This is a genomic window from Streptomyces sp. NPDC058637, from assembly GCF_042717325.1.
Lineage (GTDB): Bacteria > Actinomycetota > Actinomycetes > Streptomycetales > Streptomycetaceae > Streptomyces.
Window position 1 is genome coordinate 55,678 of sequence record NZ_JBHXRD010000003.1, and the last position, 56,587, is coordinate 112,264.

The 56,587-nt window shown below is 71.3% G+C and carries 47 protein-coding genes, 1 pseudogene and 1 riboswitch (2 of these 49 running past the window's edge); of the genes and pseudogenes, 11 read left to right on the forward strand and 37 right to left on the reverse strand.

What is annotated here, in order from left to right; translation table 11 throughout:
• The 10 genes from ACFWVP_RS03975 to ACFWVP_RS04020 form a co-directional block, all read right to left on the reverse strand.
• Positions 1-603: the 5' portion of a hypothetical protein gene (locus tag ACFWVP_RS03975; RefSeq protein ID WP_384493360.1), read on the reverse strand. Its footprint begins 234 nt before the window's first position; the window shows 603 of its 837 coding nt (coding positions 1-603); it begins with the start codon at positions 601-603; its stop codon lies beyond the left edge, outside the window.
• The gene (locus ACFWVP_RS03980) at positions 600-1,502 is read right to left on the reverse strand and encodes a sigma-70 family RNA polymerase sigma factor (protein ID WP_384493361.1); all 903 of its coding nucleotides are present in this window, start codon (positions 1,500-1,502) and stop codon (positions 600-602) included. The genes ACFWVP_RS03975 and ACFWVP_RS03980 overlap by 4 nt, the downstream gene beginning before the upstream one ends.
• Complete coding sequence (locus ACFWVP_RS03985; protein WP_384493362.1) at positions 1,499-1,714, reverse strand: hypothetical protein; 216 nt, start codon at positions 1,712-1,714, stop codon at positions 1,499-1,501. The genes ACFWVP_RS03980 and ACFWVP_RS03985 overlap by 4 nt, the downstream gene beginning before the upstream one ends.
• 765 nt (positions 1,715-2,479) lie before the next feature.
• The gene (locus ACFWVP_RS03990; protein WP_384493363.1) at positions 2,480-3,331 is read right to left on the reverse strand and encodes an ABC transporter permease; all 852 of its coding nucleotides are present in this window, start codon (positions 3,329-3,331) and stop codon (positions 2,480-2,482) included.
• Between the two features lie 11 nt (positions 3,332-3,342).
• Complete coding sequence (locus tag ACFWVP_RS03995) at positions 3,343-4,275, reverse strand: ABC transporter ATP-binding protein (protein ID WP_384493364.1); 933 nt, start codon at positions 4,273-4,275, stop codon at positions 3,343-3,345.
• Positions 4,272-4,619 (reverse strand): transcriptional regulator, encoded by a 348-nt coding sequence (locus ACFWVP_RS04000; protein WP_384493365.1) that lies wholly within the window; start codon positions 4,617-4,619, stop codon positions 4,272-4,274. The genes ACFWVP_RS03995 and ACFWVP_RS04000 overlap by 4 nt, the downstream gene beginning before the upstream one ends.
• Positions 4,616-5,116 carry a hypothetical protein gene (locus ACFWVP_RS04005; protein ID WP_384493659.1) on the reverse strand — a complete coding sequence of 167 codons (501 nt, stop codon included), beginning with the start codon at positions 5,114-5,116 and terminating at the stop codon, positions 4,616-4,618. The genes ACFWVP_RS04000 and ACFWVP_RS04005 overlap by 4 nt, the downstream gene beginning before the upstream one ends.
• A gap of 361 nt (positions 5,117-5,477) precedes the next feature.
• Positions 5,478-5,846 carry a hypothetical protein gene (locus tag ACFWVP_RS04010; protein ID WP_384493366.1) on the reverse strand — a complete coding sequence of 123 codons (369 nt, stop codon included), beginning with the start codon at positions 5,844-5,846 and terminating at the stop codon, positions 5,478-5,480.
• Between the two features lie 266 nt (positions 5,847-6,112).
• A complete protein-coding gene (locus ACFWVP_RS04015; protein WP_384493367.1) occupies positions 6,113-6,664 on the reverse strand; it encodes an NIPSNAP family protein in 552 nt (183 codons plus the stop codon).
• Positions 6,661-7,128, reverse strand: coding sequence for a hypothetical protein (locus ACFWVP_RS04020; protein WP_384493368.1), 468 nt, complete (start codon positions 7,126-7,128; stop codon positions 6,661-6,663). The genes ACFWVP_RS04015 and ACFWVP_RS04020 overlap by 4 nt, the downstream gene beginning before the upstream one ends.
• A 56-nt stretch (positions 7,129-7,184) precedes the next feature.
• On the opposite strand from ACFWVP_RS04020, the gene ACFWVP_RS04025 reads away from it, so the two are divergent.
• From ACFWVP_RS04025 to ACFWVP_RS04040, 4 genes are all read left to right on the forward strand, one after another.
• Positions 7,185-8,192, forward strand: a complete 1,008-nt coding sequence (locus ACFWVP_RS04025; protein WP_384493369.1) for a helix-turn-helix transcriptional regulator — start codon at positions 7,185-7,187, stop codon at positions 8,190-8,192.
• Positions 8,193-8,541: 349 nt separating this feature from the next.
• The gene (gene dhaK / locus ACFWVP_RS04030) at positions 8,542-9,528 is read left to right on the forward strand and encodes a dihydroxyacetone kinase subunit DhaK (protein ID WP_384493370.1); all 987 of its coding nucleotides are present in this window, start codon (positions 8,542-8,544) and stop codon (positions 9,526-9,528) included.
• A 53-nt stretch (positions 9,529-9,581) separates the two neighbouring features.
• The gene (dhaL, locus tag ACFWVP_RS04035; RefSeq protein ID WP_384493371.1) at positions 9,582-10,199 is read left to right on the forward strand and encodes a dihydroxyacetone kinase subunit DhaL; all 618 of its coding nucleotides are present in this window, start codon (positions 9,582-9,584) and stop codon (positions 10,197-10,199) included.
• Positions 10,196-10,606, forward strand: a complete 411-nt coding sequence (locus ACFWVP_RS04040) for a PTS-dependent dihydroxyacetone kinase phosphotransferase subunit DhaM (RefSeq protein WP_384493372.1) — start codon at positions 10,196-10,198, stop codon at positions 10,604-10,606. Before dhaL ends, ACFWVP_RS04040 begins: the two co-directional genes overlap by 4 nt.
• Before the next feature lie 77 nt (positions 10,607-10,683).
• Here ACFWVP_RS04040 and ACFWVP_RS04045 read toward each other — a convergent pair whose 3' ends face one another.
• A complete protein-coding gene (locus ACFWVP_RS04045) occupies positions 10,684-11,826 on the reverse strand; it encodes a cellulose binding domain-containing protein (protein WP_384493373.1) in 1,143 nt (380 codons plus the stop codon).
• Positions 11,827-12,095: 269 nt separating this feature from the next.
• Here ACFWVP_RS04045 and ACFWVP_RS04050 point away from each other — a divergent pair, with 269 nt between their 5' ends.
• A complete protein-coding gene (locus ACFWVP_RS04050) occupies positions 12,096-13,493 on the forward strand; it encodes a nucleobase:cation symporter-2 family protein (RefSeq protein ID WP_384493374.1) in 1,398 nt (465 codons plus the stop codon).
• A gap of 55 nt (positions 13,494-13,548) precedes the next feature.
• Here ACFWVP_RS04050 and ACFWVP_RS04055 read toward each other — a convergent pair whose 3' ends face one another.
• Complete coding sequence (locus tag ACFWVP_RS04055) at positions 13,549-16,983, reverse strand: phosphodiester glycosidase family protein (RefSeq protein WP_384493661.1); 3,435 nt, start codon at positions 16,981-16,983, stop codon at positions 13,549-13,551.
• Positions 16,984-17,262: 279 nt separating this feature from the next.
• Here ACFWVP_RS04055 and ACFWVP_RS04060 point away from each other — a divergent pair, with 279 nt between their 5' ends.
• Complete coding sequence (locus ACFWVP_RS04060; protein WP_384493375.1) at positions 17,263-17,769, forward strand: NUDIX domain-containing protein; 507 nt, start codon at positions 17,263-17,265, stop codon at positions 17,767-17,769.
• Between the two features lie 21 nt (positions 17,770-17,790).
• Here the strand turns inward: ACFWVP_RS04060 and abc-f are convergent, their stop codons facing one another.
• From abc-f to ACFWVP_RS04080, 4 genes are all read right to left on the reverse strand, one after another.
• Entirely contained in the window at positions 17,791-19,479 is a 1,689-nt protein-coding gene (abc-f, locus tag ACFWVP_RS04065) for a ribosomal protection-like ABC-F family protein (protein WP_384493376.1), read from the reverse strand.
• Between the two features lie 315 nt (positions 19,480-19,794).
• Positions 19,795-21,015 carry a PP2C family protein-serine/threonine phosphatase gene (locus ACFWVP_RS04070; protein ID WP_384493377.1) on the reverse strand — a complete coding sequence of 407 codons (1,221 nt, stop codon included), beginning with the start codon at positions 21,013-21,015 and terminating at the stop codon, positions 19,795-19,797.
• A 24-nt stretch (positions 21,016-21,039) separates the two neighbouring features.
• On the reverse strand, positions 21,040-21,807 hold the full coding sequence (locus tag ACFWVP_RS04075; RefSeq protein WP_384493663.1) for a GNAT family N-acetyltransferase: 768 nt from the start codon (positions 21,805-21,807) through the stop codon (positions 21,040-21,042).
• 195 nt (positions 21,808-22,002) lie between these two features.
• Positions 22,003-22,230: a hypothetical protein gene (locus ACFWVP_RS04080; protein WP_384493378.1), complete on the reverse strand. Its 228-nt coding sequence runs from the start codon at positions 22,228-22,230 to the stop codon at positions 22,003-22,005.
• Between the two features lie 580 nt (positions 22,231-22,810).
• On the opposite strand from ACFWVP_RS04080, the gene ACFWVP_RS04085 reads away from it, so the two are divergent.
• The 3 genes and pseudogenes from ACFWVP_RS04085 (at position 22,811) to ACFWVP_RS04095 (ending at position 25,989) form a co-directional block, all read left to right on the forward strand.
• Entirely contained in the window at positions 22,811-23,683 is an 873-nt protein-coding gene (locus tag ACFWVP_RS04085) for a SigB/SigF/SigG family RNA polymerase sigma factor (protein ID WP_384493379.1), read from the forward strand.
• Positions 23,684-23,989: 306 nt separating this feature from the next.
• Positions 23,990-24,616 (forward strand): annotated as a pseudogene (locus tag ACFWVP_RS04090) (PLP-dependent transferase); the annotation flags it as partial.
• Between the two features lie 113 nt (positions 24,617-24,729).
• Positions 24,730-25,989, forward strand: coding sequence for a sulfite oxidase (locus ACFWVP_RS04095; RefSeq protein ID WP_384493380.1), 1,260 nt, complete (start codon positions 24,730-24,732; stop codon positions 25,987-25,989).
• A 37-nt stretch (positions 25,990-26,026) separates the two neighbouring features.
• Here the strand turns inward: ACFWVP_RS04095 and ACFWVP_RS04100 are convergent, their stop codons facing one another.
• The gene (locus tag ACFWVP_RS04100) at positions 26,027-26,749 is read right to left on the reverse strand and encodes an adenosylcobinamide amidohydrolase (RefSeq protein WP_384493381.1); all 723 of its coding nucleotides are present in this window, start codon (positions 26,747-26,749) and stop codon (positions 26,027-26,029) included.
• A 244-nt stretch (positions 26,750-26,993) separates the two neighbouring features.
• On the opposite strand from ACFWVP_RS04100, the gene ACFWVP_RS04105 reads away from it, so the two are divergent.
• Positions 26,994-28,001, forward strand: a complete 1,008-nt coding sequence (locus ACFWVP_RS04105; protein WP_384493382.1) for a PRC and DUF2382 domain-containing protein — start codon at positions 26,994-26,996, stop codon at positions 27,999-28,001.
• A 130-nt stretch (positions 28,002-28,131) separates the two neighbouring features.
• On the opposite strand, the gene ACFWVP_RS04110 is transcribed toward ACFWVP_RS04105, so the two are convergent.
• The 20 genes from ACFWVP_RS04110 to ACFWVP_RS04205 all read right to left on the reverse strand — a co-directional run bounded on the left by ACFWVP_RS04110 (position 28,132) and on the right by ACFWVP_RS04205 (position 55,350).
• Entirely contained in the window at positions 28,132-28,932 is an 801-nt protein-coding gene (locus tag ACFWVP_RS04110) for an ABC transporter ATP-binding protein (protein WP_384493383.1), read from the reverse strand.
• Positions 28,929-29,936, reverse strand: a complete 1,008-nt coding sequence (locus ACFWVP_RS04115; RefSeq protein WP_384493665.1) for a FecCD family ABC transporter permease — start codon at positions 29,934-29,936, stop codon at positions 28,929-28,931. The genes ACFWVP_RS04110 and ACFWVP_RS04115 overlap by 4 nt, the downstream gene beginning before the upstream one ends.
• A 71-nt stretch (positions 29,937-30,007) precedes the next feature.
• Positions 30,008-31,054 carry an ABC transporter substrate-binding protein gene (locus ACFWVP_RS04120; RefSeq protein ID WP_384493384.1) on the reverse strand — a complete coding sequence of 349 codons (1,047 nt, stop codon included), beginning with the start codon at positions 31,052-31,054 and terminating at the stop codon, positions 30,008-30,010.
• Between the two features lie 57 nt (positions 31,055-31,111).
• A riboswitch (cobalamin riboswitch) is annotated at positions 31,112-31,299 on the reverse strand.
• Positions 31,300-31,584: 285 nt separating this feature from the next.
• A complete protein-coding gene (locus ACFWVP_RS04125; RefSeq protein WP_384493385.1) occupies positions 31,585-33,441 on the reverse strand; it encodes an acyl-CoA dehydrogenase in 1,857 nt (618 codons plus the stop codon).
• A gap of 261 nt (positions 33,442-33,702) precedes the next feature.
• Entirely contained in the window at positions 33,703-33,981 is a 279-nt protein-coding gene (locus ACFWVP_RS04130; RefSeq protein WP_384493386.1) for a type B 50S ribosomal protein L31, read from the reverse strand.
• Between the two features lie 169 nt (positions 33,982-34,150).
• Positions 34,151-35,032, reverse strand: a complete 882-nt coding sequence (locus ACFWVP_RS04135; protein WP_384493387.1) for an ABC transporter substrate-binding protein — start codon at positions 35,030-35,032, stop codon at positions 34,151-34,153.
• Between the two features lie 55 nt (positions 35,033-35,087).
• Entirely contained in the window at positions 35,088-35,732 is a 645-nt protein-coding gene (locus ACFWVP_RS04140) for a GNAT family N-acetyltransferase (protein WP_384493388.1), read from the reverse strand.
• A 47-nt stretch (positions 35,733-35,779) separates the two neighbouring features.
• Positions 35,780-36,673, reverse strand: a complete 894-nt coding sequence (locus ACFWVP_RS04145) for a YihY/virulence factor BrkB family protein (protein WP_384493389.1) — start codon at positions 36,671-36,673, stop codon at positions 35,780-35,782.
• A 110-nt stretch (positions 36,674-36,783) separates the two neighbouring features.
• Positions 36,784-37,101, reverse strand: a complete 318-nt coding sequence (locus ACFWVP_RS04150) for a cupin (protein ID WP_384493390.1) — start codon at positions 37,099-37,101, stop codon at positions 36,784-36,786.
• A 103-nt stretch (positions 37,102-37,204) separates the two neighbouring features.
• Entirely contained in the window at positions 37,205-38,833 is a 1,629-nt protein-coding gene (locus ACFWVP_RS04155) for a glycoside hydrolase family 13 protein (RefSeq protein ID WP_384493391.1), read from the reverse strand.
• Between the two features lie 105 nt (positions 38,834-38,938).
• Positions 38,939-39,889 (reverse strand): carbohydrate ABC transporter permease, encoded by a 951-nt coding sequence (locus tag ACFWVP_RS04160; RefSeq protein ID WP_384493392.1) that lies wholly within the window; start codon positions 39,887-39,889, stop codon positions 38,939-38,941.
• Positions 39,890-39,904: 15 nt separating this feature from the next.
• Complete coding sequence (locus ACFWVP_RS04165) at positions 39,905-40,864, reverse strand: carbohydrate ABC transporter permease (RefSeq protein WP_384493393.1); 960 nt, start codon at positions 40,862-40,864, stop codon at positions 39,905-39,907.
• 82 nt (positions 40,865-40,946) lie between these two features.
• Entirely contained in the window at positions 40,947-42,371 is a 1,425-nt protein-coding gene (locus tag ACFWVP_RS04170) for an extracellular solute-binding protein (protein ID WP_384493394.1), read from the reverse strand.
• Positions 42,372-42,560: 189 nt separating this feature from the next.
• Complete coding sequence (locus ACFWVP_RS04175; protein ID WP_384493396.1) at positions 42,561-43,556, reverse strand: LacI family DNA-binding transcriptional regulator; 996 nt, start codon at positions 43,554-43,556, stop codon at positions 42,561-42,563.
• Positions 43,557-43,676: 120 nt separating this feature from the next.
• The gene (locus tag ACFWVP_RS04180; RefSeq protein WP_384493398.1) at positions 43,677-47,969 is read right to left on the reverse strand and encodes a discoidin domain-containing protein; all 4,293 of its coding nucleotides are present in this window, start codon (positions 47,967-47,969) and stop codon (positions 43,677-43,679) included.
• A gap of 391 nt (positions 47,970-48,360) precedes the next feature.
• Positions 48,361-49,539, reverse strand: coding sequence for a S8 family peptidase (locus ACFWVP_RS04185; protein WP_384493399.1), 1,179 nt, complete (start codon positions 49,537-49,539; stop codon positions 48,361-48,363).
• Positions 49,540-49,767: 228 nt separating this feature from the next.
• A complete protein-coding gene (locus tag ACFWVP_RS04190) occupies positions 49,768-51,834 on the reverse strand; it encodes a beta-galactosidase (RefSeq protein ID WP_384493401.1) in 2,067 nt (688 codons plus the stop codon).
• 93 nt (positions 51,835-51,927) lie between these two features.
• The gene (locus ACFWVP_RS04195; protein ID WP_384493403.1) at positions 51,928-53,268 is read right to left on the reverse strand and encodes an ABC transporter substrate-binding protein; all 1,341 of its coding nucleotides are present in this window, start codon (positions 53,266-53,268) and stop codon (positions 51,928-51,930) included.
• Positions 53,269-53,484: 216 nt separating this feature from the next.
• Positions 53,485-54,426, reverse strand: a complete 942-nt coding sequence (locus tag ACFWVP_RS04200) for a carbohydrate ABC transporter permease (protein WP_384493405.1) — start codon at positions 54,424-54,426, stop codon at positions 53,485-53,487.
• Between the two features lie 3 nt (positions 54,427-54,429).
• A complete protein-coding gene (locus ACFWVP_RS04205) occupies positions 54,430-55,350 on the reverse strand; it encodes a carbohydrate ABC transporter permease (protein WP_384493407.1) in 921 nt (306 codons plus the stop codon).
• 605 nt (positions 55,351-55,955) lie between these two features.
• Here ACFWVP_RS04205 and ACFWVP_RS04210 point away from each other — a divergent pair.
• Positions 55,956-56,587, forward strand: partial view of a LacI family DNA-binding transcriptional regulator gene (locus ACFWVP_RS04210; protein ID WP_384493667.1) — the 5' portion only. Its footprint extends 364 nt past the window's final position; only the first 632 of its 996 coding nucleotides appear in the window; its start codon is at positions 55,956-55,958; its stop codon lies beyond the right edge, outside the window.

The following is a 56,587-nucleotide window of genomic DNA, read 5'->3' on the forward strand; positions in this document are numbered from 1 at the left end:
GGTCCTGCGCAGGAGGTGTCTGAAGACGCGGAGGACGGTCGGGGTGCTGGTGTCGAAATGCCTGATCGTCCCCGGGGTGGTCGGAGAGTGCGGGATTCGCTTCGCCGTCTTCCTGCCGGCGCCACTGTCGCCCTGGGGGTGATCGGCTTCCGGATCGGCGTCGACCTGAGTCTGCTGGTGCCACCACGCGGCCACCTCGTCCTCCCCGAGGGACAGGTGGTGCAGGTAGAGGCAGTAGGAGGCGGCCCTGTCTCCGGCCCCGGCGGCGTACTGCCACCAGGAGCGGGCCCCGTCGTCGGCATCGGCGAGCTGGAGGATGCAGCCGAGCACCCGGGCCCCGTCCGGTTCCGGTACCTGCTCGGTCAGGAACTCCCGCAGCGCCGTGGCCGGCGTGCTGGAGACCAGCGCCTCACACAAGGCCTGGAGGTCGCGATCGGCGACGGCGCTGGCCTGGTCCTCTTCTCTGCGCGAGGAACCAGCCTCGGGGACGGCGCCTGCTGTTGGGGCCCGGGCCGTGAGCGGCGCCCGCGGGACGACATCGCGTGGGGTTCGTGGCTCATCGATGAGCCGTGCCCGGGAGAGGAGTTCATCGATCGGGGTCACGTGGGGGTCCCTTCGGAGTCGTGCTCGGTACACAGGGCGGTTTCCAGGGTGTGCTTGGCATGCCGTTCGTCGGAACGCACGGACGCGATCGGAACGCCGAGCACGTCGGCAACCTCCAACGGCTCCATGCCGCGCAGATGCCGCAGCACCATCACGTCCAACTGGTGGTCGGGCAGTCGGCTCATCGTCGCGAACAGGGCGACGCTCTCCTCGATCTGCGCGAACTGCTCCTCGCCGGTCAGCACGGCTCGCAGCGCGACGGTGTCGAAGGCCGCCTCGGACAGCTCGGGACGGCCGTCGACGAGCCGGGCACGGGTCATGACGGTGCGGCGCAGGACCGGCCATGCGTACTTCACGACGTCCGAGCTGGCCAGAGCGTCGTTCCAGCCCAGCCACAGGATGTCGAAGGCGTCCCTCACGGCTTGGACGGCCTGTTCGCGAGGACTCAGGAAGACGGTGGCGTACGCGAGGTAGGCGTCGGCATGGAGCTCGGTGAAGGCACCATGGTCCAGGGGAGGATCTTCGGCCGTCAAAACCTGCTTCTCCATACACCTCTCGATCCACTCCGGTTTCTTCCGCGCCTCGCGGGCCGCCGACGTCCACAGACGCCGCATCGGCCACGTGGGTATGCCCAGCAACGACAGCAGGCTGTGCGTGATCTCCCACCGCGGATACAGTCCCGTCCCCCGCAGTAGCTCGGAGATCTTCGACTTCGCCCAACCCGTCTGCGCGCTCAGTTCGCTGATGGTCATGCCGCCGGCGAGGAAGCTGCTGCGCAGCGGCTCCAGCCAGGCCCGGTGGGTACTGCCGACGCTCTCACTGATGGGCCCCAGCTTGCGGCCCGGTTTCCCCGGGCAGCCCGCTTGGGGCTGCTGACCCGGTATGAAGTGCGCGGTCACCTGACGTGCCCCTCATCCCGGCCCGCGGCCGGCGGATCGATGCAGGTGGGGCCGGAGTCCGAGCGGGCGGCGTGGACGATCTGCTGCACGACGAGCTCGAACGACGGGACCGGCGTCGCGACCGCGGCGATGCGCCCCAGTGCGGCCATGACCGCGCTCCACGCCGGGACCGCCACCAGCACGATGGCGATGAGTACTTGTTCTCGGGGCATCGGAGCCCTTCCCTCTGTGTCCTTATGTGTTGTCCGGAACCCCCGGGGCGGTGCCGAATCGCCACTCGGAAGTCGGACCAGCATGGAGGGACACCAGCCGATCACGCCACGTGATCACGAATTCACGGAACAATGCCCCAGCCCTGAACGTCCGTGAGCAGCAAGCGCCTTGACACTTCACTCGCACTGGCGTCGGACGCAGTCGTCCGCTGATGCCCTTTCAGGGCGAAGTTCCGGGATTCTCTTGCAATTGCGTGCTGAACGACTGCCAATGGAACAACGGCGCCCACGGCGTCGGACCTTCCCGTCCGGAAGGACGTGCCCCCGTGCCGAGACCCACCAGGGGACACACCACCGCTCTCGCCCGGCCGCGTCAGAGGGCCTGGCGAGAGCGGCTCGCACGCCGGGAATCCCCGCGACCGTGCCGGCGAGCCTCCACGCGATCGTCGACCACAACCGAACCTGTGTGCCGGAGCGCGGCGTCAGGTTCTGCACAGGCCGCCCCGGGGTGCCCCTGCCCTCGCATCCGCACGGGCGGCCTGACCAGCGCCTTCCGCGCGTCGTGGGCGGATCGGGGGACGCCGCCCGTCCCCTTACTCTCCGATCGGTCCTGGACGCGTGGCCGCACCCAGGCGGATGGCACCGGCGTCGAGTGCCGCGACCGAGGTCATGCCGAGGAGCTGCATGACCACGCGCATCTGCCGACCACGACCAGTACCGACGGTCGAAGCGGGCCAGGGCGTGGCCCGGTGGTCGCGAGGCCGCCTATGCGGCCGGCGCGCCGCTCTGCGCCGCCTTGCGGTGGCGGGCGGTCAGCCGCGAGCCGGACTCGCGGCGGGCGGCGCGGCGCAGGAGCGGTACCGCGAGGAGGAACCCCAGGACCGCCCAGGCCGTGAGGACCAGGGCGACCATGGGCAGTTCCCAGGAGCCGGCCGCTTCGGCGGCCCGAGCCGAGTCCGGAAGCAGTGCGGAACGCAGGCCCTGTGCCATCCACTTGAGCGGAAAGACCGCGGCCACCTGCTGGACCGGCACGGGCAGGGCGGTGATCGGGCTCACCGTCCCCGAGGTGAGCAGCAGCCCCATCGTCGGCAGCATGATCAACGCCAGGGCTTCGCGGGGGTTGGGCAGTACGGCGCCTATGGCCGCGCCGAGCGGTATGACGGCGAGCAGTCCGAGTGTGGTGACCCACAGCAGCGTCAGCCAGTCGCCCGGCCCGTGCGGCAGTGGCCCGTCCACCAGCAGCGCCCCAGCGACCAGGAGCAGCGCCAGGGTGCCGACGGCCAGGACGACCATCAGCAGGCACTTGGCGACGAGGTAGGCCGGTATCCCGCCGGGCGTGGCGCGCAGCCGCAGCAGCGTACCCTCCTCCCGCTCGGTCACGAGGATCTGCGGGAGGTTGATCAGCCCGACCTGGAACAGCAGGTAGGCGGCGAAGCCCGCCAGCACCAGGTGGGTCATCGGGGTTTGGGCCCCGGGCACGTCGTCGCTGATGTAGGCGGCGACGAGCAACGCCACGACCACGTTGGTCAGATGGCCGGACATCTCCTTGCCGTTGCGCAGGAGGTGCCGCAGCTCGATTCCGCCGCGCTGGAGTCCGGCACGCCAGCTGTTCGTCATGTGTGTCCCCCTCATGCGGCCGGTGCCTTTTCGTCCGCGTCCCTGTCCGTGCCGTCGGCTTCGTCCTTGCCCGAGGCCTCCCGGTGCACCATGTGCAGGTAGGTGTCCTCCAGCGTCGGGCGGCGGACCTCCAGATCGGCGATCGGGCCGTCCACCTGCCGGTGGAGTTCCCAGACCAGCCGTGAGGGGTCCTCCGTGCGTTCGCGGCGGGGCTTGCCGTCGTCGGCCGTCCAGCGGACCTCGGCCTGGGCGGCCGCTCGCCGGGCCAGTTCCGCGGGTGTGCCACAGTCCCGGATCCGGCCGCCGACCAGCATGGCGATCCGGTCGGCGAGCCGCTCGGCCTCCGCCAGGTCGTGGGTGGTGAGCAGGACGGTGACCCCCTCGTCGCGGGCCAGCCGCTCGATCAGGAGGTGGAACTCGTGCCGCGCCTGAGGGTCGAAGCCGGTGGTCGGCTCGTCGAGGAAGAGGAGTTCGGGGCGGCCGATGATGCCGAGTGCGACGTCGAGGCGCCGGCGCCGGCCGCCGGACAGCCGGTCGACCTGCCGGCCGGCCTGGTCGGTGAGGCCGACCAGGGCCAGCAGTTCGGCCGGGTCGCGCGGGTCGGGGTAGTAGGTCGCGAAGTGGGTCAGCAGCTCGGCCACCCGCCAGCGGCGGTGGTCGCGCCAGGACTGCAGGACCAGGCCGATCCGGGCTCGCCACGCGTCGCCGCCCCGCTCGGGATCCGTATCGAGGACGCTCACCTGCCCTCCGGAGCGCTGCCGGAAGCCTTCCAGGATCTCGACGGTGGTGGTCTTACCCGCGCCGTTGGGCCCGAGCAGCGCGAAGACCTCGCCGCGGTGGATGTCCAGGTCGACGCCGCGCAGGACGTCGACATCGCCGTACGCCATGGTCAGATCACGTACCCGGATCACGGGCTGGACGTCGGTTCGCCCGAGCGTGGTCATCGGGCCGCGTCCGCGCGGGGCTGCTGCCGTTGTGCCGCCCCGGTCGCCGGTCCGGCGCTGTCGACGATGGCCCGGAGTGCCGCCACATGCCCCTCGAAGGCGGCGCGACCGCGGTCCGTCAGCCGCACCTTCGTCCGGCGGTTGCGGCCGCCCCCCTCCTTGTGGGTCTCCAGGTATCCGGCCCCCTCCAAGGTATGCAGCTGCTTGGAGAGCGCGGAGTCGCTGAGCGAGAGACTGTCGCGGACGAACGCGAAGTCCGCCCACTCGGTGGCGGCGAGCAGCGCGACCACCGAAAGTCTGGTAGCGGGGTGGATCAGTTCGTCGAAGCCGGCGGGGGTGCTCATCGGCCCGCCCCCTCGTCGGCCGCCGGTGCGCCGCCGCTCCGTACCGAGTCGGCCGCCCAGCGGTTGGCGGGACCGAGGAAGAGCAGGTACACGGCCACCGCAGCCGTGGCCTGGATGGGGCCGGCGTAGATGGGTCCCAGTGGCTCGGTCAGGTGGTCCGACAGCACGACTGTCCCGCCGACCAGCACCGCCGCCGCACCGAACGAGGCCCACATACGCCCGGGCCAGCGAGTGTGGTGCAGTTGCATCCGGTTCCTGCGGCTGCTCATCACGACCAGCACGCCCAAGAGGCCGACGTAGGCGGCCACGTACAGTCCGACGCTCCACCGGGGCGGGTCCATGCCGACGCCGGCAAGGAACACCCACATGAGCGCGGCCGTGCCGTAGATCATGCCGCGCCCGCCGGACGCGGAACGCTCGAACTCGTCGTACACCCGCTCCTGCGGCACTCGGATGCGCTGGAGATCCTGCCATGCCTGTTCGGCGTCCACCGGCATGCTCACGGCCGTCGCCCTCCCGTCCTCGATTACTTTCCTACCAGGAAAGTTACTCTTGACTTTCCTGGTAGGCAAGTCGATGGATCGCCGGTGGTGGGAGGCGGGAGACACGACGGTCACGACGGTCAGGCCTTCCTCACATCGGGCCGGCGGACTTCGGCAGGACGCCCGCGGCATTGGCTATCTTCTGCCCAGGCCGAGCTCGTGACAGGGAGGTGGAAGCGAGCGGGGAAGCCCGGGGAGGCCGCTGATGACCTCGGACGGCCGGATCGTCAGCGATGCCGGCAACAGCAATATGGCGCCCGGGACGCCCCAGGGGCGGTCATCGGCTGAGTTGCTGGGAGAGCCCGTCGGCGACCGATCACCCGCACACACTGGTGAAGACCCGAGCTTCTTGGATCGGTGAGGCGGGCGTCCACGTGAACGAGCCCGGTTCCGCATGGCGTACGGAACCGGGCTCAAGCGTGGGTCGGACCGGATCCGGACCGGTTTCGGCGATGTCCTCCCGGAGGGCCTTGCGCTTCTTCCTGGAAAGCGATTCGCCGTTCACGCTGTGTACGCCCCAGGGAATGGGACACGGCCCTTCACGTGAGGAGTCCGGGCACAGGACTTCCACCAGTCGGTCCATCAGTTGCTCATGCTGGGCGGCTGTCGCCAGAAAGGCGATGGTCACCTGCCACAGCCCGTGCTCCGCTGTCGTTGCAGCGCCTTCTGCGTCGGCGTCGCTCATGACGCGGTCCTCGTTCCGAACGGAGCCGGCGAGCTGGAGCCGGTGTGCCGCGTCCGCGGACCTGGAGCCCCAGAGACTGCCGTAGCCCCCCACACCGCGCGGGTTGTAGTTGCCCCCCCACTGCCTGACCCGGTTCCCGGTGCAGTCATACGCCCGGCAACGACGGGCACAGCAGCCGCAGGGGCCTATGAGTGGCATCCCGCTTCGCGTCCTTCACCACGCCGTCCCCGCCACCCTCGGCGCAGCCCGCTTCGTGAGGGGCGAGGCTAAGGCGTCACGGGTTCCAGCCGCAGCCGCCGGGTCGGCCAGGGTGGTGGTGACTCGGCCCGGCCGAACCAGACCCGGGCGTCCTCCCCGGTGCGGACGGGCAGACGGGGAAAATCGTTCTCGGCGTGTTCGGTGCGGTGCAGCGCATGGCCCGGACCCAGGTGCCGGGCGGCGTACGCATCGAAGGCGGCCGCGTCGGCGGGGTGGCAGACGGTCGCGAACACTTCACCGGCGCCGGGCGGAGGCGTGAAGCCCGGGCCGCGCAGCAGCAGGACGTTGTCGCTGTCGACCATGGTGGCGTTGGCCGCATCGCGGTGCTCCCGCCAGACCGGGCCGGTGTAGAACGCCTCCAGCGCGCGCCTGCGGTGCGCCATGTCGGGGAACGCGCGCAGCCAGACGAAGCGGTCCGGGTCGTCAAGGTCGCGGAAACGGCCTGCGACGGTGATGCCGACCGCCTGCTGACCGATCACGAACTCACGTTCGAACAGCTCGATCAGCGTCTCCCGGGCTCCAGGGTGCAGGGTGTACTGCCGGAGTTCGACGATACTCATCCGCTGACCCGCCCCGTGCGGGTGAGATCCATGATCCAGTTGAGCTCCCAGGAGCGGCCGTCACCGGCGGAGAACTCCTGCTCCCAGCGGGCAGTGTCCGGGCCGAGGCGGTACCAGGCGAAGTGCACCCGGATCGGCCGGCCGTCGTAGGTGTCCTCTCCGTGGAAGTCACCGCGGTCACCGGTGAAGGCGCCGACCACCGGCGGATCCAGTCGGCCCGTCCGGCTGTCGGACCAGTGGAGAGACCAGCGCTCCGTCTCCCGGTCGAACAGCCGCAAGGTCACGCCCTGACGGCCGAGGGTGGGAAAGGTGATCTCGTCGATGTTGCCGGCACCCTCGAACAGCGGCCGGACCACCGCGTGACCGGGGAACTCCTCCCAGGTGCCGGAGCCCGAGCCGAGTGGTTTGGTGAGACGGCGGCCGGCCACGTCCCAGAAGCCGTGCAGGAAGTCGAAGTCGTCCATGCGCCGGAGGTTAGGACCGTTCCACTGACATCTACTGTCAGTGGATACTGAGCGGCATGCGTGCGAGTCGGCTGGTCACCCTGCTTCTGCTGCTCCAGAATCGGGGCAGGATGACGGCCCGGCAGCTGGCCGAGGAGTTGGAGGTCTCCGTACGGACCGTCTACCGAGACGTCGAGGCACTCGGCGCCGCCGGTATCCCGCTGTACGGTGACGCCGGACACGCGGGCGGCTACCAACTGGTCGACGGCTATCGGACCCGGCTCACCGGACTGACCGCCGACGAGGCGCAGGCCGCGTTCCTCGCCGCACTCCCCGGCGCCGCTGCCGAGCTCGGCCTCGGCGAGGCGCTCGCCACCGCCCGGCTCAAGCTGCGGGCCGCCCTTCCGGCGGAGCTGCGCGAGCACGCCGAGCGGATCCAGGAGCGCTTTCTGCTCGACGCCCCCGGCTGGTACGGCGACGCCGACCGTACGCCTCATCTGACCGCGGCCGCCGCCGCGGTGTGGGCACGGCGGGCGGTGGTACTGCGGTACCGGCGCTGGCGGGCGCCGGAGGAGATCGAGCGGCGGGTGGATCCGTACGGGCTCGTGCTCAAGGCCGGCCGCTGGTACCTGGTCGCGGGCGGGGCGTCCGGGATCCGCACCTACCGGATCGACCAGATCCTCGGACTCGGGCCGCTGGAGGAGCAGTTCGACATCCCGCACGGGTTCGACCTGGCCGGGCACTGGAACAGCCATCTGGCCGACTTCCGAGCCCGGCTGCACACCGGGGAGGCCCGGGTACGACTCACCCCGGAGGGCGCTCGCCGCCTCGGCGTCACACCCAGCGGTGACGGATGGACGGAGGCCCGGGTGCCCATCGAGTCGATCGACCACGCCCACGGAGAGTTCCTGCGGCTGGGCGCCGACGTCGAGGTCATGGCACCGGCTGAACTCCGCGACCGCGTCGCCGAGACGGTACGGACCCTCGCCACCCGCTACGGAGGAGGGTGGCCCTCGGCAGAGGGTTGTCCCGACCCGGGCACCGACCACCCGCGCCCTTCCCCCTGCACCCGCCCATGCGTATAGGAGCTCGTACGTGCGTTCACCTCAAGGAGTGCAGCCACGCCGCGGACCACGTGGGGTGTCGCGAGGAGTCACATCCGATCAGCCCGATGTGTGCCCCAGGACTGGGGGTAGCCTTCGACGCGCCGCTTCCGGACAGGGCCCCACCTCTTCGATAATGGACGATGTCTTCGGTCTCGTCAGCGACCGTCGGAGCCGGCTGACGGTAAGCCGGCGGGCTCGGCACCAGCCCGTCGAAACCACCTGAGGGAGCTGTCGACCGCCACACGCCAAGAACCCCTACAGGCCCACCGACCAGGCAACTCCCTGTTCCATGGCCTAGCTGGTACCTACTCAGGAGGAACCGTTGAAGATGCTGATCAACGTGCCGGAGACCGTCGTCGCGGATGCCCTGCGCGGTATGGCCGCCGCTCATCCGGAGCTCACCGTGGACGTCGAGAACCGCGTGGTCGTGCGGCGCGACGCCCCGGTGGCCGGAAAGGTGGGGCTCGTCTCCGGCGGCGGCTCGGGGCACGAGCCCCTGCACGCCGGGTTCGTCGGGCCCGGCATGCTGTCCGCGGCGTGCCCCGGCGAGGTCTTCACCTCCCCCGTGCCCGACCAGATGGTCCGGGCCGCCGCCGCTGTCGACAGCGGCGCCGGCGTCCTGTTCGTCGTCAAGAACTACACCGGTGACGTGCTGAACTTCGACATGGCGATCGAACTCGCCGAGGAAGAGGGACTGCGGGTCGCCCGGGTGCTGGTCGACGACGACGTCGCGGTGACCGACAGCACGTTCACGGCGGGTCGGCGGGGCACGGGTGCGACGCTGTTCGTCGAGAAGATCGCCGGTGCGCTGGCCGACGAGGGTGCGCCCCTGGAGCGGGTCGAGGCCGTGGCACGCCAGGTCGACGAGTCCTCGCGCAGCTTCGGGGTGGCTCTCGGGGCCGTCACCACGCCGTCGAAGGGCAGCCCTACGTTCGATCTGCCGCCGGGCGAGCTGGAGTTGGGCATCGGCATCCACGGCGAGCCGGGGCGGGAGCGCCGTCCGATGATGACGTCCGGGGAGATCGCGGACTTCGCGGTGAACGCGGTGCTGGAGGACCTTCGGCCGAACGGACCGGTGCTGGCGCTGGTCAACGGGATGGGGGCGACGCCGCTGCTGGAGCTGTACGGGTTCAATGCCGAGGTGCACCGGGCGCTCTCCGAGCGGGGCGTGACGGTGGCTCGTACGCTGGTGGGGAACTACGTGACGTCGCTCGACATGGCGGGCTGTTCGGTGACGCTCTGCCAGGTGGACGAGGAGATGCTGAGGCTCTGGGACGCGCCGGTGCAGACGCCCGCGCTCCGCTGGGGCCGGTGAGCCGACCACCACGTGACGGACCATCACCCAACGTGTGACGAACAGGAGATCATGTGCTCGACACCGAATTCTTCCGCCGCTGGATGGCCGCCACCGCGGCGGCCGTCGACCGTGAGGCGGGCCGGCTGACCGACCTGGACGCGGCGATCGGGGACGCCGACCACGGAAGCAACATGCAGCGCGGTTTCAACGCGGTGAGCGCAGTCCTGGAGAAGGAGTCCCCCGAGACGCCCGGTGCGCTCCTGACGCTCGCGGGACGGCAGCTGATCTCGACGGTGGGCGGCGCGTCGGGGCCGCTGTACGGCACCCTGTTGCGCTGTACCGGCAAAGCGCTGGGCACCGAATCGGAGGTGACGGAAAGCCAGTTCGCGGAGGCGTTCGGGACCGGCGTCGAGGCCGTGGCGCAGCTGGGCGGGGCGAAGACCGGGGACAAGACGATGCTCGACGCGCTGTTGCCGGCCGTCCAGGCGCTGGGGACGTCGGCCGGGGCGGCCAGGGACGCGGCGCGGGCGGGGGCGCTGGCGACCGTGCCGTTGCGGGCGCGCAAGGGCAGGGCCAGCTATCTGGGCGAGCGCAGCATCGGCCATCAGGATCCCGGGGCCACCTCGGCCGCCCTGCTGGTCACCGCGCTCGCCGAGGTGGCGGAGTCGAACGGTGGAGGAGACGCGTGAGCGGCGAGAAGCAGGTCGGGATCGTGCTGGTCTCGCACAGCGGCCCGGTGGCGGACGCCGTCGTCGAGCTGGCGCGGGGACTGGCGGCCGGTGGTGCGACCGCCCCGGTGGCCGCGGCCGGGGGCACCTCTGCCGGAGGGCTCGGGACCAGTGCGGAGCTGATCGCCGAGGCGGCCAGGTCGGTCGACAGGGGTGCGGGTGTCGCGCTGCTCGTCGATCTCGGGAGTGCGGTGCTGACGGTGAAGTCCATGCTGGCCGAGGGCGGTGAACTGCCCGACGGCGCGAGGCTGGTGGACGCGCCGTTCGTCGAGGGCGCGGTCGCCGCGCTGGTGACCGCGTCGGCCGGCGGCGATCTGGCGACCGTGGAGGCTGCGGCCGTGGACGCGTACGGGTACCGCAAGGTCTGAGCGGGGATACCGGCCGCCCCATGCGTGACGGGGCGGCCGGCCCGTCCGCGCACGGAGGGCCGGCGCCCCACGTACGGTCAGTTCACCGCACAGGCCGTGCCGTTGAGTGTGAACTGCCCGGGCTCCGTGAACGTTCCGGAATGCGTGCCCTGGAAGCCGAAGGACTGGCTGCCGCCTGGGGCGATCCGGGTGTTGAAGGCCGCGTTGGTGGCGGTCACCGCACCCGAGGAGGCCGAGAGGGCCGCGTTCCACACCTGGCCGACCGTCTGTCCGGACGGCAGGGTGAAGCCGAGCTTCCAGCCGTCGACGGGTGCGGTCCCGGTGTTCTCGACCTTCACGTCGGCGGTGAATCCGTTCGACCAGGAGTTGGCCGTGTACGTCACCCGGCAGGCCGCGGGCGTGCCCGGCTCCTCCGGCTCACCGGGGTTCTCGGTGTCGCCACCGGTGTTGACGACTGAGGAGAAGGAGCTGAGCGAGAGACCGGCACCGTTCTGCCACGGCTCGAAGCCGGCCTGGACGCTGGTGAGGTACCAGGAGTTCTGGGCCATCCCCCGGGCCACGGTCTGGTCCACGAAGTCCATGACGTCGAAACTCCAGCTCGTCACCGCGGACGGGGCCACGAAGGAGATGACGTCGTTGCCGCCGTTGTTCCCGGTCCAGACCTCCCAGGTGCGGCCGCCGACGGACGCGGTGCCGGACTGCGAGCCGATCGGCTGGATGGGGCCCACCCGGTTGAACCAGATCATGATCTCGGTCCGGTTGACGCCGTCGGTCTTCGGCTGCGGGTCGAGCCAGATGTCGTAGGACGCGTTGTAGACCGCGTTGTCGACGTATCCGTAGGTGAACGCGGTCGGTGCGCTGCTGATCGAGCTCACCTTCGCCGGGAGGGCGGTGCCGGGCGAACAGTTCGTGTAGTGGCAGCCGTTGAAGACGGACGGATACGATTTGGGCGCCCCGTTCGTCGGGACGGAACCGTCGGCACGCTGGACGGTGAAGCCGCCGCCGGAGACGTTGACGCACTGCGCTTCACCGGTGCCCCAGCGGTTGTTCTGCACCACGTAGCGGTCCTGGATGACGGTCGTTCCGTACTGGTCGCAGATCAGGGTGTCCGCCTGGGCGGGCGTCGCCACCGCGCCGAGGGCCGCGAGCGAGGCCAGCGTCACCAGTAACGCCGTCACCGCGGCACGTGCGGACCTGAGAGAGACGATGAGGCTCTTCATGATGTCCTTTCCCTAGGACTCGATGATGGGAGCGCTCCCAATTACTGCTCCGGCGTGGAACCTATGGGGCCGTTGTGATGCTCCGCAAGGGTCGGTCCGTAACAGCCGCGGCGACCGCTCCCGGGGTTCGCGGTGCGGCGGGCCCTGCGGGGCCCGGTGAACAGGACACGTCCCCGCAACAGACGCGCAATCAACAAATTGTTCAAGGAGCTTACGGTCTCGTGCTGTCGGACCATCTCCGTCCCCGCCCGCACGTCCTTGGAGCGCCCATGGTGTCCGCAACACCCGTACATCCCGTCGACGCGGTCCCACCGATACGTATGCTGGCGGCCTTCGGGCTGCAGCATGTGCTGGCGATGTACGCCGGCGCGGTGGCCGTGCCGTTGATCGTGGGCGGTGCGATGAAGCTGCCGCCCGCCGATCTGGCCTATCTGATCACCGCCGACCTGCTCATCTGCGGGGTGGCTACCCTCATCCAGTGCGTCGGCTTCTGGCGCTTCGGCGTACGTCTGCCGATCATGCAGGGCTGCACGTTCGCCGCCGTCTCGCCCATGGTGCTGATCGGCACGACGGGTGGCGGTCTGCCCGCCATCTACGGTTCCGTGATCGTCGCCGGACTCGCGATCGTCCTCCTCGCTCCCGTCTTCGGCCGTCTCCTCCGCTTCTTCCCGCCGCTCGTGACGGGCACCGTGATCCTGATCATCGGTGTCTCGCTGCTGCCGGTGGCCGGCAACTGGGTGGCCGGCGGCGCGGGTGCGCCTGACTTCGGCGCCCCGAAGAACCTGGCACTGGCGGCGTTCGTGCTGGTCGTCGTGCTGGCGGTCCAGGGCTTCGCACCGCCCTTCCTGAGCCGGACCGCCGTGCTGATCGGCATCGCGGTGGGTCTGGCGGTGTCGGTGCCGTTCGGGTTCACGGACTTCGGCGGGGTCGGCGAATCGGACTGGGTGGGCATCAGCACGCCGTTCCACTTCGGCGCTCCGACCTTCCACGCCTCGGCGATCATCGCGATGCTGGTGGTGGCCCTGGTGACGATGACGGAGACGACCGGCGACTTCATCGCCGTCGGTGAGATGACCGAGCGCAAGGTCGAGCCGCGCGCGCTGGCGGACGGTCTGCGGGCCGACGGCCTGTCCACGGTCCTCGGGGGCGTGTTCAACACCTTCCCGTACACGGCGTTCGCCCAGAACGTGGGCCTGGTCGGCATGACCCGGGTCCGTAGCCGCTGGGTGGTCGCGGCGGCGGGCGGGATCCTCGTCCTGCTGGGCCTGCTGCCCAAGCTGGGCGCCGTCATCGCGGCGATTCCGGCTCCGGTGCTGGGCGGTGCGGGCCTGGTGATGTTCGGTACGGTCGCAGCGAGCGGGCTCCGGACCCTTGCACAGGTCGATTTCAAGGGCAACAACAACCTGACGATCGTCGCCGTGTCGGTGGCCATGGGAGTGCTGCCGGTCGGCGTCCCCACGCTGTACGACCAGTTCCCGGCCTGGTTCCAGACGGTGATGCACAGCGGGATCAGTGCGGGCTGCCTGACCGCCATCGTGCTGAACATCGTCTTCAACCACCTCCCCTCGAAGGCGGGTCCGGCGCCGGACGCGGAAACGGCCCCGCCCGTCGTGCCCGCCACCCGGGGCGAGGTCGCTGTCCAGCAGGCGGGTGGGCAGCGGGCCTGAACCGTCCGTACACGGCGGGGCCACCGGCGGGATACGCCGGTGGCCCCGCCGTGCCTCAGGCCGCCGGTGCCACCACCGCCCCCGCCGCGACCTCGATCCGGGTCTGCCGGGTCGTGCCGTTCACGGTCACCGCGAGCGTGACCGTGCCCGGCCGCAGTGCGGAGAGCGTTCCGGTGGCCGGATCCAGCACCGCGGTGTGGCGCCGGCGGGCATCATCCGGATCGCCGATGTGGAGGTTCGGGGAGCCGGTCCAGTCGGCGCTGAGCGGGAAGGCGACCGGCACGGTCCGCGCCCCCTGGATGACGCTCGCGCCGACCCGCGTGTGCTCGCCCGCTCCGATCACGGACGGTGCGTCCAGCGTCAGCGCGTCGACATGGGCGCGGGTCTGGGCGGACACCCAGTCGGGCCCGCCCAGCCACGGCCGGTGGCGGGCCGACGCCTGTTCGCCGGGCGCGACGCGGTCCGCGCCGACCAGGGTCCAGCCGGTGAATCCGCCCTCGTCCGCGGGCCCGGCCGGCGGCTTGCCGGAGTTCCCGTTGATCAGGTACGGGACCCCGTCGACGCGCGAGGCGTGGAAGACCCCGACATGACTGCCGATCAGGGCCGCGCCCTTGCCCGTCGTACGGCGGAAGTCCGCGAGCCACTGTTCGACGAGGGCCGCCTCCTTGCGGTCGCCCAGCTGGCTGCCCTTCTGCACGGTCGGGTCACGCGGCGGTACGTGCTCGACGAGCAGGACGGAGCCGACTGACCGGTCCCGCGCCGCCGCGTCCAGCTGGGCGCGCAGCTCCTTGATCTGGGTGAAGCCGCCGCCGCGCAGGCTGAGGCTGGACGTGTCGAGGGTGATGACACGGGTGCCCTTGTGGTCGAACGTGCGCCGGGCGGGACCGAACTCGGTGACGAAGTTGTCGATCTTCCCGCCCATCACCTCGTGGTTGCCAGGCACGTAGTACCAGGGCAGCGCGTCACCGAGCTCCTCGTCGAGCAGCTGGTGGGCGAAGGCGAGGTCGGCGGGTGATCCCTCGTCGACGAGGTCGCCGTTGACGACGAGGAAGTCGGGCTCGGCGGCCTTGATCTCGCGCAGGGTGCGGCGGGCCTGCCGGACGATCGCGCTGTCCGGGTCCCGGGCGACGAACTGGGCGTCGGACATCACCGCGAACTGCCAGTCCCGGCGCTCGGTCTCCGCGGCAGGGTCGATCAACGGGTCGGCGGGGGCGGGCTGTTCGGGCAGGTCCACGGTGGGCGGCACCTGCGCCGACAGGTCGTCGATGACGATCTCACCGGTGTACTGCCGGGCCGCCGCCGTCTCGGCGAGGTAGAAGCGGTGTACGGACAGCGGCGTCGCGGCACCGGATGGTACGTCGAAGGTGACCTGGCGCCAGCCGGTCCAGGTGACGTAGGGCCCGCGCAGCAGCTGGTCGGAACCGGCCGCGTCCTTGAGGTGCAGCGTGGGCCAGGCGCCGTTGCCGTCGCCCCTGATCCAGAGGGTGTAGGACTGCGGCTGCCCCGGCACGACGACCGGCTGCGGCGGGGCCGCGTAGGCGGCGCGTGTCGCGGTGGATCCGGTGAAGTCGTAGGTGAGCCGCAGTCCGGTGCCGGTGTGGCCGTCAGGTGTCGCGGCGAGGGAGCCGGCGGCCCGGGCCTGACTGAACTTCCAGGACCCGGCGTCGTCGAAGGCCGAAACGGCCTGTTCGGCGAGGCCGACGCTCACCGCGAGCGTGGTGCTGGTGCCCGCGACGGTGGCCTTGATCTGTCCCGCTCCGCCGCCGGTGCGGGATCTGACGGTGAAGGATCCCTGGCCGTCGTCGGCGACGGCGAACAGCGCGTGGTCGTAGTCGAGGGTGATGTCGGCCGGTTCGACCGGGGCGCTCGCGCCGTGGGCGTCGAGTCCGACGATGCCGAAGGTTCCGGTGGCCGCGCTGTCGGCGAGGCCGACGCGTGGGGTGGTGGGCCGGATCCGGGCGAGCCGGTCGAGGACCGTGAGCCGGGTGCTGCCGTGGGCTCCGGCCCGCTCGGCCCGCACGTCGGTCGTGCCGCCGCGGCGGGCGGTGAAGGTCCCGTGGGCGTCGACGCCGCCCACCGCCGGGCTGAGGGCACGCCAGCGCGGGGTGCCCTCGGCGGGACCGTACGTCTCGTCGTGTCCGGCGGCGGTGAGCCGTCGGGTCAGGCCGGGGAAGACCCGCTCGGGGTGGCCGCCCGCGACGGGGTCGGTGCCGGGTGCGACGCCGGCCGGGGTGCGGGTCCGCACCCAGAAGCCCTCCAGTCGGCCGCTGCCGCCGGGGGCGGTGAGGGCGAGGCCGTTGGGCACGGTGCGTTCGCTGCCGTCGGACGGGCTGTTCTCCACCTGGAGTGCGTCGCTGCCCGGCTCACGGGCGACGAGCGTCGAGGAGCCTCCGCCGTCCAGGTTGAGCGCGCTGTACGAACCGGCCCGGCTCATCATCAGGCCGAGCTCGGTGAGGGTGACTCCGCCGCTGTCGGCCTGGCGGCCGTCCACGGTGACCACCTGCATCGTGCGGCCGTCCCGGGAGAAGCCGACGGCGGTGCGGGGTGCGGCGGTGTTGTTGCCCTCGCCGTCGTGGTTCTGTGCGACGCCGTCGACGACGAGGAGTTCCCGGCCGCCCACCGCGGTGTCCGGCACGGCTCCGCCGTCGTCGGTGCGTGCCCGGTACTCCATGGCGACCGGGTCACCGGGTTCCAGGGCGGCCAGCAGGGTGGCTCCGGCCTCGCGGCCGACGAGGACGGTGGTGCCGTCGGGCACGGGGCCCGTTCCGGGGGTGTCCGCCACGGCGACGACCTTGCCGTCCCGCACGGTCGCCTCGGCGACGGGCCGCGCGGCGTCGACGGTCAGCGCGCGGTCGGCGCTGCCCCAGGAGGAGGTGTACGCGCCCACTCCCCCGGCCGGCACGTTCGCGGCGTTGTACGCGGCGAGCGGGTGCTCGCCGTCCGGGAGGGTCAGCGTGCCCTCGAAGTACAGCTCCAGGACGCGTCCGGCGCTCGTGGGCCCGAGGCCGACCGCGCGGTTGACGCCCGGGGCCGGGGAGTGGACCGGCCGTCCGTCCTTGATGCCGGGGCCCTGCGGTGCTCCGGTCTGGTTGATGTCGAAGAAGTCCGCGTTGATCGCGGCCACGGTGCGCCGGCCCTTGCCCGGGTCGTGCCGTGCGGCGAGTTCGGAGACCGTACGCCGGTCGGCGACCTTGCCGCTGGAGAGGTAGTCGGCGCGCACGCCGCTGCCGTCCAGGTCGACGGTGAGGGTGTCGACCCGCAGCCACTTGTCGGATTCGAGCCGGTCGTACGAGCTCAGGCCGACGCCGGGGGCGAGCGGCCGGGAGGTGCGGGCCGTTTCGATGCCGTCGCCGTCCACGACGGATCTCGCGCTGCCGGCCGCACCGCTCGCCGGCGGCGGGGCGACGGGTCCGAGGATCTCGGCGGCGGTGTGCGGGCGCGGGTCCGGATGCCGGCCGGCGGTCGCGGGGGCCACGCCCGCGAGCGTCATCGCGGACGCCGTCGCGAGCAGTACGAGCGGCCGCAGGGCGGTGCCGAGGGAGCCTAGGCCCACAAGTCCTCCTGGTGCAGTGCGGGTTGGTCGTGCGGTGAGCGCTGTCGGCGGCCAGCATGGCCGGACGCACCCTGACGCACCAGAGGACGACGAGGACATCGGAGGGAACAGCGGGCGGCGAGGGGGTGACCTCCCCGGCCCCGGGGCCGGGGATCACGTCGGCCGGACGGGCCGGACCGATGGCCCCCCGCGGCCCGCTCCCGCACACTTGACGACATGTCGGCAGCGAAGCGCAGTGCGGGTCTTCTGCTCTACCGGATCATTCGCACGGAGGGTGGTGAGCGGGACGCCGAGGTGCTGATCGGGCACATGGGCGGACCGTTCTGGTCGGGCCGTGAGGCGGCGGCCTGGTCGGTGCCCAAGGGTGAGTACGAGCCTGCGGAGGAGCCCGCGGCGGCCGCCCGCCGGGAGTTCGAGGAAGAGCTGGGGCTGCCCGTGCCGGACGGCCCCTGGGTGCCGCTGGGCGAGGCGCGTCAGTCCGGCGGCAAGACCGTGACCGTATGGGCCGTGGAGGCCGACCTGGATCCCGCTCTGGCGGTCCCGGGGACGTTCACCATGGAGTGGCCCAGGGGGTCCGGTGTGCGGCAGGAGTTCCCGGAGATGGACCGGTTCGCCTGGTGCACACCCATGGAGGCGGCGGAACGCCTGGTGGCGGGCCAGCGGGTGTTCGTCGACCGGCTCCGCGCCCGTCTGCGGGACGGCGACGTACCCTCCGAGCCGTAGGAGCCCGGACCGGTGCGCCGCTCAGTCGCGGGCCGCGAGTCCTGTCTCCACCACCGGGCGGCCGGCCCGCAGTTCGAGGCGGTCGCCGGTGAAGCGGCCCCGGAAGCCGCGGTCGTGCGAGACGACGGCCACGGCCCCTTCGTACCGGGCGAGTGCGTCTTCCAGCTCCTCCACCAGGCTCAGCGCGATGTGGTTCGTCGGCTCGTCCAGGACCAGCAGGTCCGCCGGCCTGGTCACCAGTCGTGCCAGGGCCAGCCTGCGCTGCTGGCCGATGGACAGCGCGGCCACGGACACGGCCAGGTCGTCCGGGCGGAACAGACCGAGGGCCAGCAGTTCCTCGGCGTACTCATCGGCGGATCCGGGCCGCCCCGCGGCGAACGTGGCGAGCAGGGAACGGCGTGTGGGCCTGACGGGGAGCTCCTGCGGGAGGTATCCGATGCGGGCCCGGCGCCGGACCGTCCCGGCGTCCGGTGCGAGGTCACCGGCCAGGACGCGCAGCAGTGTGGTCTTGCCCGCACCGTTGGGTCCGGTGACCAGGAGGCGCTGCCCGGGGCGGACACGCAGTGCGGGCAGGTCCAGCCGGCCGCCGACGACGACGGAGTCCAGCACGGCCAGGGGTTCGCCGCGCGGGTCCCTCGCCGGGTCCAGGTCCCCCGCCGGGTCCGTGTCACCGGCCGTCAGGATTCCGGCGGTGAAGCGCAGGGGCTGCGGCGGTGCGGGAACGGGTGCGCGGTGCAGCGTTTCGAGCCGGGTCCTGGCCGCCCTGACCTGCCCTGACAGCTTGGCCTCGTGGGACCTGCGGTGCTTGCCGAAGCCCTGCCCCGGGTCCTTGCCGGTGCCCGCGAGGCGTCGGCCCGCCGCGCTCACCAGCTCCTGGGTACGGGCCAGTTCGGCCAGCCATTCCTGGTGGTCCTGTGCCCAGCGGCGGCGGGCGGCGGCCTTCGCCGTACGGTAGCCGTCCCAGCCGTCCCCGTAGCGGGAGACACCGCGAAGGTCTCGGTCGACCTCCAGGATCACGGTGGTCGTCCGCTCCAGGAACTCCCGGTCGTGGGTGACGGCGACGACGGTGCCGCGGTGGGCGCGGAGATGGTCCTCCAGCCACGTCACGGCGGCGGCGTCGAGGTGGTTGGTGGGTTCGTCGAGCAGCAGGAGTTCCGGTGCGGCGGCCAGCACGCAGGCGAGGGCGAGCCGGGACTGCTCGCCGCCGGACAGCGTGCCGAGCCGGCGGTCGCGGGTGAGGTGACCGAGGCCGAGGCCGTGCAGGGCCGCGTCCACCCTGGCGTCCGCCCGGTAGCCTCCGCGCTCCTCGTACGCCGTCAGGAGGTCTCCGTACGCGGCGAGTCGCGCGTCGGTCGGGTCTCCTTCGGACAGGGCCGTCTCCGCCGCGCGGATCCGGCGTTCGAGCTCGCGCAGTTCGGCGAGGGCGGCGTCGACGGCGTCCTGGACGGTGCCCGCGAGGTCGAGCGTGAGGGTCTGGGCGAGGTAGCCGGTACCGCCGGGGAAGTCGACGGTGACGTCACCGCTGTCCGGAGCCTCCGCCCCGGCCATGAGCCGGAGCAGGGTGGACTTCCCTGAGCCGTTCTCACCGATGACGCCGGCCCGTTCGCCGGGGCGGACGGTGAGGGACACCTGGTCGAGGACGGAGCGGTCCCCGTAGGCCTTGGAGACGTCGTCCATGGTCAGCTGGGAGTTGTGGCGCTGGAAGGACATGGGTGCTTTCCCTGAGGTGACAGGCCCTCGGTCGCGCGCACCGGAGTGGCGCGCGGCGGGGCACGGGTGCCGGACGGCGGAAGGACTGCGGCACACGGCACGGCCCGGTCGGGTCACGCGGCGACGCTCGGCGTCACGCGGCGGCGTCCTGGCCGGAAATCAGAGAAAGAAGTAGTACGAACCCATGGCGTCCAGTGTAACCACGGCGGGTTCACGGTCGGCGGTGCCCGGCGCGATGTCTCCTCGGGTGCGACGGCGACGGGTCGTGCGTGCGCGGGCGTCCGGTGCCCGCGCACGACCCGGGCGGCTCCGTGCCTACGCCTGGCCCCGGGCCTCGACCGCCCCCTCGGCTCCCGGGTGCTCGTCCGTGGCCTCCGGCCGCGAGTCATGGCCGTCGTCCTGCCGCCTGCTGAGGACGAGCACCGCCACGTCATCGCGTCGCACTCCCCCGGAGAACGCGTCCAGGTCGGCCTGGAGTGCCTCCAGGACCTGCCGCGGCTCGCGGCGCACCCACGCGGCGATCCTCTCGTCGAGCGGATAGAAGGCGCCCGTCGCGTCGCGGGCCTCGGTCACCCCGTCCGTGAAGACCAGGATGGACGCGCCGGCCGGGAAGCCGAACCACTCGGCGGATCGTGCCTCATCGCTGAGGTCCGCCATGCCCAGGGGTACGGACGTCAGGTGCAGGGGAACCGCCGACGCCGTGCCCCCGTGCAGCAGCCGTGGCGGCAGATGGCCGCAGTTCACGGCGCGCACCCGGTCGTCCCCGTCGAAGGAGAGCAGCAGGGCGGTGACGAAGCGCTCGGTCTCACCGGTCTCGGCGGAGAACGCGTTGTGCCGGACGACCGCGTCCTCCACCATGTCCGTGACCGAGGCGAGCGAGGGCTCCCGGATCGCGGCCTCACGGAACGCGCCGAGCGCGGCGAAGCCCGCGCCGATCGCGGGCAGTCCCTTGCCCTGGACGTCTCCGATGATGACCCGGGTCCCGTACGGCGATTCCACGACCTCGTAGATGTCCCCGCCGACGAAGCGGTCCTCCTCGACAGGTTCGTAGAATCCTTCCGCCCGGATCTGCCGGGTGACGATGGGCAGCGGCCGGAGAATCTGCCGTTGGAGGGCTCCGGCGGCGGAGCGCAGCCGGGCTACCTCGGTGGCGTGCCGGATGCGCGCGGCGCAGGCGACGACCCCCAGGCCGCTGGCGATGACCGCGAAGCCGATCAGGAAGGCGACGTCCCAGAAGGCACCGGCCTGCGGGATACGGGAACCGACGACCACGAGGGTGATCCAGACCGCCACGCAGACGGTCTGGCGGACGGTGCAGAAGACCGAGGCCAGCGCGGGCATCACCACCAGGAGGGGGATGACGGGCAGGTCGGCACCGGTCAGGGCGTCGAGCAGGACGACCACCGCGGTCAGCAGGAACAGCCACAGCGCTAGCGCCCGGTTCCCGATCCGGGAGGCGCCCGCCGCCGCCTCCTGCGGGTCCGTCCCCGGCAGCGGTGTCCTGCGCGCTGCTGGGCGGCGGAATCCCATGGCCACGGCCTGCCTCCCGCGTGTTCGTCGCTATTGCCCCACTTGTTCCAACCTACCCGCCCCCGGCACCGGGGTCCTGGCGTCGGTCCGCGGTTCCGGTCCCACCGGAATGATCACGGAGAAGAAGGGCGTCCGTCGGCGCAGCCGGAAGCCGAGGGATTCGTAGAGCCGGACCGCGCCGGTGTTCGACTCGGAGGCGTGCAGGAAGGGAGTCTCACCGAGTTCCTTGATGCCGTGGGCGACGGCTCGGACCATGCGGGACGCGAGCCCTTGGCCACGGGCGGACTCATCGGTGCGGACACCGCTGATCTCGGTGTGGCCGGGCGGGTGCAGGCGCTCCCCGGCCATCGCGACGAGGACACCCGAACGGCGGATGCCGAGATAGGTGCCGAGCTCCACGGTGCGGGGCAGGAAGGGGCCGGGGCGGGTGCGGGCGACCAGTTCCGGCATCTCCGGGACATCGGCGGGGCCGAGGCGCAGGGCCTCCGGGGGCGGGGCGGTGTCCACGCCGTCGTCCACCAGTTGCACGCCCTCCCTCTGGAAGGCGATCTCCCAGCCGGCCGGCGGCGGCTCGCGGAAGGCAGTGAGGGTGACGGACGCACCCGGCCCCGCCGGTGCGGCGACATCGGCCCAGTCCTGGGCGTCGGGTGTGTCCGGGAGGGCCAGCCGCGGTGTGACGTCGACGGGGTAGCGCAGGATCCGGCCGCGCCGCTCGGCGAAATGGGTGTGAGGCCCGGTCAGGGCGGCACGGGCCGGGTTGTCCAGCGGATGGGCGCTGGAGTCCTTCGCGGACGACAGGCGGCCGGGGCGGTCATACGGCCGCCTCCTTCAGGGTCCTGCTGCGGGTGCGCCGGCTCGGCACGGTGCGGTCGAATGCGCGGATGTTGGGCATGAGCTCCTCACTGCGGTCTGCCTCGGCGGCTCCCACAGGCGGGGAAAGCTGATTCACCCTGCACGCGTTCCCGGGACGCCCCCCTGTTCACGCGCGTGCAGTCATCGGGCCACGCCCGCGCCCGGAACCTCGTCGTACGAGGCCTGGCCCTGCTCCGATCCGTACGTGGCCGGCGCCGCGTCGTACCGTTCGCGGGCGGCCTCGACGTCGTCGAGGTACTGCCCCGTCCGGTCGCACACCCCGTTCACCCGGGACCGCGGCGCCCGGCCCGCGTCCGGGAGGGCGTACTCGACGCCCGGCGGCACCGTCGGATGCACCGTGCGCGGCACCGGGCAGTCCCGCTCCGGTCCGCGCGGGGTCCGGGGAGTATCGTCCGGCTGCCTCCGGGGACCTCGGCGCGCAGCTCGGTGCAGCGGAGTGCGCGTCCCGCGAGTGCGTTGACCAGGGCCAGGGCCCGTTCGCCGGCGACGGACGTGAGGACCGTATGACCATCCTGAAGACATATGCGCGACTCCGGGTCGACGACATGGCCGCGACCCTGTCCCGCCGCGTGAACTCGTGGCCGCCGACGCGCGCCACGCGGGCGGCGCGGAGGTGGAGTACGTGGAGTGGGTGCCGGTAATGGTCCGGCGGATCGTGGCTCGCTGAGCGGAACCGGCCCCAACGTGCCCCTCCCTGTGGCACCCTGGGTACGGCCGCCCCACCGGGCTCCCCCGTACCGGTGGGGCGGTTCTGCGTTTTCCGCCGGCTCCGACGGCCCCCTCCCGCCATGACCACGGAGGGCTGTCGTGACGGTTCCCGGCCATAACCGCCAAGGATGCGGCTCGAATCAGCTCCTGCACGCATGAGTTGCCTCCGCGCGGGCAGGCGCTCACACCTCATGGACTTCGACCAGGGGAGCGTGACCAGATGACGGCGCACACTGCACAGACCGCCGGTGCGGAACGAGCAGGCGCCACGGACGGCCTGCCGTGGATCGAGGACGCGGGAAAGATCGCCCCGCAGGACGCGCGGACGCTGTCCAAGGTGTTCTTCGACCGTCTGCAGGTACTCGAGGAGGGCACCCCGGAGCACCAGTACGCCCGGAACACGCTCATCGAGATGAATCTGTCCCTCGTACGTTTCGCGGCGGGCCGCTTCCGCAACCGGGGCAGCGGCGACATGGAGGACATCGTCCAGGTCGGCACGATCGGTCTGATCAAGGCCATCGACCGTTTCGACCTCTCCCGCGAGGTCGAGTTCACCTCGTTCGCCGTGCCGTACATCGTCGGTGAGATCAAGCGGTTCTTCCGTGACACCACATGGTCCGTGCATGTGCCCCGGCGGCTGCAGGAGTTGCGGGTGGACATCGCGAAGGCCAAGGAGTCGCTGGCGGTCGCCCTCGACCGGGACCCGACGGTGCACGAGCTCGCAGAGCATCTCGGCCTCGACGACAAGGAGGTCACCGAGGGCATCGTCGCCGCGAACGGCTACACGGCGGGCTCGCTCGACATGCCGACCGAGACGGCGGACCAGAGAGGCCGCGCCGTGGGCGGGCGCACCTTCGCGGACGTACTCGGTGAGCCGGACCCTGCCATGGAGACGGTGGAGAACCTCCACACCCTCGCGCCGCTGCTGGACGACCTCGACGACCGTGAGCGCCGCATCGTAGAGATGCGGTTCGGCCAGGAGATGACGCAGGCTCAGATCGGCGAGGAGCTCGGCATCTCCCAGATGCATGTGTCCCGGCTGCTCAGCCGTCTCCTGCGCAAGCTGCGCAGCGGGATGTTCACACAGGACTGACGGGTCCCGCACCACCCTCGCAGGCTGACGCGTTTCCTCCCTCGCAGACGTCACGGCCGCGCGTGAGCCCGGCGTCCCCGTTCGCACCCGTGCCCGCCCCCGACGCACCGGTGCGAACTGGGCCGACGGGAACGTGCCGGGCGGGTACCGGCTGTTGCCGCCGCATTGCAGCTTCGTGGCCACTCGGGCGTCCCGCTTCCGTTCCCGCGCGGGCGCCTCTACGGTCCGTAACCAGGCCGTCGCCGCCGCGGCGTGTCCGGGCTCGCGCGTACGAACCCGCCACCGAACCACCGTGCGAGGAAAGACATGAGCCGGCCCGTCGACTCCGTCACCGCAGGACACGCCCCCGAGGACCACGACCGGCGGGACGCCGGTGCCGCCTGGCCCTTCGAGACCAAGCAGATCCACTCCGGGGCGGTCCCGGATCCGCCGGCCGGTGCCCGCGCGGTGCCGATCTACCGGTCGACCTCGTTCGTCTTCCGTGACACCCGGCACGCGGCCGACGTGTTCTCGCCGGCCGAGCCCGGCAACATCTACACGCGGATCCACAACCTGACGCAGGACGTCCTGGAGCAGCGCATCGCCGCGCCGGAGGGCGGAGTCGCCGCCGTCGCGCTCGCGTCCGGTCGTCAGGCCGCCCAGACGCCGGCGCTGCTGACGCCGGCCGGCGCCGGGGACCACATCGTCTCCTCCGCCTCGCCGGACGGCGGTACGTACAAATTGTTCCGGCACACCCTGCCGCGCTTCGGCATCGAGGTGTCGTTCGTCGAGAACCCCGACGTTCCCGAGGTGTGGCGGGCGGCGATCCGCCCGAACACCCGGGTCCTGTTCGCGGAGACGCTCGGCAATCCGCGCGGCGACGTGCCGGACATCCGGAGGGTGGCGCACGCGGCCGGGATCCCGCTCGCCGTCGACAACATCGAATCTCCGTTCGGGCATGACGGTTCCCTTATCGAGACCGGCCATGGGGGCGCTCTCGTACGGGAGTTGCTGTCTGCCCCGTGACGGTGACCGCTGTCGTCCCTTCCCTTCACCCTGGAGTGCCCATGAGTTCCGTAGCGCCGTCGGAAGCCGCGTACGACCTGATGCGGATGCGGCAGTGGTCCCGCGGCCGGGCGAGACCGGCCGGGATCGACCGCCGGGATCTGCTGCGGCTGGTCGCCGCCGCGTCGGTGGCCGCCCCGCTCGTCCCGGCCGTGGCCGGGCCCGCCCGCGCCGCGGGGAGCCTGGCGGGGGTGGTGAAGCCGCTGCCGCCGGAGCTGTTCACGGTGCGCGGCACCAACGCCGAGACGAGGTTCGAGGCGCTGCGTGGCACCGGGCTGCTCACCCCCGCCGACCGCTTCTTCGTCCGCAACCACACGGCCACCCCCCGCATCGACGCGGCGGACTGGAAGCTGACGGTCTGGGGCAGCGGGCTGACGGGCGGGCCGGTGGACTTCTCTTACGAGGCGCTGCGTGCCCTGCCCTCCGTCAGCCGTACCGCGTTCGTCGAGTGCGCGGGCAACGGCCGGAGCTACTTCACCTCGCAGCAGGGCCGGCAGGTGAGCGGGACCGCCTGGACGCTGGGCGCGATCGGCACGGCACGCTGGCGCGGGGTACGGCTCGCCGACGTGCTGCGCCTGGCCGGGATCGGCCGGGACGCGGTCGACGTGCTGCCGCGCGGCCTGGACGCGGAGTTCGTCAGCGACGGGACGAATCTGGGCCGGGTGCGCCGGCCGCTGCCGGTGGCGAAGGCGCTGGACGACGTCCTGCTCGCCTACGAGATGAACGGTGAGCCCCTGCCGCCCGACCACGGGCATCCGGTCCGGCTGATCGTGCCGTCCTGGGTGGGCATCGCGAACATCAAGTGGGTGGGTGACATCGAGGTGAGCGCCGAGCCGCTGCTGAGCCCGTGGAACACGGGCCTGTACCGTCTGTTCGGTCCCGGCTATCCGGCGGAGGGCAGCGCGCCGCTGTCGCGGCAGACCCTCAAGAGCGCGTTCGAGCTGGCACCCGGGGCCACGTTCACCGCCCGTCGCGGGCAGGTGCTGACCGGCCGGTCGTGGTCGGGCGGCGCACCGGTGCGTTCGGTCGAGGTCAGCACCGACGGGGGCGCCCGGTGGCGACCCGCGCGGCTGCGTGACGAGCCGCGCGGCGGGAGCTGGGTCCGCTGGTCGGCCGACTGGGTGCCGCGGGAGCCGGGCCCGGCCGTGCTGCTCGCGCGGGCGACGGACCGGAAGGGCCGCACCCAGCCGGTGACGACGGACCACAACACGCAGGGCTACCTCTTCGACGCGGTGGTCAGGCACCCGGTGACGGTCGTCTGACGCCGCCCGGCGGGAACCTCCGTCGGGCGTGCGGGACTCAGGACTGCCGCACCGCGCCGTCGAGGACGGCGCGGTGCACGGCTCTGGCGAGTCGTGCGCCCCAGAGCGAGCGCGGGCCGGCGAACGGCTCCCCCGTCCCGGCCCCGGGATCGTGGGCGGCGACGCACACCGCGTCCGTGGGGGTGCCCGAGCAGTCGAGTCCGGCCTCCACGAGGGCCTGGACCTTCGCCTCGGTGGCGGTGGCGACCGCGTTGACCAGAGCGGCGTCGGATAGGGCCACGGGGACGGTGACGACGATGTTGACGGTGCCCGGGGGCAGCGGCTCCTCGGTGCCCGCGGCCGGTACGGCGGCCCATCCGCGGACGCCGAGGCCACTGGTGACGGTGGCGGTCGCACCGCCGTCCTCGGCGACGGTGTGCGCGGTGACGTCCGCCGCCGTCATCAGCCCGGCGCCGGGGCCGCGAAGGCCTTCGGCCGCGGCGATCCCGGCGAGGTGACGGTCGGGGTCGAGCCGGGGGTAACCGCCCGGCACCTGTGCGTTGAGGATCCAGGCGCGCGGCCCGAGCCCGCCGCCGAGTACGGCGCTGCTGCACACCCGCCAGCCGGGCCCCAGCCGCCAGACCAGGTGGTGGAGGCCGATGCCCTCCTCCTGTCTGGCCAGCAGCTCGCCACGCTGTCCGGGCGGACGGACGCGTACGGATCCGATGGTGCACCCCCGTTGGCGGGCCGGGCCGACGGCCGGCGACGGCGCGTCGATCATACGTGCGCGGCGGGGCCGCACTCCCGGCGCACCCATGGGGGTGGTCTCACCCGAATGGCGTAATTCGTCGAGCGGGCCGATACAGGCGTTGCGCGGGGCCACCGCCCACCCGGGGTGTCCTGGGCCGTCCGCCGCCGGGGCCGGGAGGTTGCACCGTCCAACCGGGTGAGGCGCGATGGAATCCGGACGCGCCTCCCCTGATGGACACACCCACAGGACGCGCCCGGGCGAGGAGGAATCGGCCATGGGAGCCGCTGACGGTTTCACGGATTCCGGAGAACTCGACGGTCTGACTGTCTACGACAGCGACGGCGAGAAGGTCGGCAGTGTGGGGCGGGTGTACGTCGACGACGACACCGGCAAGCCCGACTGGATCACGGTCAAGACCGGCATGTTCGGCATGAAGGAGAGCTTCGTACCACTTGCCGGAGCCCGTCGTGTGGGCTCCGACCTGCACGTCTCGCACACGAAGGACCGCGTCAAGGACGCCCCACGGGTCGACGCCGACGCGCATCTCTCCGTAGCCGAGGAGGAGGAGCTCTACCGGCACTACGGCCTGACCAGGAAGGCCGCGGGCCATGCGGGCGCGGGCGGCGACGCACGCACCACGTCCGGAACCGGAACGGCAGCCATGGGCGCCGCCGGGGCAGGAGCGGGAGCCGGAGCGGCGGCGGGAACGGCCCGCACCTCCGGGACCGGCAAGGCGACGACGGCCGGTACGCCGGGCGCCGCGGCCACCAAGGGCGCCGGGATGGGCAGGCACCGCGACACGGAGACGTCCTCCACATCGCGTCCGCTCGCCGGAGCCGGGGCCGAGCGGTCCGCCGCGGGTGCCGCGGGCCGGGAGGAGATGGTCCGTTCCGAGGAGCAGCTCCTCGTCGGTACGGAGGAGTACGAGAGCGGGAAGGCACATCTGCACAAGTACGTCGTGACCGAGCACGTCACCCGGACGGTGCCCGTGTCCCACGAGGAGGTGCGCGTGGTGCGCGAACCTCTGCGGCCGGGCGAGAAGTCGACCGGTACGACGAACATCGGTGAGCAGGACGTCGAGGTCACCCTGCACGCCGAACGCGCCACCGTTCGCAAGGAGGCCGTCCCGGTGGAGCGGGTCCGTCTCGAAACCAACAAGGTCACCGAACAGAAGGAAGTCTCCGCCGAGATCCGTAAGGAGAAGATCGACTACGCGGACGGCAAGGACATGGGCAGCGGGAAGGACACGGGCGGCGAATACGGCCAGGGTCGTCGCCGCTGACCCCCTCACCCAGCGGCGACAGGCCTCGCGGCAGTAGCGAGGGGCGGACCCGGACGTTCTGCGGGCCCGCCCCTTCGCGTCCGGGCTCGGACCCGGCCGGCCCGACGCGCCCGTTCGGGTGCCGCCGGACTCACCCGGTACCGCGGGCGCGGCCGGCCGCGCCCGGCAGGAAGCGCACCGAGGGCCTGCCGTCCGGCCCGTCCGGCGTCACGACGGCCCGTACCCGGTAGACCTCGGCGATGAGTTCCTCGGTGATCACCTCCGAGGGTGTTCCCGCGGCCACCGCACGGCCTTCCCTCATGACGGTGACCCGGTCGCAGAACATGGCGGCCAGATTGAGGTCGTGCAGCGCGATCACCGCGGTGACGGGCAGCTCGGCGACCAGGGACAGCAGCTCCAGCTGGTGCTGGATGTCCAGGTGGTTGGTCGGCTCGTCCAGCAGGAGTTCGCGCGGCTGCTGCGCGAGGGCGCGGGCGATCTGGACGCGCTGGCGCTCACCCCCGGACAGGGTGTGCCAGGACTGCCCGGCACGGTCGGCCAGTCCGGTGCGCGCCAGTGCCTCGCGCACGGCGGCCTCGTCCTCGGGACCGGGTGCGGACCAGGCGCGCCGGTGCGGGATGCGGCCGAGACGTATGACGTCCAGCACGCTCAGCTCGACCTGGGTGACGGAGTGCTGGTCGACCACGGCCACACGCCGGGCGACCGTGCGGCGGCCGGTGTCCGCGAGTGTCCGGCCGTCGAGGGTGACGACGCCCGCGCCCGGGGTGAGGACCCCTGCCATCACCCGCAGCAGGGTGGACTTGCCCGAGCCGTTCGGGCCCAGGAGCCCGACCGTGGCGCCGGGCGGCGGGGCGATGCTCACCCCGTCGAGGACGATCCGTCCGCCCGCTTCCCGGGTCACCCGCTCGGCCCGCAGACCGGTGTCCGTCATGTGCTCCTCCGGGTGCGGTACAGGACCAGGACGAAGGCGGGCACGCCGATCAGGGCCGTGAACACACCGACCGGCACCTCCTGCGGGTCCAGGACGGTCCGGGCCAGGGTGTCGACCCAGACCAGGAACACCGCCCCGGCGAGCGCGGTGACGGGCAGCAGCCGCCGGTGTCCCGAGCCGGTCAGCGCGCGGGCGGCGTGCGGCAGGACGAGACCGACGAAACCGATGGCTCCGGCCGAGCTGACGAGCGCCGCGGTGAGCAGCGCGGTCGTGCAGAGCAGCACGATCCGGGTGCGGGCGACATGAATGCCCAGGGCCGCCGCCGCGTCCTGTCCGAACGCGAACGCGTCGAGGGTACGGGCGTGTCCCAGGCAGATCAGCAGCGTCACGACGAGCACCGCGGAGCACATCCACACATCGGTCCAGCCGACCCCGCTCAGGGAGCCCAGCAGCCAGAACAGCACGCCCCGGGTCTGTTCGGCGTCGGCGGCCGTCATCACGACGAAGGAGGTGAGCGCGGAGAACAGCTGCATGGCGGCGACGCCGGACAGCACGACCCGGTCGGTCGATCCGCCGAGGGTGTGGCTGAGCAGGAGCACGAGGGCGAACGAGCACAGGGCACCGACGAAGGCCCCGGTGGAGATCGACACCGCTCCGCCGCCGACCCCGAGGACGACGACGACGACCGCTCCGGTGGACGCCCCGGAGGACACGCCGAGGACGAACGGGTCGGCGAGCGGGTTGCGCAGCAGCGACTGCATCACCGTTCCGCACACGGCGAGCCCCGCCCCGCACACCGCGGCGAGCAGGGTGCGGGGCATGCGCAGGTTCCAGATGATGCCGTCCCGGATGGGTGTGAGCCGGGTGTCGCCGAGGCCGAGGTGGGAGGCCACCGCCGACCCCACGTCGGGGACGGAGATGCGGGCGGGCCCGATCGTGACGGCGACCGCGACGGACAGGAGCAGCAGGGCGACGCCGCCGCTCCAGAGCAGTCCGTCGCGCAGGACGCGGACGGGCGCCCTGTCCGGAAGCCCGCCCGGGTCCTGTTCGGTGACGGTCGCTCCCTGGGTGACCGTCACCCGGCGAGCCCGAAGGAGCGCAGCCCGGCGGCGACCGCCTCCACGCCCTCGACGGTGCGGATCGTCGGGTTCATCGCCTGACCGCTGAGGAGGACGTAACGCTTGTTGCGGACCGCGTCCATGTTCTTCGTGGCGGGGTTGGTCTCCAGGAACTCGATCTTCTTCTCGGCGCTCTCGGCGGTCTGCGACCTGCGCGTCAGGTCGCCGATGACGAGGACGTCGGGGTTCCGGTCGGCGACGGTCTCCCAGTTGATCTGGGGCCATTCCTCGCGGGTGTCGTCGAAGACGTTCCTCGCGCCCAGTTCCGCGGTGATGATCCCGGGCGCTCCGCAGCAGCCGGCCAGGTAGGGGGCCTCGGAGTTGGCGAACCAGTAGAGCAGGGTGGTGCCGGAGGCGTCGATGCCCGCGGTGGCCGTCCCGATCCGCTTCCGGAGACCGGCGACGAGCGCGTCGCCCCGCTCCTGTACGCCGAACACCTTGGCCAGGTCGTGGACTTCGCCGTAGACGCTGTCCATGGTGAGCGGCTTCGTACGGGAGCCGTCGCTGCTGCCGGTGTTGTCCTTGGCCGTGCAGTCGGTCGGCGAGAGGTAGGTCGGCACACCGAGCTTCTCGAACTGCTCGCGGGGCGCGACACCGCCCTTGCCGAGTGTCGATTCGAACGAGGCGCTGACGAAGTCGGGTTCCTTGTCGAGGACCTTCTCCGACGAGGGGTTGTTCTCCGCGATGCGGGGTACCGCGGCGTCGGCCTCCTCCAGACCCTTCATCACCGGGTCGGTCCAGGTCGCGGTGCCCACGAGCCGGTCGGCGAGGCCCAGGGAGAACAGGATCTCGGTCGATCCCTGGTTCAGGGAGACCGCGCGGCTCGGTGCGGCCTCGACCGTCACCGTGCGACCGCAGTTCCGCAGCGTCACCGGATATCCGGCGCCGCCGTCCTCCGCGGCCTCTCCGGACGGGCTCGTGTTCCCGCCTCCGCAGGCACCTGTCAGGACAAGTCCCGCGGCGAGCAGGGCGGTTCGGCGTACGGCTCTGGGTATGGACGGCACGGAATCCCTCTGCGTCTCTGGGCTCTTGCGCGAAGCCCGTACGGAATACCGCTCCCGGTACGGAAGCGGGGTGCCAGCAGGTTTTCGGACTCGGGTTCGTCCGGACGGGACGCCTTCCCGGGGCACCCGAGGGTGTCCCAGTGGCTGTGGCCCCGCCCGTCCCCCTCACCGCTGCGCGTCAGCTCCGGATTCTCACCGGATTCCCTGACTCCACGTGGAGTGCGACTGGCGTCTGCAAGCTATCACGCAGCGATCGGGCGGCCCGCACGCGCCGGGAAGGGGTGCGCGGGCGTCCGCCGCACACCCCCGCGCACCTCCCGCGTGGACCGGCCGCCCGTCGTGCCGTCAGCGTGTGCGACGAACCGATTCGCCGCCACCGGCCTGGGGTTTCGTACGCCGGGCGAGCAGGGAGATGGTGCCCCAGTACGCCGGCAGAACGGCCCGCAAGCCGAGGATCTCCACGGCCTCGCGCACGCTCCGGCGGCCCGGGACCATGGTGCCGGGGCGTCCGTGAACCGCTCGTGCGGCGCTCACACCGTGCCCGCCGACGCGAGCGCCGCCCCGGCCTGCCAGGGCCCGTCGGGGTCGTCGTACGCGTCGGCGTAGTCGGGTCCCGCGATCGGCCAGTCCGCGAGCAGTTCGGCGGGCAGCGCGAAGGATTCGGCCAGTTCGGGGGCGTGCGCGGCGACGGCCGCGATCAGCTCCTCGGTGGCGTCGGGCAACTGGTCGACCTGATCGGCGCTCAGGAGACCCGCGGCCAGCAGGTCGCCGCTGTTGCGGGCCACCCATTCGAGGGCGAACAGCCGCTCCAGCTCCGTCAGCCGCTCCCGCGCGGCCCCTCCGGGCAGCGCGGCGCGGGCCTGCGCGAAGGCTTCGGCGGCCTGCCGGTATGCGTGGGCCTCGACTCCGCGCAGGGCGGGCCCGGAGCCCGCGTTCCACCGTGCGAGCCTGTCGTCGTGGGTCGCCGAGAGCACCCGCTCCCTGGCCCGGCCGAACCAGATCTCCTCGACGGCCGCGAGGAGCCTGCCGAGGAAGTACGGATCGGTCAGCTCACCGGGGGTGCGGTCGAGCGGCGTGTCCCACCGGTCGGGGCCGGCCGGGAAGAGGAGGTCCGCGGCCGCCTTGCTGTACAGGGCGACGTTGTCGCCCTCCGCGGTGATGGCGCCCTCCACGCCGGTGACGAGCTCGGCCATGCCGTTGTTCTCCAGCAGCGCCTGCGCACCGCAGCGTTCACGGCACTGGACGATGACGGCGCGTGCCTGCCAGGTGATCCAGGCCTTGGCGACGGCCACGAGCCGCTCCGCCGCCGCCCGGTCCTCCTCGGTGCAGACCTCCCACCGGTCCAGCGCCCGGCGGTGCAGAAGACTCATGGCGAACACCGTCGCCATGGCCGAGGCGAGCGGCCCGTGGTGGGTCCGGTGGGCGTTGACGGGGACGGTGCGGGTGCCCCGGGCGCCGGAGATCATCCGGTGCCCGCCGTAGCGGACGGCGACGGCGAGCGTGGCCCTGGCCGAGCCCGCGGCGCAGGCGCTCATGGAGATCCGGCCGGGAACGACCCGGCCGATGGAGGTCAGGAAGCGTCGCCGGCGATCGTCCCGCGTGCTGCTGAAGTCCCCCTGCCCGCCGCTTCCCTCCCGCGCTCCCAGCAACGCGGCCCGCTCCACGAACAGCTGGTCGAACGCGGTCAGGCAGTGGTCCACGGGGCTGCCCATCCTGGCGGGCAGGCGCCGTACGCGTACCCCGGGCAGAGCCCGTACGTCGTCGGTGAGCGGCACGAGGAAGAGGCGGATCCCGTGGTCCTCGCCGTCGGCCATCAGACGGGCGGCGACCAGTCCGGACTTCGGCCCGCCCGTCGGGCTGGTGTTGGGCATGAACTTCTGCGCACCCGCGTTCGGGGTGTGCAGCACGAAGCCGTCACGGGCGGGGTCGTACGTGGCGGTGGTCTCCATGGACGCCGCGTCGTTGCCGTGCGCCACCTCCGTGCAGAGGAAGGTGCCGACGCGGCGCATCGCCAGGTGGTCCGACAGATCGCGGCTGCCGACGGCGTCGTGGTCGAGGAGGCTGCCGAGGAAGAGGTTGTAGTGGATGCCCGCCACGGTGGTGAGCGTGGGGTCGACCGGGCCCAGCCATTCGTGCAGGGCGGCGAGTGCGCGCGGGTCGGCGGCGAGGCGTGCTCCGCTGTCGAGGGAGCGGTTGAGGACGCGCAGCCTTTCGTAGGCGAGGCCCAGGCGCTCCTCGGGGGTCCCGCCCGCGGGGCGGCGGAACGGTTCTGTACTGATCAGCCGCTGCCAGAAGCCGTGCTCGCGGCGGTAGCCGGCGCCCAGGAGGACGCCGGTCAGCAGTTCGACGGTGGACGGTGGGGCGGTGGCGGTAAGGGTCACGGTCATGCAGATCTAAACGACCGGGGCGGGGGCGAGGACACTCACCACCCGGGTACAGGTGTGCTGGTCAGACCTGTTCGATCTCGGGTCACGGTACGCGGGGCACGGAGCCGTGCGCGGGCCCGGCCGTGACGGGTGTCCGGCCGGGCGCGGCACCGGGTCCGGGAGCACCGCGCACGCCCGGTTCTCGGCCCGGGGTCGCCGGGGGCGCGGCATGGGGCCCCTATCCGCGCAGGGGCGTGCGTCACGGGGGGGGGGCAAGGGGGCTCAGGAGCCTCCCTCGCCCCCTTCGTCCTTGCCCGCCTCGTCCCCGTACCTGCGCTCCCATTTGGCGACCTGTCCCTCGGTGTCGACCACACGTGCCTTGCCCGTGAAGAACGGGTGGCTCTCCGCCGAGATCTCCACGTCGATGACGGGGTAGCTGTTGCCGTCGTCCCACTCGATGGTCTCTTCGCCGGACGCGGTGGACCGGGTCAGAAAGGCGTAGCCGGCCGAACGGTCGCGGAAGACCACGGGGTGGTACGACGGGTGCTTGTCCTGCTGCATTCCTGCTCCTGCCCTTGGGGGTACGGGGGATCGCGTGTCCCCGCGTCCGGGCCAGCCTCGCGAACCACGGGGGCGGGCGCGATCCGGCACGCCCGTACGGAGCAGCCGCCGGCCGGTCCGCCGAGCGGAAAGCCGGCCGTGCCACGCCGGTCCGGGCGGTCCGTCCGCGTCAGCCGGCCGTCGCCGCCCCCACCGCGTCAGCCACGAGTCCGAGGAAGCGCGCCTGGGCCTGTGGGCTGCACACGGGCTCCGGGTTCCACGGCACGGTCAGGGCTTCCCCCGCGACCGCCGACCAGGCGGGGGCGTCGATCTCGTCGAGCGGCGTCGCGTGGGACCGGATGTCCGTGAGGACGATGTGCGGCCGGAGCTCCGCCGCCTCCGTCCAGCCGGTGGTGGACCAGTTGACCCCCGTGCCCTCGGCCGGGGACACCAGGGTGACCCCGAGCTCGGCCAGCACCCGCAGTTCGGGCCACATCCGGGGGCGGGCGACATGTGCCTGGTCCGGCCCCGCCGGTGACAGCGCCACCACCCGGGGGCCTTCGGGCGCGGCGCCCGCCACGTCGCGCAGCCGTTCCCGCGCGGCCCGGAGGTCCTCTGCCGCGGCGGGTGCCGGCGCGCCGCCGAGCGAGCGGGCCAGCTCCGCGAACCGCTCGGCCACCCGGTCCAGGGTGCGGGCCTGGCCCACGTCGATCACGACGACCGGGACCCGCTCCTCCAGGTGCTTGGCGGTGTCCGGGTCCAGCCCGTAGATCTGGCCGTGTCCGTAGCTGACGGCCACGACCAGGTCCGGGCCGCCGCGTAACAGGGTTTCCAGGTCCAGGCCGTCACCCGCGCCCCGGTAGTCCACGGCGTCCAGGGCGAGCGTGCCGGTCTTCGCGGGGTCTGGCTCCGGGCCGTCGTGACCGGAGCCGAAGATCCCCTGCGGGTGTATCCCGTGGTCCCACAGCGTCGCCCCCGCCTGGACGTACGCGAGAACCCTCGACGGGCGCGGGTCCACCGCGGTCAGCCGCCCGCGGTCGTCCGTGAACCTCCATGCGCTCTGGTCCCTCACCTCTCACTCACCCCTCCGCACCCGCGCCTCGGCCCTCTCCCGAGGTCGCATCCCACTACCTGCCCACCCCGTGGCCGCCACACCCCTCCGTGGGGCGTCCCAGGAAGGTGAGCGGCCCCGGGTCGGGCACCTCGATCTCGTGGAAACCGAGCCGGTCGTAGAACGCCCTGGCCGGGGTGTTCGCCGTCAGCATGGACAGGTGGACGGCCGGGACCCCGCGGGTGTGGAGCGCGCCCAGGAAGGTCCCCATCAGTTCCCGTCCGTACCCCTTGCGCTGCCAGGGCGGCAGCAGGTCGATGTGCAGGTGCGCCGGATGCCCGTCCAGCTGGGGCAGGATCATGCGCTCGGCGTCGTACAGGAGGGCGGTCATGTGCTCGGCGTGCGTGCGCGGCGGCCCGGCGGGCGCGGGGAAGCGCTCCGTCACCCGAGGGAGCCAGACCTCGCGGAAGGCGTCGGCGAAGCGCCGGGTGTCCGCCGTTCCCAGGATGTAGCCGACCGCCTGCCCCGTCCCGTCGTCCAGGACGAACGTCAGCTCTGGTTCGAGGTGGGCATAGGGCTCGGCGAACAGCGCGGGCATCAGCCCGGGGTCGGGGTAGAGGTGCCGGGAGTCGCCGCCGTTGTCCGCCGTGCTGATACAGATGTCGGCAAGGGCGTCGCGGTCACCCGGACGGTAGGAACGTACGTGCGCAGCCTTGGTCATCGCCCCATCCTGCCCATTTGGGAGCGCTCCCACAAGGGTCACGCGGCTCAGCCGCCGACCTCCTCCGTACGGGCCAGTTCGACGTTGAACTGGGCGCCCGTCAGCAGTGACAGGTTGGTGAACCAGATCCAGATCAGGAAGACGACCAGACCGGCCAGCGATCCGTAGAGCCGGCTGTAGCTGCCGATGTGTGTGGCGTACAGCGCGAATCCGGCCGAGGCGAACAGCCACAGGAACGCGGCCAGCACCCCGCCCGGCAGCCCGCGCCTGATGCCTCGGGCGTTGCGCGGGCCGGTGCTGAAGAGGACCAGGATCAGGCAGGCGACCAGAAAGAGCAGGACGGGCCACTTGAGGCCCTCCCACACGGTCGCCCCGGCCCGGGTGAATCCGGCCCGCTCCCCGAGCCAGCGTGCCAGCGGGCCGGTGAGGACGAGGGCGAAGGCGCTGGCCATCAGCAGGACGAGCAGTCCCATCGCGGACGCCACGATGATGTGCGCCTGGCGCAGCGGCGGCCTGGTGTCCTTCACCCGGTGCATGGCGTGCAGCGCCCTGCGGAAGACGGCCAGATAGCTGGAGGCGGACCAGACGGCGCTCACGCTGCCGGTGGCCACGAGCAGCCACACGGCGGTGCGCTCTTGGGTGGCCGCCTCCAGGGGCTGGCGCAGTGCCGCTCCGGACTCGGCGGGCGCGAAGGCCGTGATGTCGGTGATCAGGCTGCTGGTGGCGCCGGGGTTCGCGAGGCCGATGACGGACACGGTGACCAGGAGCGCGGGCAGCAGGGCGAGGATGGCGTAGTACGTGAGGGCCGCCGCCCAGTCGGAGAGGTCGTCGTTCCAGAGGGAGGCCGGGGTGCGGCGCAGGGCGGTGCGCCAGGTCGGCGGTGGGGCCTGCCCCGGCGCGGGCGGGGTGCGTTCCGCGGCGGGGGTGTCGGTCCTTGGCACGCTGGCACTCCGGGGGGGGGGACGAGGGAAGGATCGGCGGGGCGGGACGCCCGGCTGCCACCTTTCTCTCATGCCTCGTTCCCGCCGGTGTATGCGGGGGGCCGGTGGTCTCAGTCGTTCACCGCGGTCAGCAGCACCACGGCGTCCTCCAGGGCCAGCAGTCCGTGCCGCTCCTGGGGGATCGGGTGCAGCACGCCCGATGCCAGGTCCACGTCCCCGGAGGCGGCGGTGAGCCGGACCGAGCCCCGCAGCACCTGGAGCGATGCGGCGGGCGGCGCGTTGTGCTCGTCGAGGGCGGATCCCGAGGTGAGTGCGATCACCGTCTGCCGCAGCGGTTCCTGCCGCAGCAGCAGGTGCGCGCTGCGTCCGTGCGCGTTCGCACGGGCCGCGGTCAGGTGCTCGTCGGCGAGAGCGTTGAGGTCGTCCATAGGACCACTGTGCCGCAGCCGCCGCTCCCCCGCTCCTCCGCCGGACCGCCCCGTGACCCGCCCGGAGGGCGGCCCGGAGCGGGCCGCCCTCCGGGCGGTGGTGTCAGCTCCGCAGCCAGGCCGCCGTGTCGTCGGGCAGCAGGCCGTCCGCGTCCAGCGGACCGCTGGTCAGCAGGACGTCGGTGTGGGCGGGGAGCGGGACCGGGCCGCCGGACAGGTTGACGACGCAGACCAGCCCGTGGTTCCTGGCGAAGGCGAGCACCCCGGGGCCGGACGGCAGCCAGTTCAGCCGGCCGTCGGCCGTCTCCCCCGGCGCCGCGGCGAATCCCGGTGTGGCGCGGCGCAGGCGCAGCGCCTCCCGGTAGAGGGCGAGCATCGACCCGGGGTCGGTGCTCTGCGCGTCGGCGGCGTACGCGGGCCAGGAGGCGGGCTGTGGCAGCCAGGGTTCGGTCTCGGACCCGAATCCCGCGAACGGTTCCCGGCCGGACCACGGCAGCGGCACCCGGCAGCCGTCGCGCCCGGGGTCGATGCCGCCGGAGCGCAGGTGCATCGGGTCCTGGATCCGCTCCCGGGGGATGTCGGCCTCGGGCAGGCCGAGCTCCTCGCCCTGGTAGAGGTAGACGGCGCCCGGCAGGGCCAGCGACAGCAGGGCGGCGGCGCGGGCCCTGCGGGTGCCGAGCTCCAGGTCGGTCGGGGTGCCGAAGACCTTGGCGGCGAAGTCGAAGCCGGTCTCCTTGCGTCCGTAGCGGGTGACGGTCCGGGTCACGTCGTGGTTGCACAGCACCCAGGTGGCGGGGGCGTCGACGGGGGCGTGTTCGGCGAGGGTGTCGTCGATCGCGGAGCGCAGCCGTGCGGGATCCCAGGGGCAGGCCAGGAAGGTGAAGTTGAAGGCGGTGTGCAGCTCGTCGGGGCGCAGGTAGCGGGCGAAGCGCTCGGAGTCCGGTAGCCAGACCTCGCCGACGAAGACGCCGTCGTACTCGTCCGCGATGGCGCGCCAGGAGCGGTAGATCTCGTGGAGTTCGTCGCGGTCGGTGTACGGATGGGGGTCGACGCCTTCGGTGAAGTCGGGCAGGGCGGGGTCCTTCGCGAGGAGGGCCGCCGAGTCGATCCGTACACCGGCGACGCCGCGCTCGAACCAGAAGCGCAGGACGTCCTCGTGTTCCTGGCGGACCGCCGGGTGCGCCCAGTTGAGGTCCGGCTGCTCGGGGGCGAACAGGTGGAGGTACCACTGGCCGTCGTCGAGCCGGGTCCAGGGGGTGCCGCCGAATTCGGACACCCAGCCGTTGGGCGGGATCTCGCCGTGCTCCCCCCGCCCTGTCCGGAAGTGGAAGAGGTCGCGCTCGGGACTGCCGGGGGCTGCCGCGAGGGCCGAGCGGAACCAGCTGTGCCGGTCGGAGACGTGGTTGGGGACGATGTCGATGATGGTGCGGATGCCCAGCTCGCGGGCCTCCGCGATGAGCTTCTCCGCCTCGGCGAGGTGGCCGAAGGCGGGGTCGATGGCACGGTAGTCGGCGACGTCGTAGCCGCCGTCGGCCAGCGGTGAGAGGTACCAGGGGGTGAACCAGAGGGCGTCCACGCCCAGTTCCACGAGATAGGGCAGCCGGGCCCGCACTCCCGCGAGGTCGCCGGTGCCGTCCCCGTCGCCGTCGGCGAAGCTGCGTACGTAGATCTGGTAGATGGCGGCGTCGCGCCACCAGGGTGCGGTGGCCTCGGTCGGGCGGATGGCTGCCACGTGACGTTCCTTTCGGGCAGGGAGGTACTCCGCCGCCGGCCCGGACGCGGGGCGCGTGGTGGGAGGACCGGCGGCGGAGCGCTGGTGGGGACGGCGGGGGTACTGCTAGCCCTTGAGGCCGCCCGCGGTGAGACCGCTCATGATGTTGCGCTGGAAGAGCAGGAAGATCAGCAGGGTCGGGACGGACGCGATGGTGAGCGCGGCGATGAGGACGTTCTCCGGCACTCCGCTGGCCAGCGAGTAGATGCCCACGTTGAGCGTCTGTCTGCTCGGGTCGGGCAGCGTGAGCATGGGCCAGAGGAAGTCCTTCCACACCCCGACGACCGCGAAGATGGAGACGACGCCGAGGATCGGCCGGGAGATGGGCAGCACCACCGAGCGCAGGGTCCGCAGGGGTGAGGCGCCGTCGATGGCGGCGGCGTCCAGCAGTTCGCCCGGGATGGAGTCGAAGAACCGCTTCAGCAGGAAGATGTTGAAGGCGTTGGTGACGGAGGGGAGCCAGATCACCCAGGGCGAGTTGAGCAGGTTGCGTTCGAAGATCGGCACGTCGAGCACGGTGAGGTACTGCGGGACGACGAGGACGGTCGCCGGGATCATCAGGGTGGCGAGCATCATGCCGAGGATGACCTTGCCGAAGAGCGGCCGCAGTTTGGAGAGCGAGTAGGCGGCGGCCACGTCGAAGACGAGCTGGAAGGCCAGCGCGCCGAACGCGTAGTACAGGGTGTTGAAGAGCAGCCTGGACAGGTCCATCACGTTCCACGCCTGGGAGTAGTTCTCCGTGTGGATCGAGGTGGGGAAGGCCGTGGGCGGGCTCTGTACGACTTCCTGGGTGGTCTTCAGGCCGCCGGTGACCATCCAGTACAGGGGGCCGAGGAAGACGAGGGTGAAGCCGACGAGGACCAGGGCGAAGACGATCCAGTAGACCGCCTTCCCGCGGCGGCGGCCCAGCTGGGCCGGTGAGATCAGTGTGCGCTGGCGGGCCTGGGCGGTCTCACGGCTCCGGCCGGCGCGCGGCCCTCCGGTCCCGCGCCGGGAGACAAGGGTGTTCGATGCCATCGTCGTGCTCCCGTCCTAGTCTTCGCTGCTGCGGCTGAGGCGTACGTACGCGGCGGAGAATCCCGCGAGTACGACGAGCAGGACGAGTCCGAGAGCCGCCGCGCTGCCGTAGTTGTTGAAGTTGAAGGCGTACTGGTAGATGAGGTAGACGACCGTCGTCGTGGACCCCTCGGGGCCCGCGCCGTTGGTGAGCAGGAAGGGTTCGGTGAAGACCTGCATCGTCGCGATGATCTGCATGAGCAGCAGCAGCGACAGGATGAGCCGGGTCTGCGGGATGGTGACGTGCCAGATCTTGCGCAGCAGACCGGCCCCGTCGAGCTCGGCCGCCTCGTACAGCTCGCCGGGGATTCCCTGGAGGGCGGCGAGGTAGATCAGGGTTGCTCCGCCCATGTTCATCCAGGTGGCCGCGATGACGACGGAGAGCATCGAGGTGTCCGGGTCCTGGAGCCATTGCTGGGCGGGCAGATGGAGGAATTCGAAGATGCGGTTGAAGAGTCCGTAGCCGGGGTCGTAGAAGTACTTGAAGAGCAGCACCGAGGCGACCGGCGGCAGCATGACCGGCAGGTAGACCAGCAGCCGCAGGTATCCCTGGGCGTGCCGGAACTCGTTCAGCACGACGGCGATGACGAACGGGACCGCGAAGCCCAGGACGAGCGCGAGCACGGTGAAGAGCAGGGTGTTGCGCCAGGCCTGCCAGAAGGCCGGGTCGTTGAAGACATAGCTCAGGTTGGACCAGCCGGCCCAGGTCGTACGTCCGTCCTCGGTCTTCTGGAAGGCCAGGAAGAACTCCCGGACCATCGGGTACCAGGAGAAGAACGAGAAGCAGAGAACCGCGCCGATCAGGAAGCCGTGTGCGGAGAGGTTGCGGCGCAGGGCGCGCGCGAACTCCTCGCGGGCGGCGTTCCGCCCGGCCGGGCGGTGGTGTCCACGGGGCGCCGGGCCCGGCTTGCTCGCGGACAGGGTGGGGGCCGACATGGTGTCTCCTCGGTGCCGGTTCGGTCACTCACGGTCGGGCGGTCCGGATCGCGGGGCCGGGCAACCCGGCCCCGCGCGTCCGTCACTGATTCGCCAGCACCTGGTTGACCTGCTGCTCCGCGGTGTCGAGCAGCTTGTCGATGTCGGCGTCCTCGTTGGTCAGGACTCCTGACATCGCGACGTCGAGGATCTTGTAGATCTCCTGGGCCTTGGGGGGCTCGGCCTTGCCCTGGACGGGGTTGTCCATGAATGCCTTGAAGTTCTCGACCGGCATGGTCGCGTTCGCGGCGCGTGCGGCGTCGTCCACCGTCTTGCTCTCGCCGGTGAAGAAGTTCGGCTGCGGCAGTCCGACGGGCAACTGGTCCGCCTTGGTGCGTGCCCAGTCGAACTGGCCCTTGCCGGGGCTGAGGTTCTTGAAGTTCAGCCAGGCGACGGCGGCCTTGATCTTGTCGGGCGAACTGCCCTTCTTGATCATGTAGTTGTTGCCGCCGAACAGGGTGCCCTGCGCGCCGGGGATCGGGCCGAGTCCGAAGTTCTCGTACTTCGCGCCGAGTTGCTGCACCATGTAGGCGATGTCGTCGGGCGCGGCGAGGAACATGCCGAGCTTGTCGGTGGATATCTGCTTCTGCAGGTCACCCCACTTCAGCAGCTGGGTCTTCCCCATGCTGTCGTCCTTCCAGCGCATGTCGTGCAGCTGCTGGAGGACCTGCTTGCCCTTGTCGTCGTTGAAGGCCGCCTTCTTGCCACTGGCGTCCACCACGTCACCGCCGAGGCCGTACTGCGTGGCGGCGAAGTGCCAGCCGCCGTTGTTGCCGGCGCTGTACTCCCCGAAGCCGGCGATGCCCTTGCCGAGCGCCGCGATCTTCTTGGAGGCCGCGCGGACCTCTTCCCAGGTGGACGGCGGGCTGTTCGGGTCCAGACCCGCCTGCGTGAACAGCTTCCGGTTGATGATCAGGCCCATGGTGTAGTTGCTGGTCGGCAGGGCGTAGAGCTTGCCGTCCTTGCGCGCGACGTCGATCACCTGCGGCTGGATGTCCTTCAGCGCGGGGACGGTCCTGTCGGTCACGTACGCGGAGATGTCCTCCGCCCCGTCGTTGTCCAGCACCTGCTGGAGGTCGGTGAAGTAGGCGTAGAAGACGTCGGGCTGGGACTTGCCCTTGAGCATCGCCGTGAAGCGCGGCGGCTCCAGGCACTGTCCGGGCGTGGACTTCCCGTTGATCTTGACGTTCGGGTAGATCTCGCCGAACGTCTTGATGTCCTCTTTCCACTCCCGCAGCTCCGCGGCCTTCGCGGCCGGCGGCATGCAGTCGATCGACAGCGTCACCTTGGCCTTCGGGTCCAGCGGTGCTGACGGATCGGACGAGCCGCTGCCTGAGGCGTTGTCGCCTTCCTCGCTGTTGCTGCTGCTCGTGCCGCAGGAGGCAAGAGCAGTCAGGGCGAGGGCGGTGACGAGCGCGGCGGCGGAGGTTCGACGTGTGCGAGATCGGCGGAAGCCAGCACTTCTCATCGGTGGTCCCCTTCGGGCATGAGCATGGAAGGCCCTCGGCGAACTCTCTGCCGGGGCGCGGCTCACTCAACCACCGCCGACATGTGAACGCAATATCTCGCGCACTTTTCGTAAATGCTTGACAGTCTTCCGCATCCGGTGCGTGGCCCGCGTCCACCGCGCGCCCCGCACCGGCCGCCGCGGGACCCCTCAGCGGCGCGCCTTCGCCGTCGATCCCCGGACCACCAGCTCGGGTTCGAAGAGGAGCTCGCCGGGCGGTACGGCTCCGCCCTGGATCAGCGTGGAGAGCAGTTCGACGGCCGCCCGCCCCATCGCCTCGATGGGCTGACGGACCGTGGTCAGAGGCGGGTCGGTGCAGTTCATGAAGGCCGAGTCGTCGAAGCCGACGACCGAGACGTCCGCGGGGACCGCGAGGCCGCGCCGGCGGGCGGCCCGCACGGCACCCAGGGCCAGCGGGTCGCTCGCGCAGACGATCCCGGTGACACCCCGTTCCAGCAGGCGCGAGGCCGAGGCATGGCCGCCCTCCAGGGAGAACAGGGAGCGCTCGACACGGTCCGCCGGGAGCGCTCCCGCAACGGCGAGCGCCGCGGCGAGCTTGCGCCGGGAGGGCACGTGGTCGGAGGGCCCGAGGACGAGGCCGATGCGCTCGTGACCGAGGGACACCAGATGGCGCCACGCCCGCTCGACCGCGACGGCGTCGTCGCACGACACGCAGGGGAAGTCCAGCCCCTCGATGGGCGCGTTGATGAGCACGACCGGGATGCGGCGGTCGGCGAGCCGGTGGTAGTGGTCGTGGGGCTCGTCGGCCTGGGCGAAGAGCCCTCCCGCGAAGACGACGCCGGACACCTGCTGTTGGAGGAGCAGTTCGACGTAGTCGGCCTCGGAGACGCCGCCCTTGGTCTGGGTGCACAGCACGGGCGTGAGGCCCTGCTGTGCGAGGGAGCCGCCGATCACCTCGGCGAAGGCCGGAAAGATCGGGTTCTGCAGCTCGGGCAGGACCAGCCCCACGAGCCGGGCCCGCTCGCCGCGCAGCTGGGTCGGCCGCTCGTAGCCCAGCACGTCGAGTGCGGTCAGCACCGACTGACGGGTGGTCCGGGAGACTCCGGGTTTGCCGTTGAGCACGCGGCTGACCGTGGCCTCACTGACCCCTACCTGCTTCGCCACCTGGGCAAGTCGTCGCGTCATGACCGCAACGCTAGCGCAATCCTTGCAAACGCCTGACTTCCTGCTGCAAGGCGCGTACTCGGATCGCAGTGCGGACGGGGTGGCCCGCGGACATACCGCGGACCACCCCGCACCCGCTCCCTACGGGTTGATGTTGATCTTGAAGGTGGAGGTGCCGTTCTTCACGTCCTGGGCGTTGCCGCTCATCTCCAGCCCGTTGAACGTGACCTCACCGACCGCGGGGCCCTGGCCCGCCTCGGGCATCTCGTTGGCCCAGAGCCCGAATCCGGACTTCGCGTCGAACGCGTCACCGCTCTTGCGCGCCCCGGTGATCGAGATGTCGGTGAGCACCGTGTCCTTGATCGGGAACTGGGGCTGCCCGCCGACGTAGCTCGTCTGGAACATGATCCCGCTGTACGTCGGGTCGACGATGTCCACATGGGAGATCCGGATGCCCTGGAAGACCTTGGAGGCCGAGAAGAGCCAGATGCCCGGGAAGGTCTGCGACCCCCAGAAGTGCCCGCCCGACCGTAGGATCGACACGTTCTCGATCGCGGTGGGACCGGTCCCGAATCCGTTCATCGGATAGCCGAAGTCCAGCGAACTGACGGTGATGCCGGAGTAGACCAGGGTGTCGGCGATGTGGATGTTCCGGAAGGTGTTGTCGTACCCGCCGTACACGGCCACACCCGCGGCCCGCCAGGTGAGGATCGACGTCAGGTTCTCGTAGACGTTGTTCTTCATGTCCGAGCCGCCGGAGTCGATCGCCGAGAACAGCGCGAAGCTGTCGTCCCCGGTGGCCCGCGCCTCGTTGTTGGTGACGTGGTTGTCGGTGGATCCGTTGGTCATGTTGATGCCGTCGGCGAACATGTTCCGGATCCGGGAGTTCTTGATGGTGACGTCGTCGGTGTTGGCGCCCCAGTAGAGGCACACCATGTGCTCGTTCCAGATGTTGTCGATCACGATGTCCGAGACGTTGGAGAAGTCGAACACCTTGCCCGGCCCGTCGATGCGGGACGTGTAGTTGCCGAAGTAGGCGAAGTTCGAGAACGACGAACCCTTCGCACTCGCCTCCGCACGGAACCCGATGTCGGTGTTGTCCTGTGTGGACGGGGCGCGGAAGCGGGTGTACCAGGGGCCCGCGCCGACGACCTTCACCGCCTTGCCGTAGACCTGGAACTTGTTGGCAGTGGAGTAGTCACCGGCGGGCAGGTAGACGCCCACCAGGGTCCCCGTGGTGTCCATGCGGACCTTGTCCAGGGCGTTCTGCACGTCCTGGTGGGTGAAGCCGGCGGGCACCGTGTACGTGGCCGGATCCGGGTTGGCGACCTGGGAGACCTGCTCCAGGCTGACGAAGTCGATCGCGTAGGTGCTGGTGTTGGCCGCGTCCTTCTGCAGCCGGACCTTGCTGCCGGCCGGGACGGTCCTGCCCAGCATGACGTTCGCCTCGTCGTAGATGTGCCGGGGTGCTCCGGCGCCCGGGGAGTTGCCGGGGCCGGTCTCGTTCCCGTACAGCCACGCGTACTTCGAGGTGAGGTCGACGGCCTCCAGGAAGGTGCCGTCCACATAGATGTTGAGCTTCGACTCGATGCCGCCGCCGCCCGCGGAGTCCGGGATGGAGAACCGGGTGACCAGCGTGTTCGTGGACGCCCGGGTGGTGAACTCGACGTAGTTGCCCGTGCTGTCGAGCGTGACGGCCTTGCGTCCCGACGCCTCGCCCGCGACGTCGCCGACGGTCCGGTTGGGGCCGACCACCTTGGCTCCGCCGCCCGTGACGCCGTCCTCCGCCTCGTACATGTCGAACGGCATGTCGGCGCCGCGCCCGACGAAGAGCGATTCGGTGCGGGTGTTGTTCTCGCGCTTCACCGGCAGTTCGTTGGCGTCGTCGGCGACCACCAGCTTCAGCGTGTACGAGCCGTTGACGGCCGTCCAGGTGCCGAGGGGGACGGCCGCCGTCATGGAGCCCGCGGCGACGGCCCCGTTGTGCGCTCCGGTGAGGGTCTTCACCGTGGCGCCCTTGGCGTCGACCAGGTTGAGGGTGATGCCGTGGCTGCCGCTCGCGGAGGCGACGGTGCCCTGGTTCCTGAGGACGACGGAGAAGGTCACGGTGTCGCCCTGGGCCGGGGAGGACGGGGTGGTGGTGACCGCGCCCGCGACGAGGTCCGAGCTGGAGACCGGCTTCACGACCAGCGGGGTGCCGGCGGTGTAGCGGTTGTCGGTCTCGTTCTGTTCGATGATCTCGCCCGCCGGGTCGACGACCGCGCCCAGCGTGTAGCTGCCTGCGTCACGTGCTCCGATACGGGCGGTGACCTGTGCGGAGGCCCCGGCGGCGAGAGCGCCCACCGGGGCGGTCGCGACCTTGGAGCCCCCCAGCTCGAAGTCGAGCCTGCCCGCCGGAGCGGCGACGGCGCCCGTGTTGCGTACGGTTGCCGAGAGGGTGATGTCGTCCGATTCCACCGGCGTGGCCGGGGAGGCGCTGACGGCCGAGACCTGCAGGTTCGGGTTGGGTGCCGGCGTGCCCAGCACCTGGAACTCGGCGACCTGGCCGGCTCCGGACCCGCTGTTGGCGGTGAACCGCAGCTGGACGTCGGCGACCCTGGCGGTGACCGGGATCGTCACCGTGTTGCCCGTCGCGGGGCTGAACGCGTAGTCCTTGGCGGCGGCCAGGCTGGTGAAGGCCGTGGCGTCCTGCTCCCGCCCGAGGACCTGGATGCTCTGGGTGCGCGCGCCCCAGCTGCCGTCGGGGTTCAGCTTCACGACGACGCGCTCGGTGTCGGTGTTGGACCCGAGCTTCACCGTCAGGGTGTTGGGGTAGCTTCCGCCCGCTCCCTCCCAGTAGGTGGTGAGGGAGTTGTCGTTGGCGTTGGCCGCGACGTACGTGTGGACCACGGACGAGGCGGTGATCGGCTTGCCGACGGCCACGTTGGAGGCGGCGTTCGTCGAGCCGTTGCGGGTCACCGTGTTGCTGGCGCCGGATATGTTGCCGGCCGCGTCCTCGGCCCGCACGACGTAGCTGACGGTCGTGGCCGTGGACTGCGTGTCGGTGTACGTGGTGACGTCACCGGCCACGCTCCCGCGGAGCACGTTGTCGGCGTAGACGTCGTAGCCGGTGACGCCCTTGTCGTCCGAGGACGCCTGCCAGGACAGCTTGATCTGTCCCGGGGACGGCTCGGTGAAGGCCAGCCCCGAGGGGGCGGTGGGCGCCTGCGTGTCACCCGAGTCGCCCTTGCGGGTGACGGTGTTGCTGTTGCCCGACACGTTGCCCGCCGCGTCCCTCGCCCGGACGTGGTAGGAGACGCTCTCACCGGCGGGCCGGGTGTCGGTGTAGGTGGTGACGCCACCCGCCACGGTGGTCAGCAGCGTGTTCCCGGCGTAGACGTCGTAGCCGGTGACGCCCGTGTCGTCCGAGGACGCCTTCCAGGTCAGTCTGATCTGCCCGGTGGACGGCTCGGTGAAGGCCAGGCCGGCGGGGGCGGTGGGTGCCTGCGTGTCCCCGGTTTCCGGCCCGTAGACCTCCAGTTCGGAGACCTGCGCGGCGGGCTGCACCGAGTTGGCGGTGACGAGTACCCGTACGTGGCGGGTGGTGGTGGCGTCGAAGGAGACGGTCGCCGACTGCCCGCCCGCGGCGTCGAAGCCGTACGCCTCGGCCGCGGTCAGGTCGCTGAAGTCCGAACCGTTCGTGCTGCCCTGGATCTTCAGGGTCTGGGTCCGCCGCGGCCAGCCGTCGGGCAGGCGCAGGACGGCCCTGTTCACCCGGACGGATGCTCCGAGGTCCACCTGGAGCCACTGCGGGAGCGCGTTGTTGCGGCTCTCCCAGTAGCTGGCCCGGTTGCCGTCGTTGCCGTGCGCCGCCACGTACGTCTCGGTGTGGCTGCTCGCCGTGAGGGTCTTGCCGGCGGCGAGGTCGACCGAGGACTCCTCGGCCTCACGGACCTCCAGCTCGGCGAGCTGGGCGTTGCGTCCCGCCGTGTTGGCGGTGATGTGCACCCGCACGAAGCGGGTCTTCGTGGCCGGCAAGGGGATCGTCACGGTGTTGGACGCGCCGGGCCCGAAGGTGTACGTGGCCGAGTTCTTCAGGGTCGAGAAACTCGTGCCGTCCGCGCTCCCCAGGACGGAGAGTTCCTGTTTCCTGCTCTCCCATCCCGCGGGGAGCCTCAGGGTCACCTCGTCTATCCGGGCACCGCCCGGGCCGAGGTCGGTCTGCACCCACTGCGGCAGTGAGTCGCCCGACCCTTCCCAGTACGTCGACCGGTCGCCGTCCGTCACGTTCCGGGCGGTGTACTCGCCGTCGGCGCTGCTCGCCGCCGCGGTCCGGCCCGCGGCGATGCTGGGACCGTCGGCCGCCGCGGCGGTGAGCGACGGCCATCCGATCATCAGAAGACTGGTGGTGACAGCTGCTGAAACGGCCCGCCGTCTCCAGCGTTGGACTCTCATGGGTCCCCGATCTCCCGCCTCGGCACGGGGCGCCGAGGGCGCGGCTCTGTCTGTGAGGTCTGCCTGTGCGGCTCTGCGATAGCTATTTCCACATGCACCAAGCTCTGTTTTGCGCTTGACAGTCAGAGAATTGCAGAGCGATGCGAGAGCGTCCACTGTTCGGACAGAACCCGGAACCCGGGAGAGGCGGGTCGAGGGACATCAACAGGCCACAAATATGCACTAGTCGGCGCCGTCAGGAGCCTTGTTCGGACGGCGAAAGGGGCACGAAAAACACGCAAGCTGTTTGCGTAGAAGTGGAAGCCCGTGGAAAGCCCCTGTTCCACGGCGCAGCACGGAGCGGGGCCCGCGACAGAACGCGGGCCCCGCTCACCGGCAACCGTCGGCGCGGTCAGAGTTCCCCGGTGTGCAGGAGCAGGTCGGGCGAGCCCGTACCCAGATTCGTCAGCACATCGGAGGTCGCCTCGGCGGCGAGCCGGTCGGTGACCTCCTGCGGCGTCGCGTCGGGGTTCTGCTCCTTGAGCAGCGCGACGACCCCGGCGACGTGCGGGCTGGCCATGGACGTACCGCTGAGCGTCGAGGATCCTCCGCCGAGCCCTGCGGAGACGATGCCCACCCCGGGGGCGTACAGCCCCACGCAGGTGCCCCAGTTGCTGAACGTCGCCTGGCGGTCCTGGTCGTCACCGGCGCCCACGGCGACGACGCCGTGGGCGCGGGCCGGGGAGACGTTGCAGGCGTTCTGGTTCTCGTTGCCCGCGGCGACGACGGGCAGGGTGCCCTGGTCCGCGAGCGCGTCGAACGCGTCGTCGACGGCCGACGAGGAGGGGCCGCCGAGGGAGGCGTTGACCACGGCGGGCTGCTCGGCGTTCTGCGCGATCCAGTCGAGGCCGGCGATGACCCCGGCCCAGGTGCCCGAGCCCTCGCAGTTCAGGACCCGCACGGGGACGAGCGAGGCCGAGCGGGCGACGCCGTACGTCGCGCCGGCCACCGTACCGGCCACGTGGGTGCCGTGGCCGTTGCAGTCCTCGCCGTTGCGGCCGTCACCGACGGCGTCGTAACCGGCGCCCACCCGGCCGCCGAACTCGCTGTGCGCGGTCTCGATGCCGGTGTCCAGGATGTAGGCGGTCACGCCCTGCCCCGTCCCGGCCACGTCGTAGACGCCGTCCAGCGGCAGCGTCCGCTGGTCGATCCGGTCCAGCCCCCAGCTCTCCGCCACCGCACGGGTCTTCGGCTTTCCCTTGACGGCGGGCGGGGCGACGGAGGCCTCGCTGTTCTCCTCGACGGCCTGGACGCCCGCGGTGCCGCGCACCTTCTCCAGCTGGGCCGCGGTGAGCGAGGCGGCGAACCCGTGCAGGACCTTGCGGTAGGTGAACAGGGGGGTGACCCCGATCCGTTCGGCCATGGCGCTCGGTGTCTGCCCGGACGAGAGGGTGACGATGTACTGACCGGGCACGGCCCGGGACGACTTCTGCACCGGCACGAGGGTCTCGCCGGTGTCGGCCGTGGCCGGGGCGGTGCCGATCAGGGGGGCGATCAGCAGTAGAGCGGCTGGTGCCCAGCGGGCGCGCATGCGTTCTCCCTTGGTACGGAGGAGCCGGTCGCGGACCCGGGACAGGCCCACGAGGTGCGGACACCTGACCCTTCGTCCACATCCGGTGGGGTCCTTGAGCCACGTCAGCCGGACAGCGCAACGATCGGTACAGGGCAGGTCCATTCGGCTGATCCCGCGCCTGGGGCCCCCGCCCCGGACGCACGTGTGCCCTGCGGGACGTTCCCGTCCCGCAGGGCACACCCGGCGCTACGGGAAGAGCGGAGTCCCGGCGGCCACGCGGAGGACGGCGACGTCACGCGGGGGAAGCACCAGGCCTCCGTCGGCGGTCGGCGCGGGTCCGGTCAGGGCCTCGCCGGCCACCGCGTCGAACGTGACGTCCTCGTCCGTACGGTTGACGAGGAACCAGTACGAGTCCGAGCCGTCGGTCCGCACGGTCAGCTCCACCCGCCCGCGCGCGCTCCCGGGCAGGTCGCTGGTCACGCCGGCCCCGGACAGCAGTACCCCCAGTACCTCGGGCAGTCCGTGGCTGCCCAGCCGGGTGGAGACGTAGGCGGCGGAGCCGCCGTCCTCCAGGGCGCGCCGGGTGATGGCGGGGCGCCCCGCCTGGTCCCCGTCCTCGTAGCGCGCGAGGACCGTGACCTCGGAGTCGGTCACGTCGATCTGGTCCGTCCACAGGGTGCCGGTGAGGCCGTTGTCGAGGCGCACGTCCGCGCCGTCCCGCAGGGGTGCGAACTCCTCTACGCGGATGCCCAGCAGATCACGCAGGGCGCCGGGGTAACCGCCGAGGTAGACGTGGTCGTTCTCGTCGACGACACCCGAGTAGTAGGTGGTGACGAGGTGACCGCCTCCGCGCACGTAGGCGTCCAGCCGGGCGGCGAGGTCCCGGGGGACGACGTGCAGGACGGGGGCCGCGACGAAGTCGTACCCCGTGAGGTCGCTCGCGGTGGTGACGACGTCCACCCGGACGCCCAGGGCCAGGAAGGCGGAGTACCAGTCGAGGGCTTCCTGGCGGTAGCGCAGCAGGGAGGTCGGCTGGGAGTCGCGCTCGACCGCCCACCAGGACTCCCAGTCGTACACGAGGGCGGCCCGCGCGGGCTCGCGTACGGAGCCGGTGACCGGGGTGAGTGCCTCCAGCGTGCGTCCGAGGGCGGTCACGGCGCGGAACACGTCGCTGTCCGGGCCCGCGTGCGGGACCATCGCGGAGTGGTACTTCTCGGCCCCCGCGGCGGACTGGCGCCACTGGAAGAAGCAGACCGCGTCGGCGCCGTGGGCGACGTGGACCAGGGAGTCACGGGCGAGTTCGCCCCGGCTCTTGGCGAGGTTGACGGGCTGCCAGTTGACGGCGCTGGTCGAGTGCTCCATCAGGAACCACGGCTTGCCGTCCGCGATGGAGTGGGTGAGGCCTGCGGAGAAGGAGAGCTCGTCCAGGCGCTGGGGTCCGGGGTGCGCGTAGTGGTCGTTGGAGACGAAGTCGATCTCGGCCGCCCACTCGGGGTAGTTCATGGCCTTGGTCTCGCCCATCACCATGAAGTTGGTGGTGGCGGGGATCTCGGGGGTGACGCGCCGCAGGATCTCGCGCTCGGCGCGGAGGTAGTCCTTCAGCGCGTCTGACGAGAACCGCTTGAAGTCGAGCTGCTGGCCGGGATTGGCGTGGCTCGCGGCGAGTCGCGGCGGCTGGATCTGTTCCCACTCGCCGTAGTACTGCGACCAGAAGGAGGTCGCCCAGGCGCTGTTGAGCGCGTCGAGCGTGACGTAGCGGGCGCGCAGCCAGTCGCGGAAAGCCAGGGCCGCGTCGTCGGAGTAGTCGTAGACGTTGTGGCAGCCGAGCTCGTTGGAGATGTGCCAGGCGGCCAGCGCGGGGTGGTTGCCGTAGCGGGTGGCCATGGCCTCGACGAGCTTCAGGGCGTACCTGCGGAAGACCGGGGAGGTGGGCCGCCAGTGCTGTCGTGCGCCTTGGGAGAGGGTCTCGCCGGTGCGGGTGACCGGCAGGATCTCCGGGTGCAGGGTGGTGAGCCAGGGCGGCGGCGAGGCGGTGGCCGTGGCGAGGTCGACCGCGATCCCGTTGCTGTGCAGCAGGTCGAGCACCTCGTCCAGCCACTCGAAGTCCCACCGGTCCTCGGCGGGTTGCAGACGGGCCCAGGAGAAGATCGCGACGGAGACGACCGTCACCCCGGCCTCGCGCATCAGCCGGACGTCCTCCTTCCACACCTCTCGTGGCCACTGCTCCGGGTTGTAGTCGGCCCCGTAGGCGAATCGCACGGTGCGGTCGTCGGAGGTCGGGCGCAGCCAGGTGCGCTCGGAAGCGGGGGTCATGGAGATCCTTTCGGATACGGAGGTGCGGGCACGGCACAGGGACGGCGCCCGTCCGACGGGCGACCGCCCCTGTGCCGGTTCAGTGGTGCGACGTCACTTGTTGACGTCGAAGCCCTGTTCGTTGCCGTAGTCGACAGCGGCCTTCTGCCAGTCCTTCAGACCGTCGGCCAGCGTGGTGTCGGAGACGTACGCCTTGCCCACGGAGTCGTTGAAGACGGAGTTCGCGTACACCTGGTAGGGCAGGTAGGACCAGTCCTCGGGTACCTGGCTGGCGGAGCGGGCGAAGATCTCGTTCGCCTTCTGGCCGCCGAAGTACGGGAAGGGCGTGTCGAGGAACGTCGTGGAGGTCAGGTCCGCCGTGGTCGCGGGGAAGGCGCCGGCCTCGACGCGGGCCTGGACGCCCGCCGAGTGGTTGGCGTACTCGTTGAACGCGTACGCGAGGTCCTTGCTCTTGCCCGCCTTCATCACCGCGAGGGAGCTGCCGCCGTTCTCGGAGCTGGCCTCACCGCCCTTCTCCCACTGCGGGAGGGCGGCGGCACGCCAGTCGCCCGAGGCCGACTCGACACCCGAGACGAAGTTCGCGGGCATCCAGGCGCCGGTGGCGAGGGTGGCTATGGTGCCGTCGGCCAGCCCCTTGTACCACTCGTCGCTCCAGGAGCTGATGGGCGCCAGGAGCTTCTCGTCGATGAGCTTCTGCCACACCTCGGTGAAGGCGGTGACGCCCTTGTCAGCGGTGAGGTCGACCGTGACGCTGGTGTCGCGGGACTTGAACGGGGTGCCGCCGGCCTGCCAGATCATGCTGGTCGTGAACCCGGCGTCACCGGTGTCGTTGGTGATGTACGCCTTCGGGTCCGCGGCGTGCAGGTCGCGCGCCGCCTCCAGGTACTCGTCCCAGGTGGTGGGCGTGGCGATCTGGTGCTTGTCCAGCACCTTCTTGTTGTAGAAGAGCGCCATCGGGCCGGAGTCCATGGGCAGCGCGTACACGGCGTCGTCGACGGCGACCGCGTTCCACGGGCCCGGCGAGTAGTCTCGCTTGAAGTCGGCGGCGCCGTATCCGCTCAGGTCCTCGAGGGACTTGCCGAGCGCGAACTGGCCGAGGGCGTAGTACTCGATCTGCGCGACGTCCGGAACCCCGGATCCGGCCTGCACGGCGTTCTGCAGGGCGGTGTACTGGTCGTTGCCGGTACCGGCGTTGACCAGCTTCACCTTGACCTTGGGGTACTCCTTCTCGAAGTCGCTGACCACCTGCTTCAGCGTCGGCTCCCAGGCCCACACCGTGATCGAGCCGCCCTCCTTGAGGGCTGCCCTGAGATCACCACCCGTTACGGTCTTTCCCGAACCGGTGTCGTCGGAGGACCCGCACGCGGTGAGGCTCAGCGCCGCCGCACACAGCAGGCCGACGCCGCGCATCGCGCGTCTGGTCATGGTTCTCATATTGATTCACTCCGTTGTGGTGAGGGTGGTACACGAACCGTCGAGCGTCCGCACAGGCGCGTGCGGAGGTGGGACGCCGCGCGGACCGGGGGCGGGGTAAGCCGCCCCCGGAGCACGGAGATTCGGTGGCCGACGAGGGCCGGTGGGCGGCCGGGGTGGGACGGTGACCGGCCGAGGAGGGCCGGTGGGCGGCCGGGAAGGGCCGGTGGGGCCGGGTCACTCCTTGACGCTGCCCGCTGCCAGTCCGGACTGCCAGTAGCGCTGGAGCAGGAGGAAGGCGACGATCAGCGGCACGATCGTCAGCAGGGAACCCGTGATGACCAGGTTGAAGACCGGCTGGCCGCCCGCGGTGGACGCCTGCGCGTTCCAGGCGTTCAGGCCCAGCGTCAGCGGGTACCAGTCGGGGTCCTTGATCATGATCAGCGGCAGGAAGTAGTTGTTCCAGGTCTGCACCATGGTGAACAGCAGGACCGTCACGATGCCCGGGCTCAGCAGCGGGAGCGCCACGCGGAAGAAGGTCCGCAGCTCTCCGGATCCGTCGACCCTGGCCGCTTCCAGGAGCTCGGTGGGGACGGCCTCGGCCGCGAACACCCACATGAGGTAGAGCCCGAAGGGGGAGATGAGGGACGGGATGATGACGGCCCACGGCGTGTCGGTGAGGCCCATCTTGCTGAACATGAGGAAGGTGGGCACCGCCAGGGCGGTCGCGGGCACGGCGACGGCGCCGATGACCGTGGCGAAGACGGCGCGCTTTCCCCTGAAGTCGAACTTGGCCAGTCCGTAGCCGCCGAGGACCGCGAGGAAGGTGGCCCCGCCGGCCCCTACGACCACGTACAGCAGCGTGTTGAGGAACCAGCGGACGAAGATGCCGTCGTTGTAGGTGAGCGTCTCGGAGATGTTGTCCCAGAGGGCGAAGTCACCGCTGAACCAGAGGCCGAAGGAGTCGAGGAGGCTCTTCTGCGTCTTGGTCGCGTTGATGACGAGCCAGGCCAGCGGCAGGAGCGCGTAGAGGGCGGTCAGCCCCATCAGCGCCGTGAGCAGCACGCTGCGGCGCGGCCGGTCGGCCGTGTGGCGTCTGCGCGGGGCGCGCCGGGAGGTCGGGGCACGGTGGTCGACTCGCCGGGGCGTCTGCTCGGCGGTGTAGGAAGGTGCGCTCATCGCTCACGCCTCCTTTCGCATGCCGCGCAGCTGGACCGCGTACGCGATGATCATCGTGACCAGGCCCATGACGAGGGAGACCGTGGCCGCGTAGTTCTGCTGCCGGCCGGAGAAGGACAGCGTGAAGGTGTAGAGGTTCGGGGTGAAGTAGGTCGTGATCGCGTTGGGCGCCAGGCTCTGCAGGATGCTCGGCTCGTTGAACAGCTGGAAGCTGCCGATCACCGAGAAGATCGTCGCGATCACCAGCGCGCCGCGGATCGCGGGGATCTTGACCGCGGCGATGATCCGCCACTGGCCGGCTCCGTCGATCTCGGCCGCCTCGTAGAGGGACTTGGGGACGACGCGCAGTGCCGAGTAGAAGATCAGCATGTTGTAGCCGATGAACTCCCAGGTGACGATGTTGCCGATGCTGGCCAGCACCAGGGAGGGCGACAGCGGGTCGGGCAGTGAGACGCCGAGCGAGTCGTTGATGTTCGCGACCAGCCCGAAGCGGGTTCCGTAGATGAACCCCCACATCAGTGTGGCGACGACGGCGGGTACGGCGTAGGGCAGGAAGACCGATATCCGGAAGAAGCTCTTGCCGTACAGCCTGCCGCTGTCGAGTGCCAGGGCCACGAGCAGGGCCAGGCCGAGCATGACGGGCACCTGCACCGCGAGGAAGAGCGCGACCCGGCCCACGGCCTCCCAGAACTTCTCGTCCTCGAAGGCGCGCTGGAAGTTCTCCAGGCCGACGAACGAGGTTCCGCCCACGAGCTGGTCCCGGAAGAAGCTCAGGTACAGCGAGTAGGCCACCGGGGCGAGGAACACCAGGGCGAACACGGCCATGAACGGTCCGACGAAGATCCACCCGACCCGTCCACGCCGGGCGCGGGTGCCTCGCGGTGGTGGGCGGCGTCCGGTGGTGAGCGGCGTGACAGCCGTCATGTCTTGGTACTCCTACTGGTCCGGCATCGTGCATGGCCCCGGCCGGAGGGAGACACCGGACATCGTGGAGGCGCTGCGTTTCAGAATCCGATGTTTACGTAAACAACGATCGGTTGACGTGATGTCTACACGCCCGCCCCGCCACCGTCAAGACCCGTGTTCCACCTGCTGCGACCGGACTTGGGGGCTGCTCGGCCGGCCGGTGGCACCCGGACGGCGGCCTCGCACGGCCGTGTCGGCGACAGGTCTCCGGAAGTGGTAGGAATATCGGTGGTCCGCGACCCGCGGCCCGTCATCCGGCACGAGCCGAGGACGGTGCGGGACAGGACGGTGCGGGACAGGACGGACACCCGAGCGGAACACCCTCAAGGGAACGCTGTGCCCGACGGCCCATCGGTCGGGGCAGTGCCCTCCCACACGGCGAAAGGCTCACAGGAACACGACGGAGGCAGAGCGAAGTGCACGAACGGGAAGAGGCCGCGGACCGGGCCATGGCATCCGCGGAACAGCCCGCGGATGCCATGGAACCCACGGGTGCCGCGTCCACGGCCGCGGTGGAGCGGTCCCCCGGAGCGCCGGACCGGCCGCGCCGCAGGGGGACCTCCATGGCCGACGTCGCACTCCTGGCCGGCGTCTCCTCGCAGACGGTCTCCCGCGTGTCCAACGGGCACGCGGCGGTCACGGAGGAGACCCGCCGGCGCGTCCTCGCCGCCATGAAGGAGCTCGACTACCGGCCCAACAGTGCCGCGCGCGCCCTCAAGAGCGGGGAGTTCCGCACCCTGGGCGTCATCCTGTTCACCCTGGCCACGACGGGCAACGTCCGTACGCTGGAAGCCATTTCCGCCTCCGCGGCGGACCAGGGCTACGCCATCACCCTGCTGCCCGTCGCGACGCCCACCAGTACGGGCGTCCGGGGGGCCTTCACCGTGCTCGGCGAGCAGGTCGTGGACGGCATCATCGTGATCATGGAGGTCCATCTCCTGGACGCCGCCGTTTCCCTGCCGCCGCACACGCATGTCGTGGTGGCGGACTCCGACGCCGGCGACCGCTACAGCGTCGTGGACACCGACCAGTCCGGCGGTGCCAGGGCAGCCGTCCAGCACCTGCTCGACCTCGGGCACCGCACCGTGGTGCATGTGGCCGGCCCCACCGAGTCGTTCGCCGCGCAGCGCCGTGCCGACGCCTGGCGGCAGACGCTGGAGGAGGCTGGACGCCCGGTCCCGGCCCCGGTGGGCGG

Bases quoted from the DNA above. Each gene is read 5' to 3' on its own strand.
- abc-f (WP_384493376.1), bottom strand. From the start codon at position 19,479: ATGTCCTTCCAGCGCCACAACTCCCAGCTGACCATGGACGACGTCTCC.
- ACFWVP_RS04000 (WP_384493365.1), bottom strand. From the start codon at position 4,619: ATGAGCACCCCCGCCGGCTTCGACGAACTGATCCACCCCGCTACCAGA.
- ACFWVP_RS04060 (WP_384493375.1), top strand. From the start codon at position 17,263: ATGTCGGCAGCGAAGCGCAGTGCGGGTCTTCTGCTCTACCGGATCATT.
- ACFWVP_RS04140 (WP_384493388.1), bottom strand. From the start codon at position 35,732: ATGACCAAGGCTGCGCACGTACGTTCCTACCGTCCGGGTGACCGCGAC.
- ACFWVP_RS04125 (WP_384493385.1), bottom strand. From the start codon at position 33,441: ATGACCGTGACCCTTACCGCCACCGCCCCACCGTCCACCGTCGAACTG.
- ACFWVP_RS04005 (WP_384493659.1), bottom strand. From the start codon at position 5,116: ATGCCGGTGGACGCCGAACAGGCATGGCAGGATCTCCAGCGCATCCGA.
- dhaK (WP_384493370.1), top strand. From the start codon at position 8,542: ATGCTGATCAACGTGCCGGAGACCGTCGTCGCGGATGCCCTGCGCGGT.
- ACFWVP_RS03985 (WP_384493362.1), bottom strand. From the start codon at position 1,714: ATGCCCCGAGAACAAGTACTCATCGCCATCGTGCTGGTGGCGGTCCCG.
- ACFWVP_RS04050 (WP_384493374.1), top strand. From the start codon at position 12,096: ATGGTGTCCGCAACACCCGTACATCCCGTCGACGCGGTCCCACCGATA.
- ACFWVP_RS04160 (WP_384493392.1), bottom strand. From the start codon at position 39,889: ATGGCATCGAACACCCTTGTCTCCCGGCGCGGGACCGGAGGGCCGCGC.
- ACFWVP_RS04205 (WP_384493407.1), bottom strand. From the start codon at position 55,350: ATGACGGCTGTCACGCCGCTCACCACCGGACGCCGCCCACCACCGCGA.
- ACFWVP_RS04010 (WP_384493366.1), bottom strand. From the start codon at position 5,846: ATGAGCGACGCCGACGCAGAAGGCGCTGCAACGACAGCGGAGCACGGG.
- ACFWVP_RS04100 (WP_384493381.1), bottom strand. From the start codon at position 26,749: ATGATCGACGCGCCGTCGCCGGCCGTCGGCCCGGCCCGCCAACGGGGG.
- ACFWVP_RS04195 (WP_384493403.1), bottom strand. From the start codon at position 53,268: ATGAGAACCATGACCAGACGCGCGATGCGCGGCGTCGGCCTGCTGTGT.
- ACFWVP_RS04095 (WP_384493380.1), top strand. From the start codon at position 24,730: ATGAGTTCCGTAGCGCCGTCGGAAGCCGCGTACGACCTGATGCGGATG.
- ACFWVP_RS04130 (WP_384493386.1), bottom strand. From the start codon at position 33,981: ATGCAGCAGGACAAGCACCCGTCGTACCACCCCGTGGTCTTCCGCGAC.
- ACFWVP_RS04180 (WP_384493398.1), bottom strand. From the start codon at position 47,969: ATGAGAGTCCAACGCTGGAGACGGCGGGCCGTTTCAGCAGCTGTCACC.
- ACFWVP_RS04020 (WP_384493368.1), bottom strand. From the start codon at position 7,128: ATGGACGACTTCGACTTCCTGCACGGCTTCTGGGACGTGGCCGGCCGC.
- ACFWVP_RS04200 (WP_384493405.1), bottom strand. From the start codon at position 54,426: ATGAGCGCACCTTCCTACACCGCCGAGCAGACGCCCCGGCGAGTCGAC.
- ACFWVP_RS04190 (WP_384493401.1), bottom strand. From the start codon at position 51,834: ATGACCCCCGCTTCCGAGCGCACCTGGCTGCGCCCGACCTCCGACGAC.
- ACFWVP_RS04025 (WP_384493369.1), top strand. From the start codon at position 7,185: ATGCGTGCGAGTCGGCTGGTCACCCTGCTTCTGCTGCTCCAGAATCGG.
- ACFWVP_RS04055 (WP_384493661.1), bottom strand. From the start codon at position 16,983: ATGACGCTCGCGGGCGTGGCCCCCGCGACCGCCGGCCGGCATCCGGAC.
- ACFWVP_RS03990 (WP_384493363.1), bottom strand. From the start codon at position 3,331: ATGACGAACAGCTGGCGTGCCGGACTCCAGCGCGGCGGAATCGAGCTG.
- ACFWVP_RS04150 (WP_384493390.1), bottom strand. From the start codon at position 37,101: ATGGACGACCTCAACGCTCTCGCCGACGAGCACCTGACCGCGGCCCGT.
- ACFWVP_RS04045 (WP_384493373.1), bottom strand. From the start codon at position 11,826: ATGAAGAGCCTCATCGTCTCTCTCAGGTCCGCACGTGCCGCGGTGACG.
- ACFWVP_RS03995 (WP_384493364.1), bottom strand. From the start codon at position 4,275: ATGACCACGCTCGGGCGAACCGACGTCCAGCCCGTGATCCGGGTACGT.
- ACFWVP_RS04110 (WP_384493383.1), bottom strand. From the start codon at position 28,932: ATGACGGACACCGGTCTGCGGGCCGAGCGGGTGACCCGGGAAGCGGGC.
- ACFWVP_RS04015 (WP_384493367.1), bottom strand. From the start codon at position 6,664: ATGAGTATCGTCGAACTCCGGCAGTACACCCTGCACCCTGGAGCCCGG.
- ACFWVP_RS04170 (WP_384493394.1), bottom strand. From the start codon at position 42,371: ATGAGAAGTGCTGGCTTCCGCCGATCTCGCACACGTCGAACCTCCGCC.
- ACFWVP_RS04105 (WP_384493382.1), top strand. From the start codon at position 26,994: ATGGGAGCCGCTGACGGTTTCACGGATTCCGGAGAACTCGACGGTCTG.
- ACFWVP_RS04085 (WP_384493379.1), top strand. From the start codon at position 22,811: ATGACGGCGCACACTGCACAGACCGCCGGTGCGGAACGAGCAGGCGCC.
- ACFWVP_RS04185 (WP_384493399.1), bottom strand. From the start codon at position 49,539: ATGCGCGCCCGCTGGGCACCAGCCGCTCTACTGCTGATCGCCCCCCTG.
- ACFWVP_RS04165 (WP_384493393.1), bottom strand. From the start codon at position 40,864: ATGTCGGCCCCCACCCTGTCCGCGAGCAAGCCGGGCCCGGCGCCCCGT.
- ACFWVP_RS04175 (WP_384493396.1), bottom strand. From the start codon at position 43,556: ATGACGCGACGACTTGCCCAGGTGGCGAAGCAGGTAGGGGTCAGTGAG.